Origin of the sequence: Flavonifractor porci (assembly GCF_037572415.1) — a bacterium.
GTDB classification, from domain to species: domain Bacteria; phylum Bacillota; class Clostridia; order Oscillospirales; family Oscillospiraceae; genus Flavonifractor; species Flavonifractor porci.
This window is the reverse complement of the sequence record NZ_JBBHLB010000001.1, coordinates 345,390-401,439: the sequence shown is the minus strand read 5'-3', so window position 1 is coordinate 401,439 and position 56,050 is coordinate 345,390. Positions and strand designations below refer to the sequence as shown.

The 56,050-nt window shown below is 63.7% G+C and carries 53 protein-coding genes and 1 other RNA gene (2 of these 54 only partly in view); 21 read left to right on the top strand and 33 right to left on the bottom strand.

Annotated features, from left to right (window positions below; all coding sequences use genetic code 11):
• The 4 genes from WHJ28_RS01970 to WHJ28_RS01955 form a co-directional block, all read right to left on the bottom strand.
• On the bottom strand, window positions 1-1,613 hold the 5' portion of the coding sequence (locus WHJ28_RS01970; RefSeq protein WP_340039480.1) for a xanthine dehydrogenase family protein molybdopterin-binding subunit. Its footprint begins 667 nt before the window's first position; 1,613 of the gene's 2,280 nt are visible here — the first part of the coding sequence; the start codon lies at window positions 1,611-1,613; the stop codon falls past the left edge of the window.
• 2 nt (window positions 1,614-1,615) lie between these two features.
• Window positions 1,616-2,089, bottom strand: a complete 474-nt coding sequence (locus tag WHJ28_RS01965; protein WP_340039403.1) for a (2Fe-2S)-binding protein — start codon at window positions 2,087-2,089, stop codon at window positions 1,616-1,618.
• The gene (locus WHJ28_RS01960) at window positions 2,086-2,883 is read right to left on the bottom strand and encodes an FAD binding domain-containing protein (RefSeq protein WP_340039401.1); all 798 of its coding nucleotides are present in this window, start codon (window positions 2,881-2,883) and stop codon (window positions 2,086-2,088) included. Before WHJ28_RS01960 ends, WHJ28_RS01965 begins: the two co-directional genes overlap by 4 nt.
• A 104-nt stretch (window positions 2,884-2,987) precedes the next feature.
• On the bottom strand, window positions 2,988-3,605 hold the full coding sequence (locus WHJ28_RS01955; protein ID WP_340039400.1) for a Crp/Fnr family transcriptional regulator: 618 nt from the start codon (window positions 3,603-3,605) through the stop codon (window positions 2,988-2,990).
• Window positions 3,606-3,735: 130 nt separating this feature from the next.
• Between WHJ28_RS01955 and leuC the strand changes: the two genes are divergently transcribed.
• Genes leuC through leuB form a run of 3 tightly spaced genes read left to right on the top strand, consistent with a single transcriptional unit; the run spans window position 3,736 to window position 6,568 of the window.
• Window positions 3,736-4,995, top strand: a complete 1,260-nt coding sequence (gene leuC / locus WHJ28_RS01950) for a 3-isopropylmalate dehydratase large subunit (RefSeq protein ID WP_340039398.1) — start codon at window positions 3,736-3,738, stop codon at window positions 4,993-4,995.
• Window positions 4,996-5,009: 14 nt separating this feature from the next.
• Complete coding sequence (locus WHJ28_RS01945) at window positions 5,010-5,495, top strand: 3-isopropylmalate dehydratase small subunit (RefSeq protein WP_340039397.1); 486 nt, start codon at window positions 5,010-5,012, stop codon at window positions 5,493-5,495.
• Window positions 5,492-6,568 carry a 3-isopropylmalate dehydrogenase gene (gene leuB, locus WHJ28_RS01940; RefSeq protein ID WP_340039396.1) on the top strand — a complete coding sequence of 359 codons (1,077 nt, stop codon included), beginning with the start codon at window positions 5,492-5,494 and terminating at the stop codon, window positions 6,566-6,568. The genes WHJ28_RS01945 and leuB overlap by 4 nt, the downstream gene beginning before the upstream one ends.
• 99 nt (window positions 6,569-6,667) lie before the next feature.
• Here leuB and WHJ28_RS01935 read toward each other — a convergent pair whose 3' ends face one another.
• Complete coding sequence (locus WHJ28_RS01935; RefSeq protein WP_340039395.1) at window positions 6,668-7,909, bottom strand: 6-phosphofructokinase; 1,242 nt, start codon at window positions 7,907-7,909, stop codon at window positions 6,668-6,670.
• Window positions 7,910-8,041: 132 nt separating this feature from the next.
• On the opposite strand from WHJ28_RS01935, the gene fba reads away from it, so the two are divergent.
• Both fba and WHJ28_RS01925 read left to right on the top strand, forming a co-directional pair.
• A complete protein-coding gene (gene fba, locus WHJ28_RS01930) occupies window positions 8,042-9,007 on the top strand; it encodes a class II fructose-1,6-bisphosphate aldolase (RefSeq protein WP_340039394.1) in 966 nt (321 codons plus the stop codon).
• A gap of 96 nt (window positions 9,008-9,103) precedes the next feature.
• On the top strand, window positions 9,104-9,610 hold the full coding sequence (locus tag WHJ28_RS01925) for an amidase domain-containing protein (RefSeq protein WP_340039392.1): 507 nt from the start codon (window positions 9,104-9,106) through the stop codon (window positions 9,608-9,610).
• A gap of 63 nt (window positions 9,611-9,673) precedes the next feature.
• Here the strand turns inward: WHJ28_RS01925 and WHJ28_RS01920 are convergent, their stop codons facing one another.
• Together WHJ28_RS01920 and WHJ28_RS01915 are read right to left on the bottom strand one after the other, a co-directional pair.
• Window positions 9,674-12,007, bottom strand: coding sequence for a M56 family metallopeptidase (locus WHJ28_RS01920; protein WP_340039391.1), 2,334 nt, complete (start codon window positions 12,005-12,007; stop codon window positions 9,674-9,676).
• Window positions 12,004-12,381, bottom strand: a complete 378-nt coding sequence (locus WHJ28_RS01915; protein WP_087327158.1) for a BlaI/MecI/CopY family transcriptional regulator — start codon at window positions 12,379-12,381, stop codon at window positions 12,004-12,006. The genes WHJ28_RS01920 and WHJ28_RS01915 overlap by 4 nt, the downstream gene beginning before the upstream one ends.
• 155 nt (window positions 12,382-12,536) lie before the next feature.
• On the opposite strand from WHJ28_RS01915, the gene WHJ28_RS01910 reads away from it, so the two are divergent.
• The 12 genes from WHJ28_RS01910 (at window position 12,537) to WHJ28_RS01855 (ending at window position 23,712) form a co-directional block, all read left to right on the top strand.
• Window positions 12,537-13,088: an RNA polymerase sigma factor gene (locus WHJ28_RS01910; protein WP_340039389.1), complete on the top strand. Its 552-nt coding sequence runs from the start codon at window positions 12,537-12,539 to the stop codon at window positions 13,086-13,088.
• Window positions 13,072-14,139 (top strand): hypothetical protein, encoded by a 1,068-nt coding sequence (locus tag WHJ28_RS01905; RefSeq protein WP_340039388.1) that lies wholly within the window; start codon window positions 13,072-13,074, stop codon window positions 14,137-14,139. Before WHJ28_RS01910 ends, WHJ28_RS01905 begins: the two co-directional genes overlap by 17 nt.
• Before the next feature lie 174 nt (window positions 14,140-14,313).
• Entirely contained in the window at window positions 14,314-15,753 is a 1,440-nt protein-coding gene (gene purB, locus WHJ28_RS01900) for an adenylosuccinate lyase (protein ID WP_340039387.1), read from the top strand.
• A 37-nt stretch (window positions 15,754-15,790) separates the two neighbouring features.
• Window positions 15,791-16,774, top strand: coding sequence for an ATP-dependent 6-phosphofructokinase (locus tag WHJ28_RS01895; protein WP_340039386.1), 984 nt, complete (start codon window positions 15,791-15,793; stop codon window positions 16,772-16,774).
• A gap of 67 nt (window positions 16,775-16,841) precedes the next feature.
• Window positions 16,842-17,252 (top strand): hypothetical protein, encoded by a 411-nt coding sequence (locus WHJ28_RS01890; protein ID WP_340039385.1) that lies wholly within the window; start codon window positions 16,842-16,844, stop codon window positions 17,250-17,252.
• A complete protein-coding gene (locus WHJ28_RS01885; protein ID WP_340039384.1) occupies window positions 17,249-18,142 on the top strand; it encodes a DNA/RNA non-specific endonuclease in 894 nt (297 codons plus the stop codon). The genes WHJ28_RS01890 and WHJ28_RS01885 overlap by 4 nt, the downstream gene beginning before the upstream one ends.
• Before the next feature lie 244 nt (window positions 18,143-18,386).
• On the top strand, window positions 18,387-19,667 hold the full coding sequence (locus WHJ28_RS01880; protein WP_340039383.1) for a 2-hydroxyacyl-CoA dehydratase subunit D: 1,281 nt from the start codon (window positions 18,387-18,389) through the stop codon (window positions 19,665-19,667).
• A complete protein-coding gene (locus WHJ28_RS01875; RefSeq protein ID WP_340039381.1) occupies window positions 19,664-21,310 on the top strand; it encodes an acyl-CoA dehydratase activase in 1,647 nt (548 codons plus the stop codon). Before WHJ28_RS01880 ends, WHJ28_RS01875 begins: the two co-directional genes overlap by 4 nt.
• Before the next feature lie 115 nt (window positions 21,311-21,425).
• Window positions 21,426-21,908, top strand: a complete 483-nt coding sequence (locus WHJ28_RS01870; RefSeq protein WP_340039380.1) for a replication initiator protein A — start codon at window positions 21,426-21,428, stop codon at window positions 21,906-21,908.
• Window positions 21,905-22,219: a P-loop NTPase family protein gene (locus WHJ28_RS01865; protein ID WP_340039378.1), complete on the top strand. Its 315-nt coding sequence runs from the start codon at window positions 21,905-21,907 to the stop codon at window positions 22,217-22,219. The genes WHJ28_RS01870 and WHJ28_RS01865 overlap by 4 nt, the downstream gene beginning before the upstream one ends.
• The gene (locus WHJ28_RS01860) at window positions 22,216-22,401 is read left to right on the top strand and encodes a hypothetical protein (RefSeq protein ID WP_340039377.1); all 186 of its coding nucleotides are present in this window, start codon (window positions 22,216-22,218) and stop codon (window positions 22,399-22,401) included. The genes WHJ28_RS01865 and WHJ28_RS01860 overlap by 4 nt, the downstream gene beginning before the upstream one ends.
• Window positions 22,402-22,680: 279 nt before the next feature.
• Window positions 22,681-23,712: a tyrosine recombinase XerC gene (locus WHJ28_RS01855; protein WP_340039376.1), complete on the top strand. Its 1,032-nt coding sequence runs from the start codon at window positions 22,681-22,683 to the stop codon at window positions 23,710-23,712.
• A 22-nt stretch (window positions 23,713-23,734) separates the two neighbouring features.
• Here WHJ28_RS01855 and WHJ28_RS01850 read toward each other — a convergent pair whose 3' ends face one another.
• The 15 genes from WHJ28_RS01850 to murD all read right to left on the bottom strand — a co-directional run bounded on the left by WHJ28_RS01850 (window position 23,735) and on the right by murD (window position 40,459).
• Window positions 23,735-24,085: a hypothetical protein gene (locus WHJ28_RS01850; RefSeq protein WP_340039375.1), complete on the bottom strand. Its 351-nt coding sequence runs from the start codon at window positions 24,083-24,085 to the stop codon at window positions 23,735-23,737.
• A gap of 29 nt (window positions 24,086-24,114) precedes the next feature.
• Window positions 24,115-25,797 (bottom strand): WG repeat-containing protein, encoded by a 1,683-nt coding sequence (locus WHJ28_RS01845; RefSeq protein WP_340039373.1) that lies wholly within the window; start codon window positions 25,795-25,797, stop codon window positions 24,115-24,117.
• Between the two features lie 245 nt (window positions 25,798-26,042).
• On the bottom strand, window positions 26,043-26,780 hold the full coding sequence (locus tag WHJ28_RS01840) for a hypothetical protein (RefSeq protein ID WP_340039372.1): 738 nt from the start codon (window positions 26,778-26,780) through the stop codon (window positions 26,043-26,045).
• A 12-nt stretch (window positions 26,781-26,792) separates the two neighbouring features.
• A complete protein-coding gene (locus WHJ28_RS01835) occupies window positions 26,793-28,121 on the bottom strand; it encodes a MurT ligase domain-containing protein (protein ID WP_340039371.1) in 1,329 nt (442 codons plus the stop codon).
• A gap of 214 nt (window positions 28,122-28,335) precedes the next feature.
• The gene (locus WHJ28_RS01830) at window positions 28,336-29,529 is read right to left on the bottom strand and encodes a pyridoxal phosphate-dependent aminotransferase (protein ID WP_340039370.1); all 1,194 of its coding nucleotides are present in this window, start codon (window positions 29,527-29,529) and stop codon (window positions 28,336-28,338) included.
• 182 nt (window positions 29,530-29,711) lie between these two features.
• Window positions 29,712-30,302 (bottom strand): ECF transporter S component, encoded by a 591-nt coding sequence (locus tag WHJ28_RS01825; RefSeq protein WP_340039369.1) that lies wholly within the window; start codon window positions 30,300-30,302, stop codon window positions 29,712-29,714.
• Between the two features lie 83 nt (window positions 30,303-30,385).
• Window positions 30,386-31,174 (bottom strand): type III pantothenate kinase, encoded by a 789-nt coding sequence (locus WHJ28_RS01820; protein ID WP_340039368.1) that lies wholly within the window; start codon window positions 31,172-31,174, stop codon window positions 30,386-30,388.
• Between the two features lie 88 nt (window positions 31,175-31,262).
• A complete protein-coding gene (ligA, locus tag WHJ28_RS01815) occupies window positions 31,263-33,245 on the bottom strand; it encodes an NAD-dependent DNA ligase LigA (protein ID WP_340039366.1) in 1,983 nt (660 codons plus the stop codon).
• Window positions 33,187-33,876 carry a VanZ family protein gene (locus WHJ28_RS01810; RefSeq protein ID WP_340039365.1) on the bottom strand — a complete coding sequence of 230 codons (690 nt, stop codon included), beginning with the start codon at window positions 33,874-33,876 and terminating at the stop codon, window positions 33,187-33,189. The genes ligA and WHJ28_RS01810 overlap by 59 nt, the downstream gene beginning before the upstream one ends.
• A gap of 66 nt (window positions 33,877-33,942) precedes the next feature.
• On the bottom strand, window positions 33,943-34,620 hold the full coding sequence (yunB, locus tag WHJ28_RS01805) for a sporulation protein YunB (protein WP_340039364.1): 678 nt from the start codon (window positions 34,618-34,620) through the stop codon (window positions 33,943-33,945).
• Between the two features lie 50 nt (window positions 34,621-34,670).
• On the bottom strand, window positions 34,671-35,918 hold the full coding sequence (locus WHJ28_RS01800) for a methionine gamma-lyase family protein (RefSeq protein WP_340039362.1): 1,248 nt from the start codon (window positions 35,916-35,918) through the stop codon (window positions 34,671-34,673).
• Between the two features lie 79 nt (window positions 35,919-35,997).
• Window positions 35,998-36,996, bottom strand: coding sequence for a M42 family metallopeptidase (locus WHJ28_RS01795; protein WP_340039361.1), 999 nt, complete (start codon window positions 36,994-36,996; stop codon window positions 35,998-36,000).
• Between the two features lie 4 nt (window positions 36,997-37,000).
• Entirely contained in the window at window positions 37,001-38,026 is a 1,026-nt protein-coding gene (locus WHJ28_RS01790) for a M42 family metallopeptidase (protein WP_340039360.1), read from the bottom strand.
• Complete coding sequence (locus tag WHJ28_RS01785; RefSeq protein WP_340039479.1) at window positions 38,023-39,036, bottom strand: zinc-binding metallopeptidase family protein; 1,014 nt, start codon at window positions 39,034-39,036, stop codon at window positions 38,023-38,025. The genes WHJ28_RS01790 and WHJ28_RS01785 overlap by 4 nt, the downstream gene beginning before the upstream one ends.
• 31 nt (window positions 39,037-39,067) lie before the next feature.
• A complete protein-coding gene (gene murD, locus WHJ28_RS01780) occupies window positions 39,068-40,459 on the bottom strand; it encodes a UDP-N-acetylmuramoyl-L-alanine--D-glutamate ligase (RefSeq protein WP_340039358.1) in 1,392 nt (463 codons plus the stop codon).
• A gap of 117 nt (window positions 40,460-40,576) precedes the next feature.
• Between murD and rnpB the strand changes: the two genes are divergently transcribed.
• The 3 genes from rnpB (at window position 40,577) to WHJ28_RS01765 (ending at window position 45,168) form a co-directional block, all read left to right on the top strand.
• Window positions 40,577-41,037, top strand: an RNA gene (gene rnpB / locus WHJ28_RS01775) — RNase P RNA component class A.
• A gap of 107 nt (window positions 41,038-41,144) precedes the next feature.
• Entirely contained in the window at window positions 41,145-41,777 is a 633-nt protein-coding gene (locus WHJ28_RS01770; protein ID WP_340039356.1) for a MerR family transcriptional regulator, read from the top strand.
• Window positions 41,778-42,000: 223 nt separating this feature from the next.
• On the top strand, window positions 42,001-45,168 hold the full coding sequence (locus tag WHJ28_RS01765) for an S-layer homology domain-containing protein (RefSeq protein WP_340039354.1): 3,168 nt from the start codon (window positions 42,001-42,003) through the stop codon (window positions 45,166-45,168).
• Between the two features lie 56 nt (window positions 45,169-45,224).
• On the opposite strand, the gene WHJ28_RS01760 is transcribed toward WHJ28_RS01765, so the two are convergent.
• The 6 genes from WHJ28_RS01760 to WHJ28_RS01735 all read right to left on the bottom strand — a co-directional run bounded on the left by WHJ28_RS01760 (window position 45,225) and on the right by WHJ28_RS01735 (window position 50,300).
• Entirely contained in the window at window positions 45,225-45,953 is a 729-nt protein-coding gene (locus WHJ28_RS01760) for a YebC/PmpR family DNA-binding transcriptional regulator (protein WP_340039352.1), read from the bottom strand.
• A gap of 71 nt (window positions 45,954-46,024) precedes the next feature.
• A complete protein-coding gene (locus WHJ28_RS01755; protein ID WP_340039351.1) occupies window positions 46,025-46,822 on the bottom strand; it encodes a Nif3-like dinuclear metal center hexameric protein in 798 nt (265 codons plus the stop codon).
• Window positions 46,810-47,523, bottom strand: coding sequence for a tRNA (adenine(22)-N(1))-methyltransferase (locus WHJ28_RS01750; RefSeq protein WP_340039350.1), 714 nt, complete (start codon window positions 47,521-47,523; stop codon window positions 46,810-46,812). Before WHJ28_RS01750 ends, WHJ28_RS01755 begins: the two co-directional genes overlap by 13 nt.
• Before the next feature lie 268 nt (window positions 47,524-47,791).
• The gene (locus WHJ28_RS01745) at window positions 47,792-47,998 is read right to left on the bottom strand and encodes a DUF1858 domain-containing protein (RefSeq protein ID WP_087188762.1); all 207 of its coding nucleotides are present in this window, start codon (window positions 47,996-47,998) and stop codon (window positions 47,792-47,794) included.
• Between the two features lie 108 nt (window positions 47,999-48,106).
• On the bottom strand, window positions 48,107-49,471 hold the full coding sequence (gene radA, locus WHJ28_RS01740; RefSeq protein WP_340039348.1) for a DNA repair protein RadA: 1,365 nt from the start codon (window positions 49,469-49,471) through the stop codon (window positions 48,107-48,109).
• Between the two features lie 121 nt (window positions 49,472-49,592).
• Entirely contained in the window at window positions 49,593-50,300 is a 708-nt protein-coding gene (locus WHJ28_RS01735; RefSeq protein WP_340039347.1) for an N-acetylmuramoyl-L-alanine amidase, read from the bottom strand.
• Between the two features lie 156 nt (window positions 50,301-50,456).
• Between WHJ28_RS01735 and WHJ28_RS01730 the strand changes: the two genes are divergently transcribed.
• Window positions 50,457-50,909: a NanQ anomerase/TabA/YiaL family protein gene (locus tag WHJ28_RS01730; RefSeq protein ID WP_340039346.1), complete on the top strand. Its 453-nt coding sequence runs from the start codon at window positions 50,457-50,459 to the stop codon at window positions 50,907-50,909.
• A 40-nt stretch (window positions 50,910-50,949) separates the two neighbouring features.
• Here WHJ28_RS01730 and WHJ28_RS01725 read toward each other — a convergent pair whose 3' ends face one another.
• The 5 genes from WHJ28_RS01725 to WHJ28_RS01705 all read right to left on the bottom strand — a co-directional run.
• Window positions 50,950-51,555 (bottom strand): manganese catalase family protein, encoded by a 606-nt coding sequence (locus WHJ28_RS01725; protein ID WP_340039345.1) that lies wholly within the window; start codon window positions 51,553-51,555, stop codon window positions 50,950-50,952.
• Window positions 51,555-52,025, bottom strand: coding sequence for a spore coat protein CotJB (locus WHJ28_RS01720; RefSeq protein WP_340039344.1), 471 nt, complete (start codon window positions 52,023-52,025; stop codon window positions 51,555-51,557). Before WHJ28_RS01720 ends, WHJ28_RS01725 begins: the two co-directional genes overlap by 1 nt.
• Window positions 52,026-52,145: 120 nt before the next feature.
• Window positions 52,146-55,472, bottom strand: a complete 3,327-nt coding sequence (locus WHJ28_RS01715; RefSeq protein ID WP_340039343.1) for an S-layer homology domain-containing protein — start codon at window positions 55,470-55,472, stop codon at window positions 52,146-52,148.
• Between the two features lie 152 nt (window positions 55,473-55,624).
• The gene (locus tag WHJ28_RS01710; protein WP_340039342.1) at window positions 55,625-55,906 is read right to left on the bottom strand and encodes a zinc-ribbon domain containing protein; all 282 of its coding nucleotides are present in this window, start codon (window positions 55,904-55,906) and stop codon (window positions 55,625-55,627) included.
• Between the two features lie 71 nt (window positions 55,907-55,977).
• Window positions 55,978-56,050, bottom strand: partial view of a sigma-70 family RNA polymerase sigma factor gene (locus WHJ28_RS01705; protein ID WP_340039341.1) — the final stretch only. The gene runs 563 nt beyond the window's last position; only the last 73 of its 636 coding nucleotides appear in the window; the start codon falls outside the window, past its right edge; the stop codon is at window positions 55,978-55,980.

Genomic DNA, 56,050 nt, shown 5'->3' with positions numbered 1-56,050 from the left:
CCGGTGACGTAGGTGGTGCTGGAGGCGTAGGAGCCGGTATCGAAGGGGGAGTGGTCGGTATCCACCCCGTCCACGGTGATGCGATCCATGGGGCAGTTGAGAATCTCAGCGGCCATCTGTGCCAGGATGGTGTCGCAGCCGGTACCCATGTCGGTGGCGCCGATCATCAGGGTGTAGTAGCCGTCGTCGTTGAGCTTGATGGTCACCGACGCGGTGTCGATGGCAGAGATGCCGGAGCCCTGCATGGTCACCGCCATGCCCACGCCCCGGACACGGTGGTCGTCCACCTTGACGCAGGGGTATTTCTCCTTCCAGCCGATCATCTCCATGCCCCGCTCCATGCACTGGGGCAGCTTGCAGCTGGTGAGGGGCTCGTTGTAGTAGGCGGCCATGGTTTCCCCCATATGGGGCAGGTTCATAAGCCGCAGCCGGGCGGGGTCCATGTTCAGCTTCTCCGCCAGCTCGTTCATGGCGGACTCCATGGCAAAGCAGCCCTGGGTGGCGCCGTAACCGCGGAAGGCGCCGGCGGCCATGGTGTTGGTGTACACCACGTCCCAGGAGAAGCGGAAGGCGGCCTGCCGGGCGTAGAGGGGGATGCTCTTGTGGCCCACCAGTCCGATGGTGGTGGAGGCGTGCTCGCCGTAGGCGCCGGCGTTGGACAGGGCGTGCATATCCACCGCCTTGATGGTGCCGTCCTTCATGGCGCCCACTTTGACGTGGACCCGCATCTGGTGGCGGCTGTTGGAGGCCTGGAAGGACTCCTTCCGGGTGTACACGATCTTGGCGGGCTTGCCGGTACGCAGGGTGACCAGGGCGGGGAAGAGCTCGCTGACCAGGGTCTGCTTGGCCCCGAAGCCGCCGCCGATGCGGGGCTTCACCACCCGCACCATGTTCTTGGGCAGGCCCAGAGCATGGGCGATGGTGCGGCGGCAGTGGAAGGGCACCTGGGTGGAGGACACCACGTTGAGCCGCCGGTTGTGGTCCAGATAGGTGTAGGTGCGGAAGGTCTCCATCATGGCCTGGGCGTTGGCCTTGGTGTAGTAGGTACCCTCCACCACCACGTCGCAGGCGGCCATGGCGGCATCCACGTCGCCGTCAGAATCGCAGCCGCTGGACACCAGGTTGCGCTTCTGGTCGCCGCCGATGTCGAAGTGATGGAAGTAGTCCTCCTCCGAATGGACGATAATGGGGTTGTCCAGAGCGGTCTCAAAGTCCAGCACCGGCTCCAGAATGTCATACTTCACCTGGATCATGCCCATGGCCTTGGCCACGCAATCCTTGTCCCGGCCGGCCACGATGGCCACCGGGTCGCCCACATAGCGGACGGTGCGCTCCAGGATGTAGCGGTCGTAGGGGGAGGGCTCCGGGTAGGACTGGCCGGCCAGGGTGTAGCGGATCTGGGGCACGTCCTCCCAGGTCAGGATGCAGGAAATGCCAGGCACCCGGCTGGCGGCATCCTTGCGGATGGACTTGATGCGGGCGTGGGCGTGGGGGCTGCGGAGCACCTGCACCACCAGGCAGTCACGGGGCACCATGTCCTCGGTGTACACGCCCTTGCCGCCGGTGAGGGCGGCGCCGTCCAGCTTGGGGATGGCCTGATTGACGAATTTCAGATTCATGCCTGACCCTCCTTCTCCCAGGGCTTGTCACGGAGCCAGGCCCGCAGGGCACGGGTCTGTCCGGCGTAGCCGGAGCAGCGGCACAGGTTGCCCGCCAGATAGCCCGCGATCTCCTCCTCGGTGGGATCGGTGAGCTCACGGCGCATGGCCAGTACCGCCATGATGAAGCCGGGGCTGCAATAGCCGCACTGCTCGGCGCCCTGGGCGGTCATATAACGGCCGAAGGAGGCGGCCTCCTCCTTCACGCCCTCCAGAGTGGTGACATGGAGGCCATCGGCCCGGGCGGCGGGGTAGGAGCAGGACAGCACCGGCTTGCCCTCCACCCACACGGTACACAGGCCGCAGTTGCTGGTGTCGCAGCCGCGCTTCACGCTGACGTAGCCGTACTTGCGCAGAAACTCCAGCAGCATCATATCGTTGGGGATGTGCTTGTTGTACAGCATCCCGTTGACGGTGATCTTGACTTTCATCCCTTGTTCTCCTCCATGCACTGCTCTGCCGCCCGGCGCACCAGCACGGCGGCCAGCTTCTTCCGGTAGTCCGCCCCGGCCCGCAGGTCGGCGCCGTAGGTCAGCTCCTCAGCGGCGGCCTGTCCGGCGGCTGCGGCCCCCTTGCCCTCGTTGAGGCAGGCGGCGGCGCTTTCGCACCGCACCGCCCGGGCGGGACGGGCGCCCACCGACACGGTCCACTGGCCGTTGAGGCAGCTTACCGCCGCGGCCAGGGTGGGGAAGTCGGTGGTGGAGCGGCGGACGCTCTGGTAGGCGGCCCGGCGGCCGTCATCCTTAATGCGTACCTTCAGCAGGATATCGTCGAAGGCGATGGGGGAGGCCATGAACTCCGCCAGGGGGAGCTCGCCGCCACGATGGAGCACCACAGTGGCGTCCAGCGCCAGCAGGGCGCAGGTCAGGTCGGAGAAGCCGAACCGGGAGAACACGGAGCCTCCCACAGTGGCGCAGTTGCGGAAGGGCACGCCCACGATGTGGGATACACAGTCTCCCAGGATGCCGTCAAAGCGGGAGGTGACGGCGGGGTGGGTCTCCAACTGATGGAGGGTGACCGAGGCCCCCAGCTCCAGCCAGCCGTCCTTCACCTCGATCTGGTCCAGGCCCAGCCGGGTCAGGTCAATGGCGCGGCCAATGCGGCGGCGGCCCATTTTCAGCCAGCAGCAGCCACCCAGGATAACGCTGGTCCGGGTGTCCCGCTGGAGCAGCTCGTCGGCTTCCTCCAAAGTCTCGGGGAACACGTAGCTCTTGATGGTGAACAAATCCAATTCCTCCCCATAAATCGGGTTTTTTCGTGTTTCATAGACAGTCTATTATACCGGCTTCTGCCAGAAATGTACAGGGGAAATCATGAAAAATTCAGGGTTCACATTCCATCCCGCAAAAAGCCCTCCAGCCCCCGGCGGTCTGTCAGCTTCAGGCTCTTGTAGCCCGTCTTGATCCAGCCCTTTTTGTCGAACTCGCCCAGCACCCGGCTTACCGTCACCCGGCTCACCCCCACGGAGGAGCCGATCTCCTCATGGGTGCAGCGCACCGTATCTTCCGGCCAGGGCAGGATGGAAAGCAGGTGGCGGGCAATGCGCTTGTCCGCCTGGAGAAAGTCCCCGTCCACATGGCCGGACAGCATCCGCACACGGCGGGCCAGGTCCTCCAGCATGGCGATGGCCAGGTCGGGGTGGGCGGCAAAGACCTGCTCCAGCCGCCGCCGGTTCACCGCCACCAGCTGGCAGCGGGTCACCGCCATGGCGGAGGACACCCGGGGCTGGCCGTCAAAGAAGGCGGCCTCGCCCATCAGCTCGCCGGCGTGGGGGAGGGTGAGGATACGTTCCTCCCCCTCGGGGGAGCTGATGAAGCACTTGGCGGTGCCCGATACAATATAATAAAAGCATTCCGCCCGGGTGTCCTGGAGATAGACCAGCTCTCCCGGCTCCTTGTGCAGGATGGGCTGGCCGTCGGCCAGGGGCGTCCAGATGTTGCGCAGCATGGCGGTTTCCTCCTTTCGGGCGGACGGGGACAAGCCCTGCCCTTACAGTAAGATTGTAGCATGGTTTACATTCTTCTGGCAAGGGGGTATGGTATGCTGATACCAACAAGAAATAAGGAGGCGCCCTCGTATGGGAATGACCATGACCCAAAAGATCCTGGCCCGCCACGCCGGACTGGACCAGGTGGTACCCGGCCAGCTGGTGGAGGCCAAGCTGGACCTGGTGCTGGGCAACGACATCACCGCGCCCGTCGCCATCACCGAGTTCCGCAAGGCGGGACTGACTCAGGTATTTGATAAGGATAAAATCGCCCTGGTGCTGGACCACTCCACCCCCTGCAAGGACATCAAGTCCGCCCAGCTGTGCGCCCAGGCCCGGGAATTTGCCAGGGAATTCAACATCACCCACTTCTATGACGTGGGCTGCATGGGTGTGGAGCACGCCCTGCTGCCCGAAAAGGGCCTCACCGCCCCCGGTGAGTGCATGATCGGCGCCGACTCCCACACCTGTACCTACGGCGCGGTGGGTATGTTTTCCACCGGCGTGGGCTCCACCGATATGGCCGCCGGCATGGCCACCGGCCTTGCCTGGTTCAAGGTGCCCGCCGCCATCAAGGTCACCCTCACCGGTAAGTTCCAGCCCTATGTGTCCGGTAAGGACGTGATCCTCCACCTGATCGGCATGATCGGCGTGGACGGCGCCCTGTACAAGTCCCTGGAGTTTGCCGGGGAAGGGGTAGGGGAGCTGTCCATGGACGACCGCTTCACCATCGCCAACATGGCCATCGAGGCGGGCGCCAAGAACGGCATCTTCCCAGTGGACGACAAGACCCGTGCCTACCTGAAGGGCCGGGTCACCCGTGAGTGGGAAGCGGTGGAGGCCGACCCCGACGCCGAGTACGAGCAGGAGATCGTCATTGACCTGAACACCCTCCAGCCCACGGTGGCCCTGCCCCATCTGCCCTCCAACACCCGCACCATCGACCAGGTGGAGGGCACCCACATCGACCAGGTGGTCATCGGCTCCTGCACCAACGGCCGTCTGGACGACCTGCGGCAGGCCGCGGCGGTGCTCAAGGGCCGCAAGGTGGCCGACGGGGTGCGCTGCATCGTCATCCCCGCCACCCAGCAGATCACCCTGGACGCCATGGCCGAGGGCCTGATCCAGACCTTCATCGAGGCGGGCTGCGCCGTGTCCACCCCCACCTGCGGCCCCTGCCTGGGCGGCCACATGGGCGTGCTCTCCGACAACGAGCGGGCCATCTCCACCACCAACCGCAACTTCGTGGGCCGCATGGGCCCCGTGTCCTCCGAGATCATTCTGGCCAACCCTGCCGTGGCCGCCGCTTCCGCGGTGGCGGGCTGCGTAGCCGATCCCCGGAAGCTGTAAGGAGGTTTTCAGGCATGAAAGTATATAAGTACGGCGACAACGTGGATACCGACGTGATCATTCCCGCCCGGTACCTCAACGCCCCCGACGAAAAATCCCTGGCCTCCCACTGCATGGAGGACATCGACGCCAGCTTCGCCTCCACTGTGGAGCAGGGCGACATCATTGTGGCCGGGGCCAACTTTGGCTGCGGCTCCTCCCGGGAGCACGCGCCCCTGTCCATCAAGGCCTGCGGCGTGAAGTGCGTCATCGCCCCCTCCTTTGCCCGCATCTTCTACCGCAACGCCATCAACATCGGCCTGCCCATCATGGAGAGCCCCGAGGCCGCCGCCGCCATCCAGGCGGGGGACACCGTCAGCGTGGACTTCGCCACCGGCACCATCACCGACGAGACTCAGGGCAAGACCTGGCAGGCCGCCCCCTTCCCGGCCTTCGTGGACAACATCATCCAGGCCGGCGGACTGCTCAACTCCCTGAAAGCGCGAGGTGTGGCGAAATGAATTACAAAATTGCTTTGATCCGGGGCGACGGCATCGGCCCCGAGGTAGTGGGCGAGGCCGTCAAGGTGCTGGAGGCCGTGGGCAAACGTTTCGGCCACAGCTTTACCTATGAGGACGTGCTGCTGGGCGGCTGCGCCACCGACGCGGTGGGGAAGAGCTACCCCGACGGCACCGCCGAGAAGTGCAAAGCCTGCGACGCCGTGCTGCTGGGCGCTGTGGGCGGCCCCAAGTGGGGCTCCGACAAGCCCGCCGAGCAGCGGCCCGAGACCGCTCTGCTGGCCATCCGCAAGGACCTGGGCCTGTACGCCAACCTGCGCCCCGCCGCCCTGCGGCCCGCTATGGCCGACGCCTGCCCCCTGAAGAAGGAGACCACCGAGAAGGGCATTGACCTGATGATGGTCCGGGAACTCACCGGCGGCATCTACTTCGGCCAGCGGGAGAAGTACCAGACCGAGGATCGTGGCATGGAAGCCGCCGACCGGATGGCTTACTCCGAGCAGGAAATCGAGCGCATCGGCCGCCGGGCCTTCGAGCTGGCCCGGCTCCGCCGGAAGAAGGTGTCCAGCGTGGACAAGGCCAACGTGCTGGAGACCTCCCGGCTGTGGCGGAGCGTCATGCACCGGCTGGCGGAGGAGTATTCCGACGTGCAGTACGAGGACGTGCTGGTGGACAACTGCGCCATGCAGCTGGTCCGGGACCCCGGCCAGTTCGACGTGGTGGTCACCGAGAATATGTTCGGCGACATCCTGTCCGACGAGGCCTCCATGGTCACCGGCTCCATCGGCCTGCTGCCCTCCGCCTCCATCGGCGACACCGCCCCCGGCCTCTACGAGCCCATCCACGGCTCCGCCCCCGACATCGCCGGCCAGGACAAGGCCAATCCCATCGCCACCATCCTGTCGGTGGCCATGATGTTCCGCTACTCCTTCCGCCTGGCCGCCGAGGCCGACGCGGTGGAAGCCGCCGTGGACGCGGTGCTGGCCGAGGGCTGGCGCACCGCCGACATCGCCGAGCCGGGTGTCACCCCCATCGGCACCAGGCAGATGGGCGATCTCATCTGCGCCAAAATCTGACGAAAACAGGGAAGAGGCGGCAGTGCCGCCTCTTCTTTTTCCCGGCATACAAAAAGGAGCCGTACCCGTGGTGGGAACGGCTCCTTTTTAGTGTTTTACTTACATCTCGGTGGTAAGGACCTTCTTCAGGCGGGCAAAGCGGGGCAGGGAGTGCTCCTTGGGGCCGTTGGCCTCGCCCTGGATGAGAGGCAGGACGTAGTCGATGAACGCCTGATTGACGCCGTTGCCGGCCTCGTTAATCCACTCGCGGGGCACCTTCTTCTCGAAGTTGGCCACGATGTCCAGGGGCTGCAGTACGGTCTCGCACTTGTAGCCGCCGTCGCGGGTACACTGGAAGGCCACCATCTTGTCGGTGGTGCCGGCCACAGCGGCCTCCACGGCGGTCTTACCCGCCAGGAAGGCCTCGTCGATGTCGGTCTTGGAGCCCACGTGAGAGCCGCAGCGCTGCAGCAGGGACAGCTCGATGCCGCGCACCTTGGCGCCGGTCTTGTTCTTGATGATGTCGGCCAGCTTAACGGCCAGGCCGCCCAGCTGCGCGTGGCCGAAGCCATCGGTGGCGGAGGTCTCGGCCTCGGAGACGAAGCGGCCGTCGGCGTAGTGGATGCCCTCGGACACGGCAACCATGCACTTGCCGGTCTTGTTGTAGATGTCGGTCACGTCCTTGACGAACTGGTCCATGTCGAAGTCGGTCTCGGGCAGGTAGACCAGGTCGGGGCCGCAGCCGGCCACGGAAGCCAGGGCGGCGGAGCCGGCCAGCCAGCCGGCGTGACGGCCCATGATCTCAATGACGGTGACCATGCCGGTGTCATAGACATGGGCGTCCTGCCACACCTCGGCGCAGGAGGTGGCGATATACTTGGCGGCGGAAGCGAAGCCGGGGCAGTGGTCGGTGCCGTTCAGGTCGTTGTCGATGGTCTTGGGCACGCCCATGATGCGGCATTCATAGCCCACCTTCTGCATATACTTGGAGATCTTGTTGCAGGTATCCATGGAGTCGTTGCCGCCGTTATAGAAGAAGTAGCGCACGTCGTACTTCTGGAAGATCTGAAGGATACGCTTGTAATCAGTATCGTCCTTGTCGGGGTCGGCCAGCTTATAGCGGCAGGAGCCCAGAGCGGAGGAGGGGGTGTACTTGAGCAGATCCAGCTCGGCGGCGTCCTCCTGGCCCATATCGTACAGCTTGTCGTCCAGCACGCCCTTGATGCCGTGGGCGGCGCCCAGCACTCGGGTGATGCAGTCGGTGTCCAGGGCGGTGCGGATCACGCCCAGAGCGCTGGCGTTGATGACGGCGGTGGGGCCGCCGGACTGGCCGATGATGCAAGCGCCTCTCAGTTCACTCATGAAAGTTGCCTCCTGTTGAATGAAAAATTTTTTACAAATTTAGATTTTGCGGGAATATCATACCACGTCCTCTTGAAATTATCAAGGAGACCTGTTAAAATCATGGTGCATCAAGAAAAGGAGATGACAACTATGCCTCTCGTAACTACCAAGGAAATGTTCCAGAAGGCCTACAACGGCGGCTACGCCATCGGCGCCTTCAATGTCAATAACATGGAGATTGTCCAGGGCATCACCGAAGCTGCCAAGGAAGTCAACGCTCCCCTGATCCTTCAGGTGTCCAAGGGCGCCCGCGCCTACGCCAACCACACCTACCTGGTCAAGCTGGTGGAGGCCGCCATCATCGAGACCGGTCTGCCCATCTGCCTGCACCTGGACCACGGCGACAGCTTCGAGACCTGCAAGAGCTGCATCGACGGCGGCTTTACCTCCGTCATGATCGACGCCTCTTCCAAGCCTTTCGCCGAGAATATTGAGATCACCAAGAAGGTGGTGGAGTACGCCCACGATCACGGCGTCGTCGTCGAGGCCGAGCTGGGCGCGCTGGCCGGCGTGGAGGACGAGGTCCAGGTTTCCGCCGAGGACTCCCACTACACCCGCCCCGAGGAGGTGGAGGAGTTCGTGGCCAAGACCGGCTGTGACTCCCTGGCCATCGCCATCGGCACCAGCCACGGCGCTTACAAGTTCACCGCCGCTCAGTGCACCCGCAATGAGAAGGGCGAACTGGTTCCCCCGCCCCTGCGCTTCGACATCCTGGACGAGGTCGTACGCCGTCTGCCCGGCTTCCCCATCGTACTCCATGGCTCCTCTTCCGTGCCTCAGGAGTTCGTGAAGATGGTCAACGAGAATGGCGGTAAGATGCCCGACGCTGTGGGTATCCCCGAGGAGCAGCTGCGTCAGGCCGCCCGGGGCGCTGTGTGTAAGATCAACATCGACTCCGACCTGCGCCTGGCCATGACCGGCACCATCCGTCAGTTCTTCCACGAGCATCCTGACAAGTTCGATCCTCGTGAGTACCTGAAGCCCGCCCGTGCCGCCATCAAGGAGCTGGTGAAGCACAAGCTCATCAACGTCCTGGGCTGCGACGGCAAGGCCTGATCCAATCACGCATCCAAAAAGGAGAGGGGAGACCCTCTCCTTTTTTTGCGCCCTGACCCGCTGCCGCATAGAATGGCGGGAAGGGAGAGAACTGTTATGTGGGAGCCTGTTCCATACGACCGCCGTGCCGCCGTGCGCTACGCCCACCGCTGGGCCTTTGGCCGCAACCCGGCCTATTACGACTATGAGGAGGTGGGGGGCGACTGCACCAGCTTCGCTTCCCAGTGCCTGTATGCCGGCATTGGGGTGATGGACTACACCCCGGACTATGGCTGGTACTACCTGGACGCCAACAACAAGGCCCCGGCCTGGACCGGAGTGGAGTTTCTCTACCGCTACCTGACCCAGATCCAGGTCCGCCCCGGCCCCTATGCCGTGGAAACCGGTCTGGACCTGCTGCTGCCGGGGGATCTGGTCCAGTTCAGCCCCCAGGGGGACGTGTTTACCCATACCGCCGTGGTGGTCCAGGTAGGGGCACGGCCCACCCTGCGCAATACCCTGGTGGCCGCCCACTCCTACGACGTGGACCGGAAGCCTTTGAGCAATTATGCCTTCCGGGATATCCGGTACCTCCATGTGCTGGGGGGCTGGCGGGAGACATAGGGCGTTTCATCGAGACGCAAAGAGGCGGACGGCCATATGGCCGTCCGCCTTTTCTCATTGGGGTCAATCCCCCAGGATCAGACCGGAGTCCTCCAGATAGAGCCGCCGGAAGAAGGAGACGGTCTGGCCGTTTTCGTCGGCGCAGGTGCCCGCCAGCACCACGCAGCCCTCCAGGGGATCGGCGGCGGCGGTGTCCAGACTGCGGAAGGCGGGCCAGTGCTCCTTTAAAAAGTCCGCATAGGTGACGGTGTAGATGGTCCCGTCCCGGCGGAAGAAGAGCTGCTTGTCGGTGATCAGCTCGCAGTCCCCGTCCCCGTTCAGGTCCACCATGCTGACATTTCCCCGGAGAGTGCTCTCTGCCCGCAGGAAGCGGACCAGACCCTCCTCCTGGTTCCAGCGGTACAGGTCGATGGTCCAGTTGACCTCCTTGGAGTCATTGCTCCAGCCCGCCAGCAGGCCCTGGTAGCCCAGCAGGGCGGGGAAGTCGTCCAGCCACCGGTTGCCGGACACGACCCCCAGGGGGAGACGGTCAAAGGAGGGCACCACGTCATCGTTCTCCAGGGTGATCCGGGGAACACAGGTGCCGTCCTTCAGGGTGTAGAGGCCGAAGTAGAACGGGTCGTCGAACTTGGCGCCGAACCGAATGGACTCCCTCCAAGGCTCGGGCTGGGGGTCGCTGAGCTCTTCATACACCGTCAGCTCCTCCAGTGGAACGGCGACAGGTTCCCCGGTCCCGGCGGCAGGCTGGTCCACCGTGAGGGTGTCCCCGCTGAAGGTGAGGGTACGCAGGAAGGAGGTGATCGTGCCGGTTTCATCCTCCGTCGTGCCGGAAAGCAGGATACAGCTGCCTCTGGCGGACAGTCTGGCCCCCTCCAGAGTGCGGAAGGCGGGCCAGCGCTGGGTCAGCAGGTCGGCGTAGTTCACGGCGTAGAGGGTATCCTCCCACTGGAGCAGGAGCTGCCGGTCGGTGATCAGCTCCTCCTTCCCGTCCCCGTTCAGGTCCTGGGTCAGCAGCTGACCGCCGGCGCTGCCGTAGGTCTCCGCCAGCAGGGAACGGTTTCCTTCCTCGTCCACGGCAAACAGGTCGTAGAACCATTCATCCTGCCGCTCCGACGGCACGCCGGGATAGGAGGTGATGAAACCGTCGGTGCCCATCAGGTCCAGGTAGTAAAACAGCTGGTAGGTCTCCTGCAGCCCATCCATGCTGCCGGACTGCTTGCGCTGTAGGAAGAGCATGGCGCCGGCGTTCTCGCTTCTGGGACCCTCCCGCATGGTCCAGGGTGGGGTTTCGCCGCGCTCAACATAGGAGTCCAGGTCGAAGTGCTGCTCGATGGTGGGATTTTGGGGCACGGCAGGGGCGGAGTAGGGGGACAGGTCGGAAAGGGACAGGGTGAAGATCCCGTCCTCATATACGGCGGTCCGGGGTCCGGAGAAGGTACAGGCCGCCGCCAGACCTGCCAGCACCACCGCCGCCAGCACGGCGGCCAGGATGGGACGCTTCTGGTGGGCGATGCGGGTGATGCGGTCCTTCATCTGCCGCTTGCCGGAGGTCATGGTGGTGGCGGCCAGCAGAGGATTGGTCGGTTTGCCCCGCACCGGCACCAGGGCCAGCAACGTGCGGCCATAGGCCAGCCGCCCGCTGTGGTCCAGCGCCGCCATGGCCCCCTCGTCACAGGCCAGCTCGCAGTCGGCGCGGGACAGGATCGCCGCCGCCCACACCAGGGGGTGGAACCAGTAGACGGTGAGACACACGCACCGCAGCAGGGCCCACAGGGAGTCCAGATGCTTGGCGTGGGTGCGCTCATGGAGGAGCACATAGTCCAGACGGTCCGACTGGACGGCGGCGGGGGTCAGGTAAATGGCGGGCCGCACCAGTCCCACCAGACAGGGGGAGGAGAGCCGGTCGCTGAGATACACCGGCAGGGGACAGCCCTCCGCCCGGAAGGGGACCCGGCTCTTTCGCAGCCTCCGCCGGAACCGCAGGTTGGCAAGGAGGAAGAAGGCGGCCATAGCGGCCATACCCACCTTCCACACCACGTCCAGCACCTGGGCCAGGGAGACGGTGGGGGCGGGGAGGGCGGCGCTGCTCTCTCCGGCGGTGGGGATGTTCTGGATCACCTGGGTCTGGGTGTTGTCCGGAATCGGTTCGGCGGCTGGTTGGGTGGGGACCTCCACCGGCCGCTCCAGTACGGCGGTGAGCTGCTGCCCGGCCTGCCGGCTCACATCCAGCACCGAAACAACGGGCAGGGCGGGCAGCTGCACCGGCACCAGCAGCCGCACCAGCACCAGCGCCCACAGGGCGTACTGCACCCGGCGGGGGATGGCGGTGCGGAAGAGAAACCGGAACAGGATCAGGGCTAAAATCAGCACCGACGCGGTGAGGACCACTTCTTTCATGACGACTCCTCCTTTGCCTGCTCCAGAATGGCGGAGAGCTGGTCAATGTCCTCCTGGGTCAAAGCCCGGCTGTCCACCAGGGCGCTCATCATCAGCCCCAGGCTGCCGCCGTATACCTTGTCCAGAAAGTGGCGGGTGGCGGTCTCCTCCGCCTGCTGGCGGGGGAGCAGGGGGGTGTACTCCTTGGCCCGGCCCTCCTCATGGTGGGTCACCGCTCCCTTGGCCTCCAGCCGGGAGAGCATGGTGATGATGGTATGCTTGGACCAGCCGGTCTCCCCCTCCAGCGCGTGGGTCAGCTGGGTGATGGTGGCCGGACCGTCCTCCCACAGGCGGTCCATCAGCTTCCATTCGCCGTCGGACAGGTGGATCTTCATAGGGCATCCCTCCATTGGTGTACAGTTGTCTACCTCTTCTGATTGGAGCATAGCACAATGGTAGACAGTTGTCAACCAAAACCACTGAAACTTTTCCGGCCTCTGCTGTGATATGATAGACGAAAGCGCTTTCCACTTCCCGAAGGAGTGACCCTATGAGAGAGACGACCATCATCAGACAGCTGCGGGCGGGAGACCCGGCGGGGCTGGAGAAGCTGATGGACGCCTATCTGCCCTATGTCTCCGCGGTGGTGTGGCATATTCTGGGCCGCGCCATGCCGCCGGAGGACGGGGAAGAAGTGGTGTCCGACGTGTTTCTGGCCGCCTGGGACCAGGCGGAGGACCTGCGGCCCGGTCAGATCAAGGTATGGCTGGCCGCCGTGGCCCGGCACAAGGCCCGCAACAGGCTGCGTCAGGTGGGGCGGACCCTGCCCCTGGAGGGGGAGGCCCTGGAGATTCCCGGTCAGGCCGACCCGGCGGATCAGCTGGCCCGGGCGGAGGAGGGGCGGCTGGTGCGGGCGGCGGTGGACGCCCTGCCCGATCAGGAGCGGGAGATCTTTCTCCGCTATTACTACTACGCCCAGACCATGCCGGAGATCGCCCGCCGGATGGATCTGAACCTGTCCACCGTCAAGACCAAGCTGCGGCGGGGACGAATGAAGCTGAAGGAACAGTTGACGAGGGAGGGATATGTACATGAAGGGTGACTGGTTCGACCTGCTGGAGGACTACCGGCCCCAGCCCCTGGACCTGGACGAAGAAACCCCCTATTCCTCGTCCCGGATCAGGGAGATGACCATGAAACGCATGACAAACAAAAAGACCAAACCGCACCGGCTGCCGGTGCGGCTGCTGACGGCGGCCGCCGTGGCGGCGGCCCTCACCGTGTCCGCCCTGGCGGTAAGCCGCGTCCTGGGGGCGGGGGAGATGTTCCGGGACTACTTTGCCGACGACGCCCAGCCCCTCACCTCCGCCCAGCTGGAGGCGGCGGACCAGATGGGGACCGCCCTGGGGACGGGGGTCACCAGCAACGGAGCCACCATCACCCCGGTGGCCATCCTGGCGGACCGGCAATTCTGCTATCTGCGCCTGCATATCCAGGCCCCGGAGGGGGTGGTTCTGCCCGACTACACCGAGGAGGAGGGCTGCTATCAGCTGTTTAGCCCAGAACAGGAGCACTTCCTCTCCCTGACGGCGGCTGACGGCGCCAGGCTGGACTACACCTCCTCCCTGGACGTGCTGCCTGACGACGACCCCACCGACAACGAAAAGGACCTGGTGCTGTGGCTGGCCTCCCACCCGGACGGCACCGTCTTCAGCGGCGGCCAGCCCCTGATGCTTACCCTCCACGGGCTGTGGCTCCAGACGCCGGACAAGGACTATACCTCCATCTTTGAGGGCGACTTCCCTCTGAACCTGGGGACGCCGGATCAGGGGCCCAGCCTGGAGCTGGACGTAGCCGGGCTGACCTGGACCGACGAAACCTACGGCTTTACCATTACCCTGGAGGAAATGACCCTCACCCCCCTGAGCCTTACCGCCCGCTATACCGCCACCCAGCCCAACGACCCCAGGGTGGAGCCGGGTGCGGGACCTCTGGAAGTGGTGCTCAAGGACGGGAGGGCCGTCACCGCTCTGAAAGGGAGCGCGCCCGACGGGAACGGCTGCGCGGTGCAGGTCTTTGACGCCCCCCTGGATCTGGAACAGGTGGCCTGTGTCCGGTGGGGCGGCTATCAGATCCAGCTGCCCGTCCGCTGACGGCAAAAGCGGAGCTGCCGCGGTATGCGGCGGCTCCGCTTTGCGTTTTGTCCGCCGATCCCTTTCAAAAACCGGAAATGGAGCGCCTTACCGCACCAGGAAGTTTTTCTTGTGGCGGCAGGCTTTTTATTGTATACTATATAAAGTTGATTTTACAAAAAAGAGGTTTTTGGCATGGATCACGCTCGCTATGAAAGTCCCCTCTCCTCCCGCTACGCCAGTGACCGGATGCAGTATATCTTCTCCCCGGACAAGAAGTTTACCACCTGGCGGCGGCTGTGGGTGGCCCTGGCCCGGGCCGAGATGGAGTTGGGCCTGCCGGTGACCGCCCAGCAGGTAGAGGAGCTGGAGGCTCATATCACCGACATCGACTACGACAAGGCCGCCCAGTACGAAAAGAAGCTGCGCCACGACGTGATGGCCCACGTCCACACCTACGGCGACGCCTGCCCCAAGGCCATGCCCATCATCCACCTGGGGGCCACCAGCTGCTATGTGGGGGACAACACCGACGTGATCCTCATGCGGGAGGGCCTGTGCCTCGTCCGGGACGAGATCGTGCGGGTGCTGGACAAGCTGGCCGCCTTTGCCCGGCGGTACAAGGCCCTGCCCACCCTGGGCTTTACCCACTTCCAGCCCGCCCAACTGGTCACCGTGGGCAAGCGGGCCACCCTGTGGATGAACGAGCTGCTGCTGGACCTCAGTGACGTGGAGTACCGCATCGCCTCTCTGAAGCTGCTGGGGTGCAAGGGCACCACCGGCACCCAGGCCTCCTTCCTGGAGCTCTTCGACGGCGACCATGAGAAATGCCGTCAGCTGGACCGCAGGATCGCCGCCGAGATGGGCTTTGAGGCCACTGTGCCGGTATCGGGGCAGACCTACTCCCGCAAGACGGATTATCAGGTGCTCTCCACCCTGTCCTCCATCGCCCAGAGTGCCAGCAAATTCGCCACCGACCTGCGGCTGCTGTGCCACCTGAAGGAGGTGGAGGAGCCCTTTGAGAAGAGCCAGATCGGCTCCTCCGCCATGCCCTACAAGCGCAATCCCATGCGCTGTGAGCGCATCTGCGCCCTGGCCCGCTATGTGATGGCCGACGCGGTCAACCCCGCCATCACCGCCGCCGGCCAGTGGTTTGAGCGCACCCTGGACGACTCGGCCAACAAGCGCCTTTCCGTGCCCGAGGCCTTCCTGGCGGTGGACGCCATCCTCAACATCTGGGCCAACGTGGCCGACGGCCTGGTGGTCCATGAGAAGGTCATTGAGAAGCACGTTCTGGAGGAGCTGCCCTTCATGGCCAGCGAGAACATCCTGATGGACGCCGTCAAGAAGGGGGGCAACCGGCAGGACCTCCACGAGCGCATCCGCGTGCTCAGCCAGCAGGCGGGGGCCAACGTGAAGGACCTGGGCCTGCCCAACAACCTGATCGACCTCATCGCCGCGGACCCGGCCTTCGACCTGCTCAGCCGGGAGGAGCTCACCGCCCATCTGGAGCCGGGCCGCTACATCGGCCGCTGCCCGGAGCAGGTGGAGGAGTTCCTGACGGAGGCGGTGGAGCCGGTCTTTCAGCGCTATCCCCACGCTCTGGAGGGCAAGACCGCGGAGCTGAAGGTATAAACCAAGGGATCACGGGAAAAACAAGGAGGAAATTGTGATGGAAAAGGCAGTTCGGCGCATTGGCGTATTTACCAGCGGCGGTGACGCCCCCGGCATGAACGCGGCCATCCGTTCGGTGGTTCGTACCGCCGTCCATATGGGTATTGAGTGTATCGGCATCCGCCGTGGCTATCACGGCCTGATCAACGGCGATTTTATCCCCCTGGACTTCGACAGCGTCAGCGGTCTGTCCCGCCGGGGCGGCACCATGCTCTACTCCGCCCGCAGCGAGGACTTTAAGTCCGAGGTGGGCCGGGAGCGGGCCGCCGCCACCTGCAAGCTGCTGGGGCTGGACGCCCTGGTGGGCATCGGCGGCGACGGCACCTTCCGGGGCCTGCTCACCCTGGCCGACAAGGGCCTGAGCGTCATCGGCATCCCCGGCACCATCGACAACGACATCGCCTGCTCTACTTACACCATCGGTTTTGACACCGCCTGCAACACCGCCCTGGAGTCCATCGACAAGCTGCGGGACACCATGCAGTCCCACGAGCGCTGCTCCGTGGTGGAGGTCATGGGCCGTCACGCCGGCCATGTGGCCCTCAACGTGGGCGTGGCCTGCGGCGCCACCGCCGTGGTGGTGCCCGAGCAGGTGGTCAACTACGAGGAGGACCTGATCGAGCCCATCCGCCGGGCCCGGCTGGCTGGCCGCACCCACTTCATGATCATCGTGGCCGAGGGCGTGAAGGGCGGCGCCTACGACATCGCCCAGCACATCCACGAGGCCACCGCCCTGGACACCCGGGTGACCATCCTGGGCCACGTCCAGCGGGGCGGCGCGCCCTCCCTCCGGGACCGGGTGGCGGCCACCTACATGGGTTATGAGGCCGTGCGGCTGCTGGCCGAGGGCAAGAGCTGCCGGGTGGTGGCCATGGACGGCGAGTCCTATGTGGACTACGACATCCACGAGGCCCTGCAGATGAAGAAGGGTCTGGATCAGCAGACCTACACCGTCATGCGCGCCCTCACCGGCGTGCAGTAAGCCAAGCCACACAAACGGAGAGCGGAGCCCGGCTCCGCTCTCCGCCTTTTTAGAAGGGGGGACCGCCATGATCCTGGCGCTGTGCGTGGACGACAAAAACGGCATGGCCTTCAACGGCCGCCGACAGAGCATGGACCGGCTGCTGCGGGCCGATTTACTGACGGCGGCGGGGGAGGGGCCCCTGTGGGTCAGCCCCTACACCGCCAAACAGTTCGCCCCCGCCCCTGCAAACCTGCGCCCGGCGGAGGACTTTCTGCTCCGGGCGGGAGCGGGGGAGGTCTGCTTTGCCGAGTTTCCCCCTCTGGCCCAGGTGCTGGACAGGGTGGAGGGGATTCTCCTTTACAGATGGAACCGGACCTATCCCGCCGATCAGCATCTGGATTTTGACCCGGCGGCGGCAGGGTTCCGGCTGGTCTCCGCCGCCGATTTTTCCGGCTCCTCCCACAAAACCCTGACCAAGGAGGTCTATACCAGATGAAACGAATTTCTGCCGCTCTTCTGTCCCTGATCATGCTGTGCAGCCTGCTGACAGGGTGCCGGCAGGCCGACCAGACGGGTGAGGTCCATGGCCTGTCCGATCTGCCCGCCTATAGCGGCGATCCCTATGTGGCGGTCAATGACAACGTTCCTTACTTTACAGAGGAGGACTACACCACCAACTCCTTTGAGTCCTACAGCGACCTGGACGAGTTGGGCCGGTGCGGGGTGGCCTACGCCTGCGTGGGCACCGACCTGATGCCCACCGAGGACCGGGGCAGCATCGGCCAGGTGAAGCCCACCGGCTGGCAGACGGTGAAGTACGACTGCGTGGACGGCAAGTACCTGTACAACCGCTGCCACCTGATCGGCTTCCAGCTCACCGGCGAGAACGCCAACAACAAGAACCTCATCACCGGCACCCGGTACTTAAACGTGGACGGGATGCTGCCCTTTGAGAACATGGTGGCCGACTATGTGAAGGAGACCGACAACCATGTGCTCTACCGGGTGACCCCCGTCTTTGAGGGGGACAATCTGGTGGCCTCCGGGGTGCTGATGGAGGGCTACAGCGTGGAGGACAGCGGGGAAGGGGTCACCTTCTGCGTGTACGCCTATAACGTGCAGCCCGGCGTCACCATCGACTACGCCACCGGCCTCAGCGCCCTCAGCGGGGAGGAGGTCCCCCAGCCCTCCGCCCCCGCTCAGACTACCAGCGGCTCGGAGGAGGAGCAGGGCACCTATGTGCTCAACACCAGCTCCATGAAGTTCCATTTCCCCGACTGTTCCGGAGCAGCCTCCATGAGCGATGCCAACCGCCGGGACTACACCGGCTCCCGGCAGGAATTGATCGACCAGGGGTATGCGCCCTGCGGCATCTGCAAGCCCTGAAGGAGAGCGGGCGCTGGGCGGCGGGCAGCGGGCCGGTTTTGGTGCCTTTGTAGGGGCGGCATTTATGGTCGCCCGCGTACCCTGATATGGCCTGAAAGTCCCCCTCATCCGGCCCTGCGGGCCACCTTCCCCCCTGTGGGGGGAAGGTAATGGGCGGGCCTGGAATTTAGCGTAGGGGCGGCCTTTATGGCTGCCCGCATAACCCCGCCCGCCCTCATTTATTTCTTCCCAAACGAGGTACCCCATGAAAGACATCGTCACATCCTTCGGGGCCTGGATCCAGGCCCTGTGCGACAAAGACCCGGACAAGGCCCGGAAATGGCTCACCACCGGCTACCGGGCCAAAAACCTGCAATTAAAGCTGGCCCCCGGCAAGCTGACCACCAAGTCCGCCCAGATGGTGGCGGTCCAGACCATGAACTCCATGATCGCGCCCCTGGCCCACCCGGACAGGGCGGCTATGGTCAGCCTGTTTCTGCCCTGCGAGCCCCTCCAGGTGCTGGGGCTGTCCCCTTACTCCTGCGAGGGCTTCGGCTGCTTCCTGTCCGGCACCCAGGCGGAGGGGGCCTTCCTCCGCCACGCCGAGAGCGAGGGCCTGCCCGAGACCTTCTGCTCCTATCATAAAATCTTCATCGGGGCGGCGGAGAAGGGCCTGATGCCCAAGCCCCGGTTCATTCTGTCCACCACCCTGGCCTGCGACGCCAATCTGCTCACCTTCCGGCGGCTGGCGGAGTATTTTGACGTGCCCCACTTCATGGTGGACGTGCCCTACCGCACCGACCAGAGCGCCGTGGACTATGTGGCCGACCAGCTGCGGGACATGGTGGCCTTTCTGGAGAAACAGACCGGCCAGAAGCTGAGCCAGTCCGCCCTGGAGGAGACGGTGGAGCGCAGCAACCGGAGCCTGGCCAACTACCACCGCTATCTGACCCTGAAGGCGGACAAGTGCATCCCCTGTGAGATGACGGGGGAGATGTTCGCCGCCTTCGCCCTCCATATTCTTCTGGGCACCCCGGAAACCGAGGCCTTCACCCTCCAGTGCCTGAAGGACACGGAATCGGCGGCCCCGGCGGAGGGGGTGCGGCTGCTGTGGCACCACACCACCCCCTTTTGGGTGGCCCCCCTGCGGCAGGTCACCGACTTCAACCGGGACGTGCAGATCGTGGGGTGCGATATGTGCTTTGAGGGCATCCAGCCCGCCTTTTCCGCCGACCCCTATGAGGCCATGGCCCAGCGGGTGGTGTACTCCGCCTTTAACGGCCCGGTGTCCCGGCGCATTGAGAAGGGGCTGGAGGCCGCCCGCCAGCTCAAGGCAGACGGAGCGGTGTGGTTCTGCCACTGGGGCTGCAAGCACACCCTGGGCGGGGCACAGCTGGCCAAGGAGACCTTTGAGGCCGCCGGCATCCCCACCCTGGTGCTGGACGGCGACGGCTGCGACCGCAGCCACGGCGGCGAGGGCCAGCTGGCCACCCGCATGGAGGCCTTTGTGGAGCTGCTGAAACAGGGAAAGGGGGGACAGGCATGACCCACTATATCTGTAAATACACCCCGGTGGAACTTTTGCGCGCCCTGGGGGGAGAGTGCGTGGTGCTGGACCAGATGCCCGACTCCTTCCCCCTCAGCGACCAGCTGGGCCACCCCAACCTGTGCGGCTTCGGCAAGGCGGTGCTGGAGGCCTGCCTGTCCGGGCAGGTACGAGAGCTGGTGCTGGTCAACTGCTGCGACGTGATCCGCAGCGTGTACGACATCCTGCTCCGGCACGGCAAGCTGGACTTCCTCTACCTGATGGACCTGCTCCACTGCGGAGGCGACTGCGCCAAAACCCGGATGAAGGGGGAGCTGCTGGCTCTGGCGGAGGCCTACGGGGCCTACAAGGGCACCAAGTTTGACGAAACAGCTTTCCGGGCGGCCTTCACGCCCCTGGACCGGCCTACAGAGCCCTACCTCAGCGTGCTGGGAGGCAGGGTAGGGGACAAGCTCTTTGCGGCCATGGAGGAGGCGCTCCCCCTGCCGGTACGCAACGACACCTGCGTCTACAACCGCAGCGTGGCCCCGCCGCCGGAGGGTGGGGACTTTGACGCCCTGATGGGCTGGTACGCCGGGGCTCTGCTGGAGCAGATCCCCTGTATGCGGATGACCGACGCCGCCGGGCGGCGGCAGCTGGTCAACGACCCCCATCTCAAGGGTGTGGTGTACCATACGGTGAAATTCTGTGACTACTACGGCTTTGAATACTCCGGCCTGCGCCATGAGCTCACCGTGCCCATGCTCAAGCTGGAGTCGGACTATACGGCGGGGAGCAGCGGACAGCTGCGTACCCGGCTGGAGGCCTTTGCCGAGACCATGGTCCCGGCACAAACCACAGCGAAAAAAGGAGGGAGCGCCATGAGCGGCGGACGGTATTATGTGGGCATCGACAGCGGGTCCACCAGCACGGATGTGGCCATTCTGGACCGCAACCGCCAGCTGGTGGCGGGGGTGATTCTGCCCACCGGGGCGGGGGCCTTGGCGGGAGCGGAGCGTGCCCTGGAGCAGGCCCTCAAACAGGCGGGGCTGACCGAGGCGGACATCGCCGCCACCGTCACCACCGGCTACGGGCGCTCCGCCATCCAGATGGGGGACAAGTCCATCACCGAGATCACCTGCCACGCCAAGGGAGCCTACTTCCTGGATTCCACTGTGCGCACCATCATCGACATCGGCGGTCAGGACAGCAAGGTGATCCGGCTGGACGACCAGGGCAACGTGGTCAACTTCCTGATGAACGACAAGTGTGCCGCCGGTACCGGCCGCTTTCTGGAGCTGATGGCCCGCACCCTGGAGCTGTCCATGGAGGAGATGAGCTGGGCCGGGCTGGAGTGGAAGGAGGACATCGCCATTTCCTCCATGTGCACCGTCTTTGCCGAGTCGGAGGTGGTGTCCCTCATCGCCCAGAACAAGGACCGGGGGGACATCATCCACGGCCTGAACCAGTCGGTGGCCTCCCGCACCGCCGCCCTGTGCCGCCGCCTGGGGGGCGAGAGCAACTATATGATGACCGGCGGCGTGTCCAAGAACCGGGGCGTGGTGGAGGCCATCCAGCGGGAGCTGGGGGTGGATCTCATCGTCTCCGACCGGGCCCAGCTCAACGGTGCTCTGGGCGCCGCCCTCTTCGCTCTGGAGGGGTAATCTCATAGCTATTTCAAAGACCTTCCCTGTGGGGAAGGTCTTTTTTTGCCGCTGGATGTACCCAAACATACAACAAATCCCCCCAAACACCCTACAGGTGAAAGGGGGGAGGCCCATGAAGCTGGTGCGCTACGGCAGGGAGGGGGCGCTGACCAACTATCTGCCCCTGCCCAGGCCGCTGCTGGAGCTGGATCTGTCGGGGACGGCCCTGCTGCTCTACGCTCTGCTGCTGGATCGGGCCACCCTGTCCCAGAAGAACGGCTGGTGGTCAGAGGAGGGGTGGGTGTATGTGCGCTATCCCATCGCCAGGCTGGCGTCGGCGCTGGGGCGGGGAACCACAGTGGTCAAGAAGCGGCTGAAGGAACTGGAACAGGCGGGCCTGATCCGGCGGGTGACGCCAAGGAGGGGGGAGGCCAGCCAAATTTTTTTGTCCCTGCCCGAGGACGCTTTTTTGACCGGGAGCGGGCCGAAAAACCGACCGGGACCCGGTCGGAAACCGGACCATGACCAGGTCGGAAAAGCGTCCCCTAACAACCTGAGGGAACTACAAAAAGAGAACAACTATTCTTATCAATATAGAGAGGGGGAGAGTTTATGATGGATCGGGAGGAACGGCTGCGGGAGGCTATGGAACGGGAAAAAGCCAACCGCATCCAGCAAAAGCGCAAGCGGGTGTTCGGCTCGGCCCAGGGGCTGATGGCCTGTACCTTCGACAAGGACAACGGGGCGGTGCCTCAGCTGGCCTGGGCCAGGCAGTATGTGGAGCACTGGCCGGAGATGCGTCGGGAGAACATGGGCCTGCTGTTCTGGGGCCCGGCGGGCGCGGGCAAAACCTTACGCCCTACGCCCGGGAACAGGTGTACGAGATCATCAACCGCCGGTATCTGTCCGGGCGGCCCATGGTGGTGACCACCAATCTGACTCTGAAGGAGCTGAAAAACGCCGACCGGGACGACAGCCGCATCCATGACCGGGTGCTGGAGCGGTGTGTGCCGGTTTGCTTTGACGGAACCAGTCTGCGGCGGGAAAAAACAGCGGGGCGTGTCAAACGGATGCAGACGCTGCTGACCGGCGGCAGTCCGGCGGATTGACAAAGGTCCGCCGGGATGGTATCGTTGAGTTGTGACGGCATCGTTTCGGAATTGCCGTAGGGGCCGATGCCCACATCGGCCCGCCTGAACCGGGCGTGTCTGTTCGGAACGGACAAACAAACACATACAACAGCATTTTTTATTTTGTTGCAGCAGCCGCCGGCGGAGCCGGGCCGTCTGAGGCCTGGCCGGGGCCGGCTGGAGGGACCCCTCTGGACCTCAACTACGAACTCAACAAAATAAAAATTTTGTTGAGTTGAGAGGAGGGGGAAAGCCCCCATGGACCATAATGACTACAAATTGACCGCTCCTGAGCTGCTCCGCAACTTCCTGGTCTACCACGAGACCATTCAGGGCCACTCCAAGAAAACCGTGGACGAATACTATCTGGATCTGCGCAACTTCTTCCGCTACATCAAACTTGAAAAAGGCCGGGTGCCTCGGGACACGCCGCTGGATCAGATCGATATCGACGACCTGGATCTGGATCTGGCCCGTTCGGTGAATCTCAGTGACGTGTACAGCTACATGAGCTACCTCAGCCGTGACCGGGTCAAGCACGCCAACAGTCCCACCTCCGGCTACGGCCTGGAACCCTCCGCCCGGGCCCGCAAGATCGCCGCCATCCGCTCCTTTTATAAGTATCTCTCCAGCAAGGCCAAGCTGATCGGTGAAAACCCCATGCAGGACCTGGATTCCCCCCGGCTGAAGAAATCCCTGCCCCGGTATCTGTCTCTGGACGAGTCCATCATGCTGCTGGAGGCCGTGGACGAGCCCAACCGGGCCAGAGATTACTGCATTTTGATCCTGTTTCTCAACTGCGGGCTGCGAATTTCAGAGTTAGTTGGTCTTAACCTGACCGATGTCCGGCAGGAACAGCTCCGTGTGCTGGGCAAAGGCAACAAAGAACGGATGATTTTCCTCAATGAAGCCTGCCGGGAGGCGCTGGACGACTGGCTGGAGGAGCGGAACAACCAGGCGGCGGCGGACAAAAACGCCCTCTTCCTCACCCGCTCCCACACCCGCATGACCACGGCGGCGGTCCATTATATGGTAAAACAGCGGCTGCTGAAAGCGGGTCTGGACCCGTCTCTCTACTCCAGCCATAAGCTGCGCCACACCGCCGCCACCCTGATGCTGCAAAACGGCGTGGACGTGCGGACCTTGCAGGAGGTGCTGGGCCACGAGAACCTGAACACCACCCAGATCTATACCCATGTGGACAACGAGAACCTCCGTGCCGCCGCCCGTGCCAATCCCCTGGGCAAGGCCCGGAAAAAGAACAAAAAGGACGAGAATAACGAAGGATAGGGGCGCATTTACGCCCCTATCCTTATTTTCTGACAAATATGCTTATTCTATTGCTGCCGTCCATAAAAGATAATTTATCTTCACAGACCGAGAACTCCTGCCAGTTCGTCGAATATTTTCCGTGTAACCCAATGCTCTTATAATCCGGCTGGCTGCTGTCATCCTCCCATATCAACTCCACCTGATAATCCATATAACCAAAGTGGTAGCTGATGTTTATGTCAATCCCCCGGTACAAATATTCCCTGTCATTATCATTACAATGAACCAGGGCATCTACTTTCTGATAGAAACTATCAGGCGAACCGCCGCACGCTTCCGCAAAGGAGCGAACGCTCCTAAAAGAGCGGTCACAAGCTGCATCATTTAGCATATTTTCCCTTCTCTCTGCAAAAAATTACTTTATGAAGTCGTTATTTCATAGGCCCGCAGGGCCAGCAGAATCCCCTGCTCCACGGTGGTGGTGTCCTTGGGCGACAAGGTGGTGCCGGAGGTGCCCTTCAAAATAGCGGCGGCATGGAGCGCGGCCATGGCCTCCTGCGCCCAGGGAGAGACCTGGGCGGCGTCGGTATAGCCAGACAGGCTGCCGGTCTCCAGCGCCCCCTTCCCTGTCTCCTGCCGGATGTATTGGATGGTCCGGTACAGCATGGCTGCCAGCTGTTCCCGGGTCACAACTGCATCGGGGGCAAATTTGCTGCCATCCTCCACCCCTTCAATGATCCCGGCTGCCGCCCCCTTTCGGGCCATCCAGTCCTTGGTGTCCGTGAAGCGGTTGGCCTCGCCCTCCAAAATGGGCCGCCCGGTGGTCAGTTCCGCCAGGTTGACCATCAGTTCGGCGCACTGGAGCCGGGTCAGAGAGGACTGTAAATTACAGGCAGTCCGTTCTGTGACGATCTCACGCACATAGGCCCGGCGGATCTCCTCCTCTGCCCAGCTGCTTTGCTTCGCCAGCGGGCTTTTCAGAATGCCCCACACGCCGTCCTCCCGCTGGACCCAGGCCAGGCCCTCAGAAAAAGGCAGCGCGTCGGCATACACGCAGGGGATCACCATCTGACCGGAAGTGTCCATATAGCCCCACTTCCCGCCGTTACAGACGGCGGCCAGACCCTCAGAATAGGAATAGGAGAATCCGCTGGGATCAGGAGAAACGGCGGCATCGGTGAGCAGCGCTTCACCGGAGGTATCAATAACCTGCAGCGTTCCCTCTTTGACCACAAAAGCATACCCGGAGGAGAAATAGAAGGGCTGCTCATATTCATATGGAATCACCAGTTCGCCGTGGGTGTCCACCGCGCCCCACATTCCGTTTTCGTCCGGGACAGACAGCAATCCATCCCAAAAACCGCTGGTGATCTCAAGCCAACCATCGTCCTCCCAGGTAATCGGTCCCCAAATCTTTTCCCCCTGGCAGTTGATGTAGTAATAATCATCGGTATCCGGCTGGGAGACCAGCGCTCCCCCCTGGGTAAAGCCGGAATAGCTGTTGTCGTATTGGGGCGGGATCACAAGCACCCAGTTCCGGTCCGCAAAGCCCAGCTTGAGGTTTCCGTCCTCTTGGACCTCATAGACAGGAACAAGACCGTTGTAGTTGGCCCAGGGGAGATCTGTCAGGATCAGATTATCAGGGGCCTGGGCAATCACCTGACCATCCGCCCCCAGGGTGACCGGCTGTCCGTCTCTCCCGGTAGTAAACAGGGTGTTGCGTTGAAAGGCGGCATAGCAAGTATCGAAGGAATCAAACGGCAGCGCCAGTGTCCCATCCAAGCCCATCCAGCCCAAAGTCTGAGGATATTCTGTCGGTTTCTTTGTTCCAGCGGGTCGAACCGGCGCAAATCCATTCTGGAAGGGACCCACGCAGTCCAGGGCTGGGTCCACCGCCAGCCGGACCCCGGAGGGGTTCACAAAGTAGCTCGTATTCCCCTTGCTCACATAGGCATAGCCGCAGCTGAAGGAGTAGATCTCATCAAAGGTGTCCAACCACAGAACATCCCCGCCCTCCGCCGCCCGGGCGGGTAGACTGAAAAGGCCACCAGACAAGAGCGTCCCCGTCAAAACAAACGCGCACAACCTTCGAGTGAATTTCATCGTATCCCTCCCTGTTCCAAGTCTGATCGCATAACACGGTCTTTTCTTCCTCTATCTCCATCATAACCCATCCCCTGTGCCCGGTCAAGGATTTCACCCCGATTCTACCCGTGGCCCGGGCGATGGACAGCGGGTACGCACATTCGGAAGGCCCCCTCATCCGGCCCTGCGGGCCACCTTCCCCCCTGTGGGGGGAAGGTTTATAACAAAAAATGGCCGCCATTTGGCGGCCATTTTTCCTATCTTCACTTGTGCGCCAGGGCGGACAGCTCCTCCAGGGTGACCTGGTAGGCCTTTTCGGCGTGGATCAGCCAGTCCGGCTTGTCCGCCGGCACCGGCAGGGTCTCCCCCCTGTTCTCCAGGATGCGCTCTGCAATCCAGGCCAGGAAGGCCGGGTTCTTCACCAGCACCGGCCCGGTGATATGAGTGCCCGCCACGTTGCCCTGGCGGAAGCCCTCCGGGCCTCCCTCCTTCTCATTGCCCATGCCCATGGTCATGGCCTCAAAGATCGGGGTCTCTACCCCGCTGGTATGGGAGCACTTGTTCATAAAGCCCACCACCGGCTCGGGGAACAGGCCGGTTTTGGCGATGGCGTCGTGGGGTACCCGCTTGTCGGTCTCCACGGTGGCAAAGCCCCCAAAGCCCAGTCCCTCATGCACCGTTCCCTTCTGGTCGGTGATGGAACCCCCCAGCAGCTCCATGGCATTGCCGGTGAAGAGCACCAGAGAACCCTCCGCCGCCTCTTTCAGGGCGGCTTTATAAGGGGCCAGCCAGCCCAGGGTTGCCTTCTGGGTGCGCTCGGTGCCCGCCCCCATGTAAATGAGGTCGGCCCCGGTAAAGTCGGGAGCCTCGTCACAGCCCACGGCCTTGACTTCCACCTCAGCCCCCCGCCAGGTGAGATAGCGGGACAGCAAAGTGAGATTGGCGTACTCCCCGTACAGGCTCATGGCCTCGGGGTAGAGATGCAGCAGTTTGATCTTCATGTCCACCCCTCCTTACTCCGTCCGCTGGACCCGGCTGAGCAGCTTGTCCCGGTCGGAGAAGCAGGTGACCACATACAGGTCCTCTTCCCCGTCCTGTTCCAGCAGCTCCGCCGCCTGGGTCACGGTGTCCAGGCAGGTGATCTTGTCCTGAGGCACCGCCGAGCAGTCAAACCGCAGGGCCAGGTCGTTGACGTACTTGCCGCACAGCACCACACGCTTGACATGGGGAGCGGAGAGCTGATCGAAGTCGATGTCCCACAGCCAGCTGGTCTCGCCGGTGAAGTATTTGCGGCTGATGGCGTCCACAATGACCAGCACCGAGCAGTCCTTGCCGGTGTCCTTGATGTAGCGCAGGTTGGTGTCATAGGCCACCGAGTTCTCGTGCTTGCTGGTGAGCAGGGTGCCGTGGTGCTTGCCCAGGGTGAAGGTGACCATCCGGCCATTCTTCAGGATGTAGCTGCCCAGCACGTCGGCAATGGTTTTCTTGTCCACCCCGCACAGCCGGCACAGAGACCAGGCCGCCAGGATGTTGTACACGTTGTAGATGCTGCGGAAGCTGAGGGCAATCTCGGTATCCCCGTCCAGCACCAGCTTGCCCTCCTTCAAGTCCAGACTGGTGGCGGCAAAGTCGGGATCGTGGCGGTGGTGGCCGCAGGCGGTACAGCGGTAGTGGCCCACCTGATTGTAGTGGTAAAGGGTGTACTCCATTTTCCCTTTACATACCGGGCACCGGGCGCCGTCGTCATAGACCCCGTGATGCTCCTTGGTAGCCCCCTCCCAGGCCTCCAGGCCGAACCATTTGACCTTCTCGTGGCCCTGAGCGAAGCAGGACACCAGGGGGTCGTCGGCGTTGAGCACCAGGGTGGTATCGTCGTGGATGGCGGGCAGGATGGCGTCATATACCCACTCGGGATGGCCGTTGCGGGTGAGCTGATCCCGGTACAGGTTGGTGATGACGAAATGGGTGGGATGGAACCACTTGAAGCTGTGGCGGGCGTAGCGCTCGTCGCTCTCCAGCAGCAGCACGTCCCCCTTCATCTTTCCCCCCAGGGTGCAGTGGGTGAGGATCAGGGTGGTGACGCCCTCGATCTGGTTGGAGCCCTCGGCGTTGTACACCACGTCCTTCCCCGCCGCACGCAGCACCGAGGCAATCATCTCCACGGTGGAGGTCTTGCCGTTGGAGCCGGTGACGGCGATGACGTAGGAGGGCAGCTTTACCCGCCGTAGCACGTCAGGGCACAGTTTTAAGGCAAATTGGCCGGGCAGGCTGCTGCCCTTCCCTACCAGCTTGCCCACGAAGCGCAGGATCTTGCACAAAATGATGGCCAGCACCATTCTCATGGACAGTTCACTCCTTATCGAATGCGTACCCTATATTATATCCATCCTTCCCCCGGGAAGTCAACGGCCCAAGGCGGATTGGCGGGGATTTTGTCATGACCTTCCCCCCTCAGGGGGGAAGGTGGCCCACAGGGCCGGATGAGGGGGGGTGGATGGAGCTCCACGCCCACAAAAAAGAGACCGCCATCGGCGGTCTCTTTTCACATGGCGGGGCTTACTCCTCCGCCAGGAACTTCTTCAGACGGGCCAGGCCCTCCTTGATGTTGTCCATGGAGGTGGCGTAGGACCAGCGGACGAAGTTGGGTGCGCCGAAGCCGGAGCCGGGCACCACGGCCACCAGGCCGTACTTCAGGAAGGCGTCGGCAAACACATCGTCGTTGGTGATCTCCACGCCGTGGATGGTCTTGCCGATGAGCTCGTTCAGGTTCATCATCACATAGAAAGCGCCCTCGGGCATGATGCAGCTGACGCCGGGGATGGCGTTCATCTCCCTGACGATGAAATTGCGGCGCTCCTCAAAGGCCTTCTTCATGGTGAGCACCTCATCCTGGGGACCGCTGAGGGCGGCGGCGGAGGCTTTTTGGGAGATGGCCACCGGGGAGCCGGTGGAGTGGCTGACGTAGTTGGCCATGATCTTGGCGACCTTCTCATTGGCGCAGGCGTAGCCGATGCGCCAGCCAGTCATGGCGTAGGCCTTGGACACGCCGTTGATGAGGATGGTGCGCTCCTTGGCGTCCTCGCTGAGGGAGGCGAAGCTGGTAAACGCCCGGCCGTCGTACACCAGGCAGGCGTAGATCTCGTCGGAGATGACGTACAGGTCGGCCTTGGCGCACACAGCCTCCAGGGCCTCCAGCTCCTCCCTGCTGTACATCATGCCGGTGGGGTTGGAGGGGTTGTTGAGGATGATGGCCTTGGTCTTGTCGGTGATGGCCCCCTCCAGCTTGTCGGCGGTGAGTTTGAAGTGCTCGGCCTCGGTGGCGGTGACCACCACGGGCACGCCGCCCACCATCTTGATGAGCTCAATGTAGCTGACCCAGTAGGGCGCGGGCAGAATGACCTCGTCGCCGGGGTTGACGATGGCCCGCAGAGCCAGGTACACCAGGTGCTTGGCGCCGCTGCTCACCACCACCTGGGCGCTCTTGTAGTCCAGGCCGTAGTCGGCCTTCATGCGGTCGCACACCGCCTGACGCAGCTCCACGGTACCGGCGGCGGGGGTGTAGCGGGTCACATTGTTCTGGATGGCGGCAATGCCCGCCTCCTTGATGGCGTCGGGGGTGTCAAAGTCGGGCTCACCGGCGCCGAAACCGATGACGTCGATGCCGTCGGCCTTCATCTGCTTGAACATGGCGTCAATGGCCATGGTGGTGGACGCCTGGACGGCCTCTGCGATCCTGGACAGCTCTTTCAATGGAATCTCTCCCTTATCATACATTTTCTTGACATATTATATGCGCCGACTTGCAAAATTGCAAGTCCTTATTTGAAAAACTTCCGGGTTTTTGAATGAGTAAAGAGATTGAAATGCAAAATGAACTGCCGGTCAGCAAAAAAGAGGGCGGCCTTCAGGCCGCCCTCTGTCAGATTGGGATGTCAGGACCGCTTTCTGGCCCCCACCACCCGCGCGATGACGGTGCTGAGGACCAGGTTGATGGCCAGCTCCAGCACGAAGTTGACGCCGGTGAGCACCAGAATGATATAGGTAACAATGTCCTTTCCGTCCGCAGTGGCCCAGGCTGTCAGTGTATCAGGGAACAGCAGAAGAAGGGCCGCCACAAAGATGCCGGTATTCACCACCGGGCAGACGATACCGGCGGCGATGGAAGCCCCCATGGGGGAGCGGCGGGACAGGCCCCGGAACACCAGGCCGGACACAAAGCCGGCGGCGGCGCCCTTGACGATGCACAGGGCGGCGGTGAGCAGCGGGTTGGCGGTGAACAGGATGTTGCCGCCTCCGTCCCAGCCTGCGATGCAGGCGATGAGTACCACCACGCCGAACACGCCGCCCAGCCAGGCGCCTGCGCCCGCGCCGTACAGGGCCGCGCCGATGATGATGGGGGCCAGAGCCAGTGTGATGGTGAAGGGACCGAACTTGATGAAGCTGGCGACTACCTGCAGGACAATGATGATGGCCGTCATCAGGGCCAGTCCGGTCAGGCGTCTGGTTTTTTCGTTTGTTCTCATGGTACTTACCTCCTGCTGCCGCTCCTCTTTGAGGATGCAGCGCACTTATATTTACCCACGGCGGTATGCCGTTGAGTACCAGGTCAGGCCCTCCTGGGCTTCCGGCTGTTCTTCTGGTGGAGCAGGTAGAGCCCCCGCATCACCAGGTCGGCGTCGTAGTGGACGGTGCGCTTGCAGTAGCGCAGGATGCGGGGGGCGCTGCCGCCGGTGGCCACCACGGTGACGGGGCTGCCCGCAGCCTCCTCCATGCGGTCAATGACCCCGTCCAGCATGGCGGCGTGGCCGTAGAGTGCGCCGGAGCGCATGGCCTCCTCGGTGGTGCGGCCCAGCAGCTCCACCGGGGCGGTGGTCTCCAGGGAGATGGGCGGCAGAGCGTCCGCCCGGTCCCACATGGCCTCCAGCGCCAGGGTCAGGCCGGGCATGATGACGCACCCCTCATACACGCTGCCCGCGATCAGGGAGGCCGAGGTGGCGGTTCCCATATCCACCATGACGATGGGACTGGGATAGGCGGCAATGGCCGCCACTGCCGAGGCCACGATATCGCTGCCCAGCTGGTTGTGGATCTCTGCCCGGATGTTGAGTCCGGTCTTGATGCCGGGTCCCACTACCATGGGCGTCTTGCCGGTGAGCCGGGTCAGCACATCGGTAAAGATGGCGGTGAGCGGAGGCACCACGCTGGACAGGATGGCCCCGTCCACTGCTTTGATGTCGGCGTCGTAAAGCCGGAACACCCCCAGCAGGTCGATGGCGCACTGGTCCCGGGTCTTGCTCCGGGAGGTCTCCAGGGTGGCCCGGAAGAGCAGCTTGCCCTCCCCGTCAAACAGACCCACCGTGGTGGTGGAATTGCCTACGTCTACCGCCAGCACCATGCCGCCCGCTCCTTCCGTTCTTTCATGATCAGTATTTGAAGTATTGTATCAGCTTTGGACCGGAGCGTCAAGGGCGGCGGTTTTTGTCTTATTCCTGTCCCAGCAGAGCCAGCAGCTCCTCCTCGGTGAGCACCGGGATGCCCAGATCGTTGGCTTTTTGCAGCTTGGACCCGGCGGCCTCTCCGGCCACCACATAGCTGGTCTTTTTGGACACCGAGCCGCTCACCTTGCCTCCCTGGGCCTCGATGAGGGCGGCGGCCTCCTTCCGGTCCATGGTGGGCAGGGTGCCGGTGAGCACAAAGGTCTTCCCCGCCAGCTTATCCCCCACCGGGGCCTCGGTGCTGTCGAAGGACACCCCCGCCTGCCGCAGGGCATCGATGAGGTGGCGGCTCTGGTCATTGGCAAACCAGTCCAGCAGGCTTTGGGCTGTGATGCCGCCAATGTCAGGCACGGCGGTGAGCGCCTCTTCACCGGCGTTCATGAGGGCGTCCAGGGTGCCGAACCGGGCGGCCAGCACCTTGCCCGCCTTCTGCCCCACCTGGCGGATGCCAAAGGCGAAGAGCAGCCGTCCCAGCCCGGCGGACTTGGACTTCTCAATGGCCGCCATCAGGTTTTCCGCGCTCTTCTTGCCCATCCGCTCCAGAGGCTCCACCTGGTCGGCGGTGAGGCTGTACAGGTCGCCGGGACCCTTCACCAGCCCCGCACCCACCAGGCTCTCCACCACGGCGGGGCCCAGGCCCTCGATGTCCATGGCGTCCCGGCTGGCGAAGTGGACGATGTGCCGCAGCCGCTGGGCGGGGCACTCGGCGCCGGTGCAGCGGATGTGGGCCCCGTCCTCATCCCGGGCCACGGGAGCCCCGCACACCGGGCAGTGGTCGGGCAGATGATACGGTACCGTGCCGGCCGGCCGCTTGTCCTTGATGACCGACACGATCTCGGGGATGATCTCCCCCGCCTTCTGGACCAGCACCGTGTCCCCAATGCGGATGTCCTTCTCGGTGATGAAGTCCTGGTTGTGGAGGGTGGCGTTGGTGACGGTGGTTCCTGCAAGGCGGACCGCCTTTACAACCGCCTTGGGCGTAAGGACGCCGGTCCGTCCCACCTGCACCACAATATCCTCCACCACGCTCTCCTTCTGCTCGGGGGGATACTTGTAGGCGGCGGCCCACCGGGGGAATTTGGCGGTGGAACCCAGGGTGGTCCGGTCCGCAAGATTGTTTACCTTCACAACCGCGCCGTCGATGTCAAAGGGGAACTCCTCCCGGCCGTCCCCCAGGGCGGCAATGCGCTCCGCCGCCTCCTGGATGGAATGACAGGTGTAATGGGGAATCACTTTAAAGCGCTGTTCCTGCAAGTATTCCAGGGTTTCGGTGTGGGTGGTGAAAGTCTTGCCTTCGGCCCACTGGACGTTGAACACCCGGATGTCCAGCTTGCGGGAGGCGGCGATCTTGGGGTCCAGCTGCCGCAGGGAACCGGCGGCGGCGTTGCGGGGGTTGGCGAAGAGGGCCTCGCCCCGCAGCTCCCGGTCGGCGTTGAGCTGCTCAAAGCTCTTCTTGGGCATGAACACCTCGCCCCGGACGATGAGGGAGGGCAGGGCCTCGGGCAGACGCAGGGGGATGGAGGGGATGGTCTTGAGGTTCTCGGTCACGTCCTCCCCCACCTGGCCGTCGCCACGGGTGGCGCCCCGGACGAAGAGGCCGTTCTCGTACTCCAGCGCCACCGACAGCCCGTCCACCTTGGGCTCCACGTCGTACTCCATTCCGCCGGTGAGGGCGTCCTGGACCCGCTGGCCGAAGTCGGCCAGTTCCTCAAAAGAGAACACGTCCTGGAGGCTCTCCAGGGGGACCCGGTGGTGGACCTCGGCGAAGCCGTCGGCCACCTTGCCACCCACCCGCTGGGTGGGCGAGTCAGGGGTCACCAGCTCGGGGTACTTGGCCTCCAGCTCCTCCAGGCGGCGCAGCTTGTGGTCGAAGTCGTAGTCGCTCATGCTGGGGTTGTCCAGCACGTAATATTCATAGTTGGCCTGCTCCAGCTCCCGGCGCAGGCTTTGGATCTCCTGTTTCTCGTCCATGGCGGACCTCCACTTGGAATTTTCGGGTGAGTTTGGGGGCCAGCTTGCCCAGCAGCAGGGCGATGAACCCGCCCAGGAAGGCCCCCGTGGTGTTGAGGATCAGGTCGTCCACATCGGTGGAGCGGTTGACGAACAGCTGTAAAAACTCGATGGTAAAGGACACGCAGAAGCCCACCGCCAGCCCCTTCCACCACCTGGGGCGTCGCCACAGCAGGTTGACAAAAAAGCCGATGGGCACAAAGATCAGGGCGTTAGCCAGCACCATATAGAAGCCCCACTCCCCCAGCGAGTCCCCCCGGAACAGGGTGGGCGTCCAGCCGATGTACCCCACCGACTGGCTCAGGGGCGTGATGGGGAAAAAGGGCCGCAGCCCCTGAAAGGCCTCCTGCCAGTGGGATACCGTCCAGAAGTTGGACGGGAACACCGTCAGGGCCGCCAGCCCGGCGCAGAAGAGCACAAATACAAAGAGGCCGATCTCCCGCACCACGCCGCTTTGCAGCCCCCGGCGGTACAGCCCCCGCCTTCTGTGATGCAGCAGGGCCAGAAAACAGCCCGCGGCTATGGCCATACAGGGCAGCATCTGCTTCAAATAGTCCAGTGTGATCTCCAGATACCACAGCAGGGTTTCCATAAGACCGCCTCCTTTTTTCTGAACACATAATATCACAGAAAAAAGAGGGCGTGTCTTACGCTTTTCTTACGAACCGGCAGCGGGCAGCCCCAGATAGGTGTCGGGTACCTCCCCCACCAGCAGAGTCTCGGCCACGCACACCTGGGCAGTGACCTTCGTCTCCGCCCGTCCGCCGGGGATGAGGAGGGTGACCTCCACCGTGATGTCCAGCATGATCTGGTGCAGGGTCTGGTTGATGCCCTGGGCGGTAAACTGGTTGGAGAACTCCGCCCGTGGCACCGCCGCCGCCTGTACGCCCACCGGCAGCATGGGCCCCCAGTCGGAGGCGGTGGAGAAGCCGGTGAGGCTGCCCAGCGGCACCCCCAGCTCCTGGGCGTCCAGTCCCTCTACCTGCTCCAGAACCTCTTGCAGGATCTGCGTACGCAAGGTATTCAGCTTGACAGAGTCCACCGCCAGCAGGGACACCTTGCCGCTCTCGTCCCGCTCCACCGTCACCAGGTCGGCATAGGCCACCCCCTGGTCGGCCAGGGTGGCAGTCACCGCATCGTTGACGATGCCGGTGATCTTATTCTGCGCCTGAACGGTAGCCAGGGTGGTGACGGCGGGCCGCAGAGCGGCGTCCAGCAGCCAGATCACCAGCAGCGCCAGACCGATCCCCACCGCAGCCGCCAGCAGCAGGCCTCTTCCCCGCCGCCGGACATGGATTCTGCGGCGGGGGGACCACATCCGCAAGGACCGTTTCATGGCCTCACCCCCACAGGGCAGGCTATGCGGGGGCCGGTTCGTCCTATGCCTTAATCCTTGAGCAGCTCCTCCACCGCCAGCATAACGCCGGCCTTGCCGCTCTCATAGGTGAGTCCGCCCTGGAAGTAGGCGGTGTAAGGCTCCCGCATGGGGGCGTCGCAGGACAGCTCAATGGAAGCGCCCTGGATGAAGGCGCCGGCGGCCATAATGACCGGGCAGTCGTAGCCCGGCATATCCCAGGGCTCGGGGGTGACGTAGGAGTCCACCGGAGCGCCAAACTGGATGCCCTTGCAGAACTTTTTCAGAGGCTCGGGAGAGCCGAAGTGGACCATCTGGATGATGTCGTGGCGCACCGCGTCGGAGGCGGGCTCCACCTGGTAGCCCAGCAGCTCCATGATCCGGGCGGCAAAGACGGCGGTCTTGACGGCCTGGGCGGTGGTGTGGGGGGCAAGGAAAAGTCCTTGATAGAGGCTGCGGTTGGCCCCAAAGGTGGAGCCGCACTCCTTGCCGATGCCGGGGGTGGTGAGCCGCATGGCGGCCCCCTCAATGAGGTCGTGCCGTCCGGCGATGTAGCCGCCGGTGGGGGCCAGACCGCCGCCCGGGTTCTTGATGAGGGAGCCCACCACCAGATCGGCCCCCACCTGGGTGGGCTCGATGGTCTCCACGAACTCGCCGTAGCAGTTGTCTACCAGCACGGCGGCGCCCGGGTTATTGTCCTTGACCACCTTGGCCAGCGCGCCGATCTCGGCCACCGATAGCGAGGCACGGGTGGCGTAGCCGCGGGAGCGCTGGATGAGCACCGCCTTCACCCGGGGGTCGCGTACAGCCTCCGCCAACCCCACCGGGTCGGGGGCATTGTCAACCAGATCTACTTGCCTATACTCGATGCCGTAGCTCTTCAGGGAACCGGGTCCCTTGTCCACCACGCCGATGACACCCAGCATGGTGTCGTAGGGGGCGCCCACGGCGGACACCAGAATGTCGCCGGGCTTGAGGGCCCCGAAGAGGGCGCAGGAGATGGCGTGGGTGCCGTTGACGAACTGCACACGCACTAGGGCGTCCTCGGTGTGGAAGAGGTCGGCGAAGATCAGGTCCAGGGTATCCCGGCCCAGATCGTCGTAGCCGTAGCCGGTGGTGCCGGCGAAGTGGGCTTCCGCCACCCGGTGCTTCTGGAAGGCGGAGAGCACCTTCTGGGTGTTCTCCTCGGCGATGGCGTCGATGCGGGCGAACTGCTCCGCCAGGTCGGCCTGGGCCTGCGCCGCCAGGGCTTTTACTTTGTCGCTGATCTGTAAAGACATTTTCCTTGATCCATCCTGTTCTATCTATGGTTTGTGGGTTTGGCGGGACGTCGGAGACGTCCCGCCATTTTCAGAGAAATTACGCCTCCAGCTTGGCCTGAGCGAAGGCGGCGGTCAGGGCCACGCAGGCCTCGATGTCGTCCAGGTCGGCCACCTCCATGGGGGTGTGGACGTACCGGGTGGCCACCGAGATGCCGCCGGTGTACACGCCGGAGCGGCTCTGATGGATGGCGCCGGCGTCGGTACCGCCGAAGCGGAGGATGTCACGCTGGTAAGGAATATTCCTTGCCTGTGCCAGATCCTCCAGGGTTTTCACCACCGCCGGGTGGCAGATGACCGAGCTGTCCATCACTTTGATGGCGGCGCCCTTCCCCGCCACGCTGGAGCACTCGTGGGGAGCGTCGGGGATGTCGTCGGAGTCGGTCACGTCCACGGCGATGCCGTAGTCAGGGGCGATGCCGTAGGCGGCGGTGCGGGCGCCCCGCAGACCCACCTCTTCCTGAACGGTAAAGACAAAGTACAGGTCGTTGTCGGCACGCTTGATGCGCTCCATGGCGGAGAGCAGGATGGCGCAGGCAATGCGGTCGTCCAGATAGGGGGAAAACAGCTTGCGGCCGCTGACAAAGGGCGTGGTGTCAAATACGGCGGTATCCCCCACCTGCACCATGGTCTTGGCCTCGGCCTGATCCTTGGCGCCGATATCAATGTAAAGGTGATCCAGTTTCCAGTCCTTGGGCTCCACCTTTCCCTGGACCGCCACCACGCCCCGGGTGCCGTTGCGGAACCGGACGGGAGTGCCGGGCAGATCGTGGGCGGACAGGCCGCCCACCTGGCCGAAGCGCAGGTAGCCATTCTCGTCGATGTGGGTGATGATGAAGCCGATGGAGTCCATGTGGGCGGCAAACATCACCCGGGGGCCGGTGCCCTGCTTGTGGCAGATCAGGTTGCCCAGAGCGTCGGTGGTGATCTCGTCCACATAGGGGGCGGCCAGGGTCCGGATGGCGGCAGCCACCTGGCCCTCGTTGCCGGAGGGGCCGTGGCAGGCGTTGAGTGCCTGCATGATCTCTAACATATCCATATGGTCAGTCCTCCTTGGACAGATGGTTGATGAATGCCCGGGTCAGCTGGAGCATGGCCTCGATATCCTCAGCGCTGGCCAGGGTGGCGGGGGTATGGGGGTAGCGCACGGGGGCGGCGATCACCGCCGTACGCACGCCGGAAGCGGCCCGCTGGACCGCCATGGCGTCGCCGGAGCCGGTGGTGGCCTCCCGGAGCTGCCAGGGGATGTTCTGTTCCTCCGCCAGCTTCCGCAGGGTCTCAAAGAGCTTCCGGTCCACGATAACGCCCTTGTCCATGATGGGGAGCACCGCGCCCCTGCCCAGGGCGCAGGCCTTTTTGTGGGCGGGCACCCCGGCCAGATCGGCGGCGGGAGCCCCCTCCAGCACCAGAGCGATCTCCGGCTGTACCGAGAAGGCGGCGCCGAAGGCACCTCTTGCTCCCACCTCCTGCTGGGCGGTGAACACGAAGGTGCAGTCCATGGGCAGCTCCTCCCGCATAAGCCACAGCAGCACGGCGCAGCCGATGCGGCTATCCAGGGCCCGGCCCTTCAGCAGGCCGTTCCCAAAAAGCTCAGGGGTGCTGTCAAAGGCGGCCACGTCCCCCAGACGGACCAGCTTTTCCGCCTCTTCCTTGCTCCTGGCCCCAATGTCCAGGTAGAATTCGTCCAGCTTGGGGACGTTCTTCTCCTCGTCCCGGCTCACCAGATGGTAGGCCTTCAGACCCACCACGGCGGGCAGCAGCTTGGGCCCAACCAGCACCCGCTTGCCCAGCAGTACCCGGCGGTCCATGTGGCCCACCGTGTCGAATTTCAGGTACCCCTCGTCGGTGATGGCGCGCACCATCAGGCCCACCTCGTCCATGTGGGCGGTGAGCAGCAGCTTGTTGCCGGTGGCCTTGGCGCCCTCCTTGAAGGCGATCACGTTGCCCATGGCGTCCACCCGCAGCTCGGTGGCGTACTGACCGGCCACCTCCATCACGCAGTCCCGCACCTGGTCCTCCCAGCTGGACACGCCGGGCAGGGTACACAGTTTTCTCAGCAGTTCCTTCACAGCTGCCCCTCCTTTCCCAGATCCTCCACAAAGGCGGCCAGCAGGGCCGCGGTGTGCTCCAGATCGGTGAGCGACAGCACCTCAATGGGGCTGTGCATATATTTCAGGGGCAGGGACAGCACCGCCGTGGCAACGCCCTCCCGGCTGATCTGCATCTCCCAGCCGTTGGTGCCGGTGTGGCCGCTCATGACCTCCTGCTGGAAAGGAATTTCCCTTTCCTGTGCCTTATCCAGCAGCCTTTGGGTCATCCAGCGGGCCATGTTGGGACCCACACCGATGGCGGGGCCGCCGCCCAGCACGAAGGTCTTGTCGGCGGGGCCGTCGGGGGTGCGGCCGTGAGTCACGTCCACGGCGATGCAGCAGTCGGGCTGTACCGCCCAGGTGCCCACGGTGGCGCCCACACCGGAGACCTCCTCCCGGGTGGAGCCCATGACGTACACGTCCATGTCCAGTTCCTTGTCCTTCAGCAGCTCCATGCAGCGCAGCAGAATGGCGAAGCAGGACCGGTCGTCCATGGCCTTGCCGCACATCTGGTCCTCCCCCAGAGGGAAGCAGGAGCCCCGGTACACCATGGGGGTGCCCACCAGCTGTTCCGCCTGCTCCTGGGTCAGACCGGCGTCTATCACCAGTTCAGGGATGGGCACGGACTTGCTCTCGTCGTCCTGCTCGGGGCCGGGGCTGGCCACCATACCCACCATGGGGGGCTGGGTCAGGATGGTCACTTCCCGGCCGGGCAGCATCCGGGGGTCCACCCCGCCGATGGTGCGGAACCGGAGGTAACCCTCCTCCGCCCCGGTGACGATGAGGCCGATCTCATCCAGATGGGCGTCCAGCAGGATCTTCCCGGCGTCCGGTTTGCCGCAGCGGCGCACACCCATCAGGTTGCCCATGCGGTCGATGCTGGTCTCGTCCACCAGGGGAGCCAGCAGGGCCTGGGCGGCCTGGGCCGCCGGGGTCTCAAAGCCGGAGGGCGCCGTGCGGCCGCACAGGGTCTCCAGCACAGTTTTCATATCCAAATGTAACTCCTCCTTATGAGGCTATTTATGACAATCCGTAAATGATCTTCTTGAAGGCGGCGCCCCGCTCCATAAAGTTCTTGAACTTGTCAAAGGAGGCGCAGGCGGGAGACAGGATCACCACGTCACCGGGTTTGGCAGCCTTGTGGGCGGCCAGTACCGCCTGCTCAAAGCCGTCGATGACGGTGATGGGCAGGGCGGCGGGGAGATAATCAGGGCAGTTCTCCACGGCGGCGCGGATCTTCTCCGCGGTATCACCTGTGAGGAACAATTCCTTTACATGGCCGATGATCTCAGGGCCCAGCACGTCGAAGGGGATGTGCTTGTCGTAGCCGCCGGCGATGAGGATCACCTTCTGGTGGAAGGAGCGCAGGCCGGCAATGGTGCGGGAGGGGCTGGAGGCAATGGAGTCGTTGTAGTACTTCACGCCGTTCAGGGTGCGCACCAGCTCAATGCGGTGCTCCACTCCGGCAAACTTCTGGGCGAAGTCCCGCACCACCGGATCGGGCACCAGGCCGTCCAAGGCGGTGATGGCCGCCATATAGTTCTCTACGTTGTGGGTGCCGGGGAGCAGGATGTCACTGACCGGCAGCACCGGGCGCTCGTGCATCTCGTTGCGAACCCAGATTACCCCGTCCCGCAGGAAAGCCCCCCGGGCGGGCTCGGACAGGCGGCTGAACATGGCCACCCGGCCCTGGGCCTCCCCGGCAAAGCCGTGGGTGATCTCGTTGTCGGCGTTGACCACCAGCAGATCCTGTTCGCTCTGGTGGAGGAAGATGTTCTCCTTGGCCTCAATGTACTCCTCCATGGACTTGTGGACGTCCAGGTGGTTGGGGGCCAGGTTGGTGACCACGGCGATGTTGGGGCTCCGGTCCATGGTCATCAGCTGGAAGGAGGACAGCTCCAGCACAGCGATGTCCCCCGGTTCCATGCCGTCCACGTCGGGCAGCAGGGGCTTGCCGATGTTGCCGCCCACATAGACGGTCTCCCCCGCCGCCTTGAGCAGCTCTGCGATGATGGTGGTGGTGGTGGTTTTCCCGTCGCTGCCGGTGACGGCGATGGTGCGGCAGGGGCAGACCTGGAAAAAGACCTCCATCTCAGAGGTGAGGATGGCCCCCTTCTGCTGGGCGGCCACCAGCTGAGGCAGGTCGGGCCGCATACCGGGTGTGCGGAAGATGACCTCAAAGTCCAGGTCCTCCAGGTAGTCCTCCCCCAGCTTCAGGGTGGCGCCCAGGCTCTCCAGCTCCTCGGCCAGACCGGCGAAGGCGCTCATGGGCTTTTTGTCGCAGGCGGTGACCTTCACGCCCGCCCGCAGCAGCATTTTGATCAGTGGGGTGTTGGACACGCCGATGCCAATGACGGCCACCCGCTTGCCCTTCAGCCCCGCCAGATATTCCTGTATGGTGGAACGCTTCATAACAGTTCCTCCCTTTTCATAGTTTAACCAATTTATTATATCCCACCTGAAGAGAAAATGCAAACGCTGAGCGCTTTTGATTTGACAATCCGGGCAAGATAGCGTAAAATAGTCGGGCAAGCAAGCTGGACAGCCGCGCCTGCGGGGCGAAAGGCCCGTGGGTGAGGAAAGTCCGGGCTCCATAGGGCAAGGATAACGGGTAACACCCGCCGGGGGCGACCCTAGGAAAAGTGCAACAGAGATATACCGCCTTGGTTCCCCTCTAATGGGGCCCCCGCGAAAGCGTTTGCTTTCGTGGGGAGAGGAGGCGCAGCGAAAGGGGCGAGCTTTGCCGCTTTGCGGGGAAGCGAGTGATCTGAAGCTTGCGCCGACGAGGTAAGGGTGGAAAGGCGAGGTAAGAGCTCACCCGATGGCTGGGAACAGTCCATCGCTGTAAACTCTATCCGGAGCAACGCCGTGGAGGGACAACAGGCCGGCCCGGCCGTCCCGGGGAGGCGGCTTGAGCGTACCGGCAACGGTGCGTCGAGATAGATGGCTGTCTTAAAGGACAGAACCCGGCTTACAGGCTTACTTGCAGATATGATGGACCGGAGCGTGCAGCTCCGGTCCATCTTTTTTTGCAAAATCCCTTGACTCTTCCCTTACGTCAGATGGTAAACTGTCCTTACCCAAGGAGGGATGGCCCATGAAAATGAAGGAAGTATGCGCCCAGACCGGTCTGACAGAGCGGGCGGTGCGGTTCTATGTGCAGGAAAAACTGGTGGTTCCCCTGGCCCAGCGCCGGGGCGGACGGACCTGGCTGGACTTCTCCCCTGCCCACGTGGACCGGCTGAAAGCCATCTCCACCCTGCGGAAGGCGGGCTTCACTCTGGAGGAGATCCGCGCCATGATGGAGGATTTTCAGAAGAACGCCTCCGGGGCGGCCTTTTCCCTCCGGCAGCGGCTCCAGGCGGCCATAGACGCCTACGACAAGCTGCGCTTCACCGACACCGCCCAGGCCAGCGGCCTGGAGGATTACGCCGCCCTGCTGGAGCGGGAGGTCAAGGGCCGTCCCATCCCGGAGTCCGACCGGGTCCACACCGGAACGAACAGTTCCCAGGTGGAGGCCTTCTGCATGGTGTGGGCGGTCTATTTCATGTTCCGGTTTTACGTCTTTTTGCTGGAATATTTTTCTGATTATTCCGCCATGCTGTTTGCTGCCGCCTGGAATCCGCTGGTCTTTTTGCTGCTCTTTGCGGCCATTCCCCTGCCCATCGCCCTGGTGCTGGGCAGCAAGGCGGGCAAATGGCTCTGCCGCCACTTTGAATACATCCCATAGAGAACTCCCGGCCCTGCCGCCAATCTTAAGAATTCTTAAGGTTGGTTGACAGGGCCCCTTCCGGTTTATATACTGGACCTGTCCGTCCTACCCCTCCGCCGCAGCGGCTGTCTCCGGTCGTTGCCTTTTTTTGAACCATAAGTTAGTTTATGCTAACCAGAGAGCTCTGTGGTGGGGGGGAGTGCCGCATCTCATCAGAACATCGAAAGGAGAATACAACGCCATGCAAATCACCAAACAGAGGACACGGCTGCTGTCGCTGGCTCTGTCCCTGGCCATGCTGTTTACCTTGCTGCCCCTTCGGGCATGGGCCGCAGGTATCCAGCCCCCCGTCCCCGTGGAGACGGTGAGCACCAATTTTTTCAGTAAGGCCGTATATCTGGATTTTGGGTTCCAAAACTCCGCCTGGATCGACAAGATCCAGACTTTGTCCGTGGACGGTGTCCCCTATCAGGAGGGCGGCAGCTCTCTCTCCATGAAAAGCGGCACCTATGTGCGCCTGTCCAGCGACGGACGCATTATGCTGCCCCCCAATCTCCCGGACACGGTGAAATGCACCATCCAGGCCGAGGGTTATGAGGATCTGCACCTGAAGCTGGATGTCCGCAATCAAAAGGTAACGGTAATTTCCGCTGCCGATGCAGGCTCCTCCACTGAGCAGCGGGACCCGGCGGGTGCTGCCGCATCTCTGGAGCGGGTGCTGTCTGTCTATCTGAAGCTGACCATTACCGGCCTGGACCGCTATGTGGACGGTATTACCGCCATCCGGTGTGTCTCCTCCGATCAGCAGCCGGTGGAGCTGAGGCCGGTAAGCTACAAGCCGCTGCTCAACGGCCCCACCTATTATCTGGACGCCGCTGAATCAGCCATCTACTTTGACGCCATGAATCCCGTCCTCCATTCGGGAGATATCCTTACCATCTCCAGCAGCCAGTACCAAGATCTGCGGCTGAAGATCACCCTTGAGGAAGGAGCCTACCGGGCGGAGGTGGTGGGAGATGAGACGCCCCAGCCCGGCGGCGAACAGACCCTGCATGTCCGTCTGGTGGGCTCCTTTGAGCCTGCCCTGGTGGATCAGAAGGGCTACGACGCCGTCACCGGCGCCACCTCCACCGTGACGGTGAACAAGAACAGCAGCGTGGAGGTACAGTGTGCCCTGACGAACAAGGACGCCGCCCCTACCGACAGCGACTGGCTCCCCCTCCACAAGAGCGGCGTCACCGTCCGCCGGGACCAGAGCGCCGTGGAGATCTCCCCCCAGGGCAGCGGCATGACGGGGGTGTACTCCACTCTGGACAGCGCCCTCACCCTGTCCGGTACGCCTGCAATGAAGGGAGAGTACCAGATTTCGGTCACCATCACCGACGACCAGGGCCGGAAAGCCGTCAGCAACTCCCTCCCCTTCCTGGTGTACAGTGGGGATGAGAAACTGGTGGACCGGCTGACTCTGGACCATGCTACCCAGGCCCAGGACGGTAAATATCTGTATGACATGGTGCCCTGGGCCATCCGGGACTTCGGAGGCGAGAACGAGACGGTAACCGTCCCCGCGCAGATCAAGGCCTGGTTCGGCTCCCACACCAGCGGCACCTACGGCAAGCTGGGTTATGCCCTGCCCAACGGCCAGGAGCCGGTCCAGACCCTGCTCATCCCCGCCGGGTGCGACCTGACCTTGGTGAATATGGATGTGCTCAGCAGCGTGAAGATGGTGGTGCAATCCGGCGGCAAACTGACCCTCCAGGACTCCGCCGTCCAGGGCGTGATCCAGGTGGAGCAGGGCGGTACTTTCTCCATGAATTACGATTCCTACCACGGTAAATTCCTCACCGGCGCCTCCATCAACGGACAGCTGCGGCTCATGGGCGGCGCGGTGCTGGAGAACGCCGCCATCTACTCCAATACCAATTTCATCGCCAACGGCAGCCAGGCCCGGAAGAATACCCAGCCGGTGGTGGCGGTGCTGGGCGACGTGACGGTGAAGGGACAGGTCTTTATCAAAGGCGACGAGGCCCCCACCGGCACTGATCCCCTCACCGGCAGAAGCTACGCCGGTCAGACCGGCCTTTCCGTCACCGGCGGTACCCTGACCCTGGCCGACGATGCCCTGCTGGCGGTATACGGCGGCGGGATGCAGGCCGCCACCTCGGTGGGCGGCACGGCCGTCCTGCTGGAGAACGGCGCCATTGCCGGCAGCGGTACCCTGCTGGCCGTGGGAGGTGACGGGACCTTTGACCGGGGCGGCGACGCCGTCAGCGGCACCGGCACGGTCTCTGCCGCCAAGGCCTACCTCCAGGGCGGAGCCGCCGCCTTCCCCAAGAGCGGCGATATCACCGGCGGCAAGGCTGCCGCTGCCGGGGTGAACGCCCCCAACGCGGTCAAGCACGACGGCGTAACCTGGAAAAGTGAGGGGGAGAACCCCCATATCCCCCGCTGGTCCGGCGCCTCTGCCGCTCCCAGCAAGGCGGACGCGGACAAGACCATCGCATACATTTCCGCCCAGGCCGGGCACAGCCCGGAAATCCCCGGGCAGCAGGACCCTTCCGTCCCTCAAACGGCCTATTATCCCGTCAACGCGGGAACCGTGCCCCACGGAACGCTCAAGCTCAGCGCCCTTCGCGCCCCACGGGGCAGGACCGTCACCGTTACCGTCAAACCCGATGAGGGCTATGCCCTGCAGGAGCTGCAAATCCAGGACCGGGCGGGAAAGACGGTGAAGGTGACCGAAAAGAGTCCCACCCAGTATACCTTTACCATGCCTGCCTCCCCTGTGAAGATCACCGCCGCATTCAAGGAGAAAACTCCGGACAACCCCGCTCCCACCCCGGAGCAGCCCACCGTTGAGAAGGAAGTTTCCTTCCGGGACGTGTCCAAGACCGACTACTATTACGAGGCGGTCCGGTGGGCGGTGAAGGAGAACGTGACCCAGGGGGCCGATCAAAACCGCTTTGCCCCCGACGCCCACTGCACCCGTGCCCAGGCCGTCACCTTCCTGTGGCGGGCGTCAGGCTCCCCCGCGCCCAAGAACCGGACGCTCCCCTTCCGGGACGTGGGGGCCAACGACTTCTACTATGACGCGGTGTGCTGGGCGGTGGAACAGGGCATTACCGGCGGAACTGGAGCCAATACCTTCAGCCCTGACGCTGAGGTGACCCGGTCCCAGACGGTGGCTTTTCTCCACCGGGCCGCCGGTTCTCCTGCCGCCGGGAAGGCAGCCGCCTTCTCTGACGTGGACAACGGCAGCTACTATGCCGGTGCGGTGAACTGGGCCGTGGAGCACGGCGTTACCCAGGGCACCGGCGGCGGCAGCTTCAGCCCCGAGCTGGTCTGCACCCGTGCCCAGATGGTCTCCCTCCTTCACCGGAGCGTGGAGCAGAAGGTCTTTTCCTGGTAATTGACGCAAAAACACCCTGTCCGCAGATGCGGACAGGGTGTTTTCTGTCAGATGAATCAGTCCTGATCCCAGTTGTGCCAGACGTTCTGGACGTCGTCGTTCTCTTCCAGCAGGTCGATGAGCTTCTCCATGTTCTTGATGTCCTCTTCGCTCTCCAGCTTGACGTAGTTCTGAGGCACCATCTCCACGGCGGCCTGGACGAAGGTGTAGCCCTTCTCCTCCATGGCGGCCACCACGGCGCCGAAGGCGTCGGGATCGGTGTAGACCTCAAAGACCTCGTCCTCCACCTGCATGTCGTCGGCGCCGCAGTCCAGGGCGTCCATCATGACGGTGTCCTCGTCCAGGTCTTCCTTCTCAATGACGATCACGCCCTTGCGGTCGAAGGACCAGGACACGCAGCCGGTGGCGCCCAGGCCCTTGCCGTACTTGTCCAGCAGGTGACGGACCTCGGGAGCGGTGCGGTTGCGGTTATCGGTGAGGGCGTCCACGATGACGGCCACGCCGGAGGGGCCGTAGCCCTCGTACACCACGTTCTCGTAGCTGTCGGTGTTGCCGGAGCCCAGAGCCTTGTCGATGGTGCGCTTGATGTTGTCGTTGGGCATATTGGCCGCCTTGGCCTTGGCGATAACGGTAGCCAGGCGGGAGTTATTGTTGGGGTCGCCGCTGCCGCCGGTCTTGACGGCCACGATCATCTCGCGGGCGATCTTGGTGAAGATCTGGGAGCGCTTGGCGTCGGCCGCGCCCTTGGTCTTCTGAATATTATGCCACTTGGAATGTCCTGACATTGGTACTCGTTCCCTTCTCGTCGAAAATCAGCGCAACTAGTTTATCACTTTTTTGAGTGCTTGACAAGCCCTCACAGGTAGGAAAACACCTCTTTATGGGTCTGGGTGGTGAGCACCTCCACCTTGGCAAAGCCCTCGGCCAGCCACTTGACCAGCACAGGCACCACCACCTGCTCGGTGGGATAGTGTCCGGCATCGATAAGGTTGACCCCCATTGCCTTGGCATCCAGGAAGCCGTTGTACTTCACGTCGGCGGTGACGAAGGTGTCGCAGCCCAGGGCCAGGGCGTCCTTGAGCAGGTCGGCGCAGGCGCCGCCCCCCACGGCCACCCGCCTTACCGGACGGCGGGCGTCCACAAAGCGCACTCCGTTGGCCCCCAGGGCCTCCTTGACGAAAGCGGCAAAGGCGGGGGCGTACATGGGCACCCCGGCGGTGTTGCCCACCCGGCCGATGCCGTAGGGACGACCGGCGGCGTCCACGCCGTCCTGCTTCAGAGGCTCCACGTTGGTGAGGTCCAGCTTGCGGGCCAGGATGTCGTTCACTCCGCCCCACACCGCGTCCAGGTTGGTGTGGGCGCACACGGCGGCGATGTTATGCTCCACCAGGGAGAGCAGAATGCGCCCATCGGGGGTGGCGTCGGTCACCGACTTGGCGGGGCGGAAGATCACCGGATGGTGGGACACGATGAGCTGACACCCCAGCTGGGCGGCCTCGGCCACCACCTCTTCGGTGATGTCCAGGCTCACCAGCACCTTGTCCACCTGCCGGTCCCCCCGGCCCACCAGAAAGCCCGCGTTGTCAAAGTCCATCTGGAGGGAAAAAGGGGCCAGCCCATCCAGATACTGATAGATCTCTCTTACGGTTGCCATGACAGCCACTCCTCTCGCAGTTCCAGCAGGTCCCGGTGGGCCCGCTCCATGTCCTCCAGACGTCCGGCGTCGGCGCTCCGGGTGGAGCGGCGCAGCCCCTCCACCGCCCGGCCGGTCTGGTCAATGAGCCGGTTTAAGTATTCTCTGCGCAGCGGGTCAGCCTCCCCCCTGCTCTGCCGGCCCGCCCACAGCTCACCGGCGGTGAGTTCCGGCATGGGCCCGGCCTTTACCTGGAAGGTCGTATAAATGGTATCCCCTTCCCGGGTCAGGATTTCCCGGGCAATGGTGTAGCCGTGCTCCTGGAGCCACAGCCGCAGCTGGGGCTGGGCGCTCATGGGCTGGAGCAGCAGCAGACAGTCCTCCCGCCACGTCCAGGGCGCGGCGGACAGGATGGCGGCGATGGTCTCGCCCCCCATGCCGGCGATGGCGATGGTGTCGGCCTCGCCGGGGCGCACCCCCGCCAGGCCGTCACACAGCCGGAAGTCCATCTGCTCCGTCAGGCCGTATTTCTCCGCCGTGGCCCGGGCACGGTCCAGGGGCCCCTGCCGCAGGTCGCAGGCCAGGGCCTCTGTAATGATCCCCCGCTGAAGGAGCCACACCGGCAGATAGGCGTGGTCGGTGCCGATGTCGGCAAATTTGGCCCCCTGGGGCACCAGCTGAGCCACCGAGCGCAGCCGGGGAGTCAGTTCCATGGGACGCATCCCTTCACCTCCTACGAAAAAAGGAGCGGTGGAACCGCTCCTTTTTTCAGTTTGTCAAAAGAGCCTCGCAGAGTTCGCGCCCGCAGGCGTGAAAAAAGTCCAAATCTGTTTTCGGCCGCGACAAGTGCGTGGACGAAAACACTGCTCAGCCCGCAAGGGTGGACTCTGTCCGCGCGCGGCGGGCTGCAGCCTTCTCGAAAAAGCGGCTTTGCCGGTTTTTCGAAGCTTTCAAAAAAGGAGCGGTCTGACCGCTCCTTTTTTACAATTGTTACTGAGCCGCGCCCACGCTGGCGTTGATCTTGGCCAGCAGCTCGTCCACATCCACGCCGTGGACCATGCAGGCCTCCTCCACGGTCTCGCCGCGGGAAGAGGGGCAGCCCAGGCAGTGCATACCGATGGACAGGAAGATGGGAGCGGTCTCGGGAGCGATGTCCAGGATATCGCCGATGATGGTATCTTTGGTGATCTGAGCCATAAAGGGAATACCTCCAAATTTCTAGGATATGGGTAGTATATCCGATTTTCTCCCTTTTTGCAAGAGAGACTTGATTTTTATCCAAAATTTCTGGGCGGCTCCCCTACCTTATAAAAAGGCCAGGGCCTCCCGGATGTTGCGGACCTTGATGAGCTGGAGCCCGTCTGGGACCTCCAGCTTGGCCCCGGTGCGCTGGGGCACCAGGCATTTGGTGAAGCCCAGCCGGTGGACCTCGCTGAGCCGCTGGCCCAGGGCGTTCACCGACCGCAGCTCGCCGGTGAGGCCCACCTCCCCGATGGCGGCCAGGTCGCCGGGCACCGGACGGTCCCGGAAGGAGGAGGCCAGAGCCACCACCATGGCCAGGTCTGCGGCGGGCTCGTCCAGATTGAGGCCGCCGATGACGTTGATGTAGGCGTCGCAGGAGCTGACCATCAGCCCGCCCCGCTTCTCCAGCACCGCCAGCAGCAGGTTGGCCCGGTTGAAGTCGAAGCCGTTGCAGGTGCGCCGGGGCACGTTGAAGCTGGTGGGGGCCAGCAGGGCCTGGACCTCCGCCAGCACCGGCCGCACCCCCTCCATCACGCAGGTGACGCAGGTGCCGGGGGTGTCCTGGGGCCGGCCGGACAGCAGCATTTCCGAGGGATTGGGCACCTCGGTAAGGCCGGAGTCGGCCATTTCGAACACGCCGATCTCGTTGGTGGCGCCGAAGCGGTTTTTGGCCGCCCGCAGGATGCGGTAGGAGTTCTGCTGCTCGCCCTCAAAGTAGAGCACGCAGTCCACCATGTGCTCCAGCACCTTGGGTCCGGCGATGGAGCCCTCCTTGTTGACGTGGCCGATGACAAACACCGTCACCCCCCGGCCCTTGGCCAGGTTCATCAGGGCCATGGTGCAGTCCTTCACCTGACCGATGCTGCCGGGGGCGGCGGACAGCTCCCCGTTGTACATGGTCTGGATGGAGTCCACGATGAGCACATCGGGCTGGAGGGTGGTCACCGCCTCGGCCACGTCGTCCATGCTGGTTTCAGCCAGCAGGTAGAGCTGCTGGCCGCTCACCCCCAGCCGCTCGGCCCGCAGCTTGATCTGCCGCTCGGACTCCTCGCCGGAGACATAGAGCACCTTGGCAAACCGGCATAAATTCTGGCAGATCTGGAGCATGAGGGTGGACTTGCCGATGCCCGGCGCGCCGCCCACCAGCACCAGGGAGCCCTGGACGGCGCCGCCTCCCAGCACCCGGTCCAGCTCGTTCATGCCGGTCTGGAACCGCAGCTCCCGGGTGGTCTCCACTTCGTCCATCAGCCGGGGTTTGGACCTCCCCTGCCGCTCCACCGCCGTGGCGGCGGCCGCAGAGCTTTTCCGTTTGCTCTCGGTGGGCTGCTCCACGATGGTGTTCCACGCCTTGCAGGCGGGGCACTGGCCCGCCCACTTGGGCAGCTCGTTGCCGCATTCGGTACAGTAAAACATGGTCTTGGCTTTCATGGGTGGATGATCCTCCCCTTCTTTTGTGGTGTGATGTTCCTGCGGGCGGGGATAAACCCCGCCCCTGCGGGATCATGTTTGGTATGGGTCTGTAGGGGGCGGCGTCCCCAACGCCCCGACCCTAGGTTGTGAAATTCGCTTCATATTGCAGCCACGCCCCGGTGAGGGCGGCGGCCAGCTGGAGCTGATAGCCCTCCGAGCGCAGCTTGCCCTCCTCCTCCGGGTTGGACAGAAAGCCGCACTCCACCAGAATGGCGGGGCGTGTGATATGGTTCATGAGGTAGACCGTGTCCGGGATGGGCTTGGCCTGGCGCTCATTGGTTTGGTCCACCGTCTGCCGCAGCACCTCCTGGGTGTGGACGGCGAACTCCTGGCTCCCCTGGGTGGGGGCGAAAAAGACCTGTGCCCCGTGGTACCTGGCGTTGGTGAACATATTCTGATGGATGCTCAGCAGCACCCCGTTTTCCGTCCCCTCCACCATTGCCACCCGGTTTTTCAGGTCGGAGACCTTCTTCTCTCTTAATGTATCCGCCGACGGGTCGTGGAGGGACACGTCCTCCTGCCGCAGCACCACCGGCGATTGGCCGCACAGTCCCAGCAGCAGGTCCAGCTTCCGGACGATGGCCAGATTGATCTGGCTCTCCGGTACGCCGGTGAGAGACACCGCGCCCCCGTCCTCCCCGCCGTGACCTGCGTCCAGCACCAGAACGGGCCGTCCGCTGTCCATAGGCCCCACGGTCTGTACCGCCCCGCCCGGCCAGAACACCAGATAACCGGCGGTGGCCAGAGCCAGCACCCACAGCAGGGCCCACTGTCCGATCCGCTTCATGCCGCACTCCCCCTTTTCATCGATCAAGGAAGGATATGCGGCGGCGGGTACAGTTAGACATTATTGTACCACGTCCGCCCCTGCTTGTCCAAATTTCTGTTGCCTTTTTGGCGGTGAGGCGATAAGATGGAAGCAGCAACCATGGAGGTGAGAGCAATGGTCATTGATAAAATGAAAAACGCTTCTCTGTATTACGGTCTGGGCCAGCGGTTCCGGCAGGCTCTGGAGTGGCTGGCTCAGGTGGACCCGGACAGCCTGACGCCCGGCCAGCGGGTGGACATCGACGGCGACAATGTGTACGCCACCCGGTTCGACGTGGATACCAAACTCCCCGCCGACTGCAAGCTGGAGTGCCACCGGGACTACGCCGATATTCAGTATGTGGTGTCCGGCACCGAGGGTATGGGCTACTCCCTGCCCGACGCGCCTCTGACGCAGCTCAGCGAGTATACCCCTGATATCCAGTTCTTCACCACCGACTGGGACACCCTCACCGTCCGGCTCGGCACCTTCTACATCGTCTGGCCCCAGGATCTCCACGCCCCCCGTGTGGCCCTGGAGTCCCCCGAGCCTGTGAAGGTCATTGTGGCAAAAGTGAAGCTCTCCTGACCGGCATGAAAAGGCCGCCCGATTAGGGCGGCCTTTTTGCTTACTTTTTGGCAGTGTCGAAGGCGGGGTTGGTGAAGTAGACGTTCTTCCGGTCCATCTTCTCCTTGGCCAGGCGCACCGCCTCGCCGAAACGCTGGAAGTGGACGATCTCCCGCTCCCGCAGGAAGCGGATCACGTCGCTGACATCGGGGTCGTCGCTGAGGCGCAGGATGTTGTCATAGGTGACCCGGGCTTTCTGCTCGGCGGCCATATCCTCGGTGAGGTCGGCGATCACATCCCCCTTGACGCCGATGCCGGCGGCGTTCCAGGGAGCGCCGGAGGCGGCGGTGGGATAGATGCCGGTGGTGTGGTCCACAAAATAGGGAGCGAAGCCGCCCTCCTTCAGCTGCTCCTGGGTCAGTCCCCGGGTGAGCTGATGGACGATGGCCCCGATCATTTCCAGGTGGCCCAGCTCTTCGGTACCGATGTCGGTGAGCAGGCCCTTGAGCTCTGGATAGGGCATGGCGTACCGCTGGGACAGATAGCGCAGAGAGGCGCCCAGCTCGCCGTCAGGTCCGCCGTACTGGCTGATGACCCAGGCGGCCAGCTTGGGGTTGGGGGTCTTGATGCGCACGGGGTATTGGAGCTTTTTCTCATATTGGAACATTACTTGGCCCCTCCTTCCGGATTGTAGTGCCAGGGCCAGTCGCCCTCCAGCCAGGCGGCCCAGCTCTCCGCGTTGGCAGCGGCACTCTGGGTCAGGGGACCGTGCTGGGCCTCGTAGCGCTTGCGGGCCTCTGCCTCCAGGGCGGTGTACTTCTGGAAGAGCTGGAAGGCCTCGGTGTCGTCCTGGTGGGTGTCCAGGTAGAGGCCCAGCTCCAGCAGCATGAACTCCAGAGCCTGGAGCTCGGCCAGCTGGGTGCCCAGCACCTTCACCGCCTCCGCCTTGATATGGAAGGGCAGGTTCAGGCCGGGAAACAGGGTGCCGTTGGCCAGGGCCTCCTGCTGGGAGTAACGCTTGGGGTTATTCTGCTGAAACGGCACATAGGGGACGGCCAGGGGGGCGCACTCAGGGAGCGTGCCGCAGCTGTCGTCACAGATGCCGGGAATGTTCTGAGGGTTGTTCTCGGGATACAAGGGGTGTCCCTCCTCCTATGGATTGGGACGGGACGGGAGCCCCGTCCACACCATCCTATGCGCCCCCTCTCCCCCATGATACAAAACGGCCCGGATGGGATTCCATCCGGGCCGCTGCTGTTATGCCATTGTGGTGTTGGTCACGAACCGGGTGAGCATGGCGGCTACCTCGGCCCGGGTGATGTCGGCCTGGGGCCGCAGGCTCCCGTTGCCGTCACCGGTGAGGATACCGCTGGCGCAGGCCCACTCCATGGCCTCTCTGGCCCAGGAGGAGGTCTGAGCTCCGTCCCGGAAGCTGTCCAGCCCATTGCCGGAGGAGGCGGGGCTGCCGGCGGCGCGGTAGAGCATGACGGCCAGGGTCTCCCGGGTGAGGGGCGCATCGGGGTCGAAGCGGCCCTGGGCGGTGCCTCCGGCGATGTTCTGCTCCGCCGCCCAGTTGGCCGCGTCGCTGTACCAGGCGTCTCCGGGCACATCCTGGAAGCTGCCGCTGGAGGCGGGGGCGGGGCTGCCCTCCAGCCGATGAAGCACAGTGACCAGCATGGAGCGGGTCATGGTACCGGCGGGAGCAAACTTACCGCCGCCCACGCCGGAGAACAGCTCCCGGCTGGCGGTAAACTGAACGGAGTCGGCAAACCAGTCCCGGTCAGACACATCGGCAAACTGCTTGCTGCCATCCACCAGCTCGATGGTGCAGGAGCCGTCCACACGCACGGTCAGCGCGCCGTCCTGATACACCGAACGGGGCAGGACTTTCCGGGTCCCGTCGGCCAGTACCCGCACCGCCACAGTGCCGGTGCCGCCGGTGCAGGGGATGCGGAGGGTGGCGTGGGCCACGCCGGAGGGAACGGTGACCTGGGCGGTCACCTTGCCGTCGGTCCCGGTGGTCACCTGGGCGGTGGCGCCGGTCTTTTTGTCGGTCACGGTGGTCCCGGGTGTCTCCGTAGGCTTCTGGGTCTCCCCTGCTCCCCCTCCGCCGGAACCGCCGCCGATGCTGCCGCCGCCGGAGCCACCACCGGAGCCGCCGCCGCCGGAGCCACCACCGGAGCCGCCGCCGCCGGAGCCACCACCGGAGCCGCCGCCGCCGGAACCACCACCGGAGCCGCCGCCGCCGGAACCACCGCCGGAGCCGCCGCCTTCAGGGGGCGTGACGGGTTTTTCGTCGATGGTGGGCACCTGACTCATCTCGTTCCAGGCCAGGGTTCCGGCCTGACGGACCTGATCCAGGTCACCGGCGGCACGGATGGCCGCCAGGCCGTTGTTCAGGGCGCGGGTCAGGGCCGCCTGCCCTTCGGCGGAGTAGTGGCTCTGATCCAGGCGGTCATACTTCTCCTGAAGGGCCTGGGCCTGGGCCCGCTTTTCCGCGGCCAGCTCCTGCCGTCCCTCCAGCTCATCCGGTACGCTGGGGCTGATGCAGGCCTTCCACGCGGCGTCCAGGGCCTGGTAATGGGTGATGGCGTCCTGATACTGGGCAATGTGCTCCTCCTGAACCTGCTCCATGGGCTGGGTGGTGAGGCCCTCCAGCCCCTCCACCCACTGGGCGGCCTGGACCAGCGTCATCAGGCCATCCGCCTTGGTCTGGAGCTGCTGGGCGGCCTTGCCCACCACCAGCTGGCGGTCGGCCTGGCCGGTCAGGGTGGTGCGGGTCTCCAGCCGGTCCTGGGCCAGATCGGCCAGGGCCGCCTGGGCCAGTCCGGCGGTACCACCGGCATTGGACTCGGTGAGCAGACCGGCGGACACGCTGTTCAGGGCGGTGGTGTGGTCCTCCGTCCAGGACTGGGTGATCTCCTCTACCCGGTCCGCCAGGGTGGGAACGGCAGCCATGGCAGTCTGCGCGTTGGACACGGCCCGGTCCATGGTCACGGTGGATTCGGTCCCCTGGATCTGGTTCACAGCCGCTGTATAGGCGCCGGACAGGGTGCTCCAGTCCTGGGTGGTGTAGTCGCCCTGGGTATAGCCCTGGAAGATGCCGTCCAGCCGGTCCAGATAGGGCTTCTGGATCTCGCTGATGGGGGTGCGCCACACGGCATAGAGGGTCACCGTGCCGCCTGCCTCAGCGGTCAGGCTCTGGACCGGGGCCTGGTCTCCGTAGCGCACACCCCCATTGGAGGCAGTGGCCCAACCGGCAAACTCCTTGCCCTCCTTGGTAAAGGGGTTGGCCATCAGGTTCACCGTCTGGCCGTAGACGGCGCTCTGGGTCTGGACCTCACCCTCTCCCCCGTTGGGGTCCAGCTGAATGGTATACTGGTTGGGCGTCCACTGGGCATAGAGGGTGATCCGGTCCCCATCGGTCTTTTCGCCGGCCAGGTTGGTCACCTGTGCCCCATTCTCATAGGTCTTACCATCCCCTCTGGGCTGGGTGTTCCACGATGCAAAGGTGTAGCCGCTGCGCCGGAAGGTGCTCTCGGGCAGCCGCACCGGAGTATCCCACCGGGCGGACAGGTTGGACAGAGAGCCGTTGCCGCCGTTGGAGGAGAAATAGATGGTGTAGCGGTTGGCGATGCGCTGGCTGTACAGGGTCTGCCCTGCCGCCTCCAGCTCCGCCGGAGCGGGAGTCCGGAAATCAGGGTCCAGGAACCAGGCCGCCCGGTCGTATCCCTCAATGGGGTCCTGCTCCTCGTAGTCATCCAGGTAGACCGTCAGACCGGGCTGAACGGGCAGCTTGATCTCCTCCATAAAGTTGTTTCGGGCCACAAAGCCGCCGCCCTCCAGCTTGGTGTTGTGGCTCATGTCCAGCGTAGTCAGGCGGTTGTGGTCGATGTGGAGGAACTGGAGGTTGGACAGCATACTCACGTCGATGGAGGTGAGCCGGTTGTCAAAGGTCTCGATAAACTCCAGCTTGGTACTCTCGGTGAGCAGCAGCTCCTCCAGCTGGTTGTTCCGGCAATAGAGGACCTTGAGCCCGGTACAGCCGGTCAGGGTCAAAGACCCCATCTGGTTCATCTCACAGTACAGGGAGACCAGCTTGCTGTGGCCGCTGAGGTCCAGGCGGCTGATGCGGTTGAAGTTGCAGTTGAGGTACTCCAGCGCCGGATTGTGGGACACATCCAGGGCAGTCAGCCGGTTATAGCCGCAGGAAAGCCGGGTCAGCGCGGGATTCTGGGACACGTCCAGCTCCGTCAGGTTGTTGTTGGTGCAATTCAGGGCCTGGAGATTGGGAAACGCGCCCAAGCCCTCCAGGCTGGTCAGACCCAGTCCGGACAGGTCCAGCTGGGTCACGGCAAGCCGCTCCTCCTCTGTCAGAACGCCGTCGGCGCCCGCGCCGCCCAGATTGCTGCCGTTCAGCAGCCAGGCCTGGAGGTTCCGGTCGTGAAAGACGTCGGTAATGTTGATACTGCCCTCATAGCTGCGGGGCTGAACCGCTGCAAGCGCAGCGGCGGGCAGCGCGAGCTGGCCCGCAAGGGCGATGGTGGTCAGCATGACGGGCAGCTTTTTCATCTTTGGATTCATATGTTGCTCCTAAATCATACATTTATTTCCTACTAATTTACTATAAAATACTGAACTATTATAAGGAGCAAAAAGGTGCTTGTCAATGATAAATTTATACAATAAAGCAGAAAAAGGCCGCCCCGAACGGGACGGCCTTTTGGGTATGCAGATTAGTTCTGCTCGCCGCGCATACGGGCGAAGCAGTCGCTGCAATAAACAGGACGGTCGGACTTGGGCTCGAAGGGCACCTTGGCCTCGCCCCCGCAGGCAGCGCAGGTAGCGGTGAAGTACTCGCGGGGGCCGCGGGAGGCAGCCTTGCGGGCGTCACGGCAGCTCTTGCAGCGCTGGGGCTCGTTCTGGAAGCCGCGCTCGGCGTAGAACTCCTGCTCACCGGCGGTGAACACGAACTCCTGGCCACATTCCTTACATACCAGAGTCTTGTCTTCGTACATGATGTTACCCTCTCTTTGCTTCTTTGCCCAGGTCCGGATGATCCATGTGCTGGGTCAGTGTAATATTGCGATCAGCCTTTGCTGATGTCGCCGGAAGAAGTTTGCTGCGCCAGCTTGCGCCGGATACGCTGCACCGCGTTGTCC

Excerpts from the sequence above, each read along its gene's own strand:
- WHJ28_RS01965 (WP_340039403.1), bottom strand. The coding sequence starts at position 2,089 with ATGAAAGTCAAGATCACCGTCAACGGGATGCTGTACAACAAGCACATC.
- WHJ28_RS01955 (WP_340039400.1), bottom strand. The coding sequence starts at position 3,605 with ATGCTGCGCAACATCTGGACGCCCCTGGCCGACGGCCAGCCCATCCTG.
- leuC (WP_340039398.1), top strand. The coding sequence starts at position 3,736 with ATGGGAATGACCATGACCCAAAAGATCCTGGCCCGCCACGCCGGACTG.
- WHJ28_RS01945 (WP_340039397.1), top strand. The coding sequence starts at position 5,010 with ATGAAAGTATATAAGTACGGCGACAACGTGGATACCGACGTGATCATT.
- leuB (WP_340039396.1), top strand. The coding sequence starts at position 5,492 with ATGAATTACAAAATTGCTTTGATCCGGGGCGACGGCATCGGCCCCGAG.
- WHJ28_RS01935 (WP_340039395.1), bottom strand. The coding sequence starts at position 7,909 with ATGAGTGAACTGAGAGGCGCTTGCATCATCGGCCAGTCCGGCGGCCCC.
- fba (WP_340039394.1), top strand. The coding sequence starts at position 8,042 with ATGCCTCTCGTAACTACCAAGGAAATGTTCCAGAAGGCCTACAACGGC.
- WHJ28_RS01925 (WP_340039392.1), top strand. The coding sequence starts at position 9,104 with ATGTGGGAGCCTGTTCCATACGACCGCCGTGCCGCCGTGCGCTACGCC.
- WHJ28_RS01920 (WP_340039391.1), bottom strand. The coding sequence starts at position 12,007 with ATGAAAGAAGTGGTCCTCACCGCGTCGGTGCTGATTTTAGCCCTGATC.
- WHJ28_RS01915 (WP_087327158.1), bottom strand. The coding sequence starts at position 12,381 with ATGAAGATCCACCTGTCCGACGGCGAATGGAAGCTGATGGACCGCCTG.
- WHJ28_RS01910 (WP_340039389.1), top strand. The coding sequence starts at position 12,537 with ATGAGAGAGACGACCATCATCAGACAGCTGCGGGCGGGAGACCCGGCG.
- WHJ28_RS01905 (WP_340039388.1), top strand. The coding sequence starts at position 13,072 with ATGTACATGAAGGGTGACTGGTTCGACCTGCTGGAGGACTACCGGCCC.
- purB (WP_340039387.1), top strand. The coding sequence starts at position 14,314 with ATGGATCACGCTCGCTATGAAAGTCCCCTCTCCTCCCGCTACGCCAGT.
- WHJ28_RS01895 (WP_340039386.1), top strand. The coding sequence starts at position 15,791 with ATGGAAAAGGCAGTTCGGCGCATTGGCGTATTTACCAGCGGCGGTGAC.
- WHJ28_RS01890 (WP_340039385.1), top strand. The coding sequence starts at position 16,842 with ATGATCCTGGCGCTGTGCGTGGACGACAAAAACGGCATGGCCTTCAAC.
- WHJ28_RS01885 (WP_340039384.1), top strand. The coding sequence starts at position 17,249 with ATGAAACGAATTTCTGCCGCTCTTCTGTCCCTGATCATGCTGTGCAGC.
- WHJ28_RS01880 (WP_340039383.1), top strand. The coding sequence starts at position 18,387 with ATGAAAGACATCGTCACATCCTTCGGGGCCTGGATCCAGGCCCTGTGC.
- WHJ28_RS01875 (WP_340039381.1), top strand. The coding sequence starts at position 19,664 with ATGACCCACTATATCTGTAAATACACCCCGGTGGAACTTTTGCGCGCC.
- WHJ28_RS01870 (WP_340039380.1), top strand. The coding sequence starts at position 21,426 with ATGAAGCTGGTGCGCTACGGCAGGGAGGGGGCGCTGACCAACTATCTG.
- WHJ28_RS01865 (WP_340039378.1), top strand. The coding sequence starts at position 21,905 with ATGATGGATCGGGAGGAACGGCTGCGGGAGGCTATGGAACGGGAAAAA.
- WHJ28_RS01855 (WP_340039376.1), top strand. The coding sequence starts at position 22,681 with ATGGACCATAATGACTACAAATTGACCGCTCCTGAGCTGCTCCGCAAC.
- WHJ28_RS01850 (WP_340039375.1), bottom strand. The coding sequence starts at position 24,085 with ATGCTAAATGATGCAGCTTGTGACCGCTCTTTTAGGAGCGTTCGCTCC.
- WHJ28_RS01845 (WP_340039373.1), bottom strand. The coding sequence starts at position 25,797 with ATGAAATTCACTCGAAGGTTGTGCGCGTTTGTTTTGACGGGGACGCTC.
- WHJ28_RS01840 (WP_340039372.1), bottom strand. The coding sequence starts at position 26,780 with ATGAAGATCAAACTGCTGCATCTCTACCCCGAGGCCATGAGCCTGTAC.
- WHJ28_RS01835 (WP_340039371.1), bottom strand. The coding sequence starts at position 28,121 with ATGAGAATGGTGCTGGCCATCATTTTGTGCAAGATCCTGCGCTTCGTG.
- WHJ28_RS01825 (WP_340039369.1), bottom strand. The coding sequence starts at position 30,302 with ATGAGAACAAACGAAAAAACCAGACGCCTGACCGGACTGGCCCTGATG.
- WHJ28_RS01820 (WP_340039368.1), bottom strand. The coding sequence starts at position 31,174 with ATGGTGCTGGCGGTAGACGTAGGCAATTCCACCACCACGGTGGGTCTG.
- ligA (WP_340039366.1), bottom strand. The coding sequence starts at position 33,245 with ATGGACGAGAAACAGGAGATCCAAAGCCTGCGCCGGGAGCTGGAGCAG.
- WHJ28_RS01810 (WP_340039365.1), bottom strand. The coding sequence starts at position 33,876 with ATGGAAACCCTGCTGTGGTATCTGGAGATCACACTGGACTATTTGAAG.
- yunB (WP_340039364.1), bottom strand. The coding sequence starts at position 34,620 with ATGAAACGGTCCTTGCGGATGTGGTCCCCCCGCCGCAGAATCCATGTC.
- WHJ28_RS01800 (WP_340039362.1), bottom strand. The coding sequence starts at position 35,918 with ATGTCTTTACAGATCAGCGACAAAGTAAAAGCCCTGGCGGCGCAGGCC.
- WHJ28_RS01795 (WP_340039361.1), bottom strand. The coding sequence starts at position 36,996 with ATGGATATGTTAGAGATCATGCAGGCACTCAACGCCTGCCACGGCCCC.
- WHJ28_RS01785 (WP_340039479.1), bottom strand. The coding sequence starts at position 39,036 with ATGAAAACTGTGCTGGAGACCCTGTGCGGCCGCACGGCGCCCTCCGGC.
- murD (WP_340039358.1), bottom strand. The coding sequence starts at position 40,459 with ATGAAGCGTTCCACCATACAGGAATATCTGGCGGGGCTGAAGGGCAAG.
- WHJ28_RS01770 (WP_340039356.1), top strand. The coding sequence starts at position 41,145 with ATGAAAATGAAGGAAGTATGCGCCCAGACCGGTCTGACAGAGCGGGCG.
- WHJ28_RS01765 (WP_340039354.1), top strand. The coding sequence starts at position 42,001 with ATGCAAATCACCAAACAGAGGACACGGCTGCTGTCGCTGGCTCTGTCC.
- WHJ28_RS01760 (WP_340039352.1), bottom strand. The coding sequence starts at position 45,953 with ATGTCAGGACATTCCAAGTGGCATAATATTCAGAAGACCAAGGGCGCG.
- WHJ28_RS01755 (WP_340039351.1), bottom strand. The coding sequence starts at position 46,822 with ATGGCAACCGTAAGAGAGATCTATCAGTATCTGGATGGGCTGGCCCCT.
- WHJ28_RS01750 (WP_340039350.1), bottom strand. The coding sequence starts at position 47,523 with ATGCGTCCCATGGAACTGACTCCCCGGCTGCGCTCGGTGGCTCAGCTG.
- WHJ28_RS01745 (WP_087188762.1), bottom strand. The coding sequence starts at position 47,998 with ATGGCTCAGATCACCAAAGATACCATCATCGGCGATATCCTGGACATC.
- radA (WP_340039348.1), bottom strand. The coding sequence starts at position 49,471 with ATGAAAGCCAAGACCATGTTTTACTGTACCGAATGCGGCAACGAGCTG.
- WHJ28_RS01735 (WP_340039347.1), bottom strand. The coding sequence starts at position 50,300 with ATGAAGCGGATCGGACAGTGGGCCCTGCTGTGGGTGCTGGCTCTGGCC.
- WHJ28_RS01730 (WP_340039346.1), top strand. The coding sequence starts at position 50,457 with ATGGTCATTGATAAAATGAAAAACGCTTCTCTGTATTACGGTCTGGGC.
- WHJ28_RS01725 (WP_340039345.1), bottom strand. The coding sequence starts at position 51,555 with ATGTTCCAATATGAGAAAAAGCTCCAATACCCCGTGCGCATCAAGACC.
- WHJ28_RS01715 (WP_340039343.1), bottom strand. The coding sequence starts at position 55,472 with ATGAATCCAAAGATGAAAAAGCTGCCCGTCATGCTGACCACCATCGCC.
- WHJ28_RS01710 (WP_340039342.1), bottom strand. The coding sequence starts at position 55,906 with ATGTACGAAGACAAGACTCTGGTATGTAAGGAATGTGGCCAGGAGTTC.